The 57,671-nt window shown below is 34.9% G+C and carries 57 protein-coding genes (2 of these 57 only partly in view); 31 read left to right on the top strand and 26 right to left on the bottom strand.

Annotation, left to right across the window (positions count from 1 at the left end):
* Together G7A72_RS05900 and G7A72_RS05895 are read left to right on the top strand one after the other, a co-directional pair.
* A protein-coding gene (locus G7A72_RS05900; RefSeq protein ID WP_165151809.1) for an aconitate hydratase crosses the window boundary here: on the top strand, positions 1-429 show its 3' end. Its footprint begins 1,839 nt before the window's first position; only the last 429 of its 2,268 coding nucleotides appear in the window; the start codon falls outside the window, past its left edge; its stop codon occupies positions 427-429.
* A gap of 715 nt (positions 430-1,144) precedes the next feature.
* On the top strand, positions 1,145-2,635 hold the full coding sequence (locus G7A72_RS05895; protein ID WP_165151808.1) for a peptidoglycan endopeptidase: 1,491 nt from the start codon (positions 1,145-1,147) through the stop codon (positions 2,633-2,635).
* 67 nt (positions 2,636-2,702) lie between these two features.
* Here the strand turns inward: G7A72_RS05895 and G7A72_RS05890 are convergent, their stop codons facing one another.
* The 3 genes from G7A72_RS05890 to G7A72_RS05880 all read right to left on the bottom strand — a co-directional run bounded on the left by G7A72_RS05890 (position 2,703) and on the right by G7A72_RS05880 (position 5,007).
* A complete protein-coding gene (locus G7A72_RS05890; protein WP_165151807.1) occupies positions 2,703-3,212 on the bottom strand; it encodes a pyridoxamine 5'-phosphate oxidase family protein in 510 nt (169 codons plus the stop codon).
* A 190-nt stretch (positions 3,213-3,402) separates the two neighbouring features.
* Positions 3,403-3,864, bottom strand: coding sequence for a VOC family protein (locus G7A72_RS05885; RefSeq protein ID WP_165151806.1), 462 nt, complete (start codon positions 3,862-3,864; stop codon positions 3,403-3,405).
* Between the two features lie 90 nt (positions 3,865-3,954).
* On the bottom strand, positions 3,955-5,007 hold the full coding sequence (locus tag G7A72_RS05880) for a glycosyltransferase family 9 protein (protein ID WP_165151805.1): 1,053 nt from the start codon (positions 5,005-5,007) through the stop codon (positions 3,955-3,957).
* A gap of 493 nt (positions 5,008-5,500) precedes the next feature.
* On the opposite strand from G7A72_RS05880, the gene G7A72_RS05875 reads away from it, so the two are divergent.
* Positions 5,501-5,728 (top strand): CDGSH iron-sulfur domain-containing protein, encoded by a 228-nt coding sequence (locus tag G7A72_RS05875; RefSeq protein WP_113665273.1) that lies wholly within the window; start codon positions 5,501-5,503, stop codon positions 5,726-5,728.
* A 120-nt stretch (positions 5,729-5,848) separates the two neighbouring features.
* Here the strand turns inward: G7A72_RS05875 and G7A72_RS16755 are convergent, their stop codons facing one another.
* Positions 5,849-6,709 carry an NAD(P)-dependent oxidoreductase gene (locus G7A72_RS16755; RefSeq protein ID WP_165151804.1) on the bottom strand — a complete coding sequence of 287 codons (861 nt, stop codon included), beginning with the start codon at positions 6,707-6,709 and terminating at the stop codon, positions 5,849-5,851.
* A 192-nt stretch (positions 6,710-6,901) separates the two neighbouring features.
* The gene (locus G7A72_RS05865; protein ID WP_165151803.1) at positions 6,902-7,252 is read right to left on the bottom strand and encodes a hypothetical protein; all 351 of its coding nucleotides are present in this window, start codon (positions 7,250-7,252) and stop codon (positions 6,902-6,904) included.
* Between the two features lie 109 nt (positions 7,253-7,361).
* Here G7A72_RS05865 and G7A72_RS05860 point away from each other — a divergent pair, with 109 nt between their 5' ends.
* Positions 7,362-8,894, top strand: a complete 1,533-nt coding sequence (locus tag G7A72_RS05860) for an IS1182 family transposase (RefSeq protein ID WP_241258513.1) — start codon at positions 7,362-7,364, stop codon at positions 8,892-8,894.
* A gap of 216 nt (positions 8,895-9,110) precedes the next feature.
* Here G7A72_RS05860 and G7A72_RS05855 read toward each other — a convergent pair whose 3' ends face one another.
* Positions 9,111-10,031, bottom strand: a complete 921-nt coding sequence (locus tag G7A72_RS05855; RefSeq protein WP_165151802.1) for a DUF6438 domain-containing protein — start codon at positions 10,029-10,031, stop codon at positions 9,111-9,113.
* Between the two features lie 401 nt (positions 10,032-10,432).
* Here G7A72_RS05855 and G7A72_RS05850 point away from each other — a divergent pair, with 401 nt between their 5' ends.
* The gene (locus G7A72_RS05850; protein ID WP_165151801.1) at positions 10,433-11,839 is read left to right on the top strand and encodes an APC family permease; all 1,407 of its coding nucleotides are present in this window, start codon (positions 10,433-10,435) and stop codon (positions 11,837-11,839) included.
* 338 nt (positions 11,840-12,177) lie between these two features.
* Here G7A72_RS05850 and G7A72_RS05845 read toward each other — a convergent pair whose 3' ends face one another.
* Positions 12,178-13,626: a glyceraldehyde-3-phosphate dehydrogenase gene (locus G7A72_RS05845; RefSeq protein WP_165151800.1), complete on the bottom strand. Its 1,449-nt coding sequence runs from the start codon at positions 13,624-13,626 to the stop codon at positions 12,178-12,180.
* Positions 13,627-13,781: 155 nt separating this feature from the next.
* Complete coding sequence (locus G7A72_RS05840) at positions 13,782-15,182, bottom strand: trypsin-like peptidase domain-containing protein (protein WP_165151799.1); 1,401 nt, start codon at positions 15,180-15,182, stop codon at positions 13,782-13,784.
* A 138-nt stretch (positions 15,183-15,320) separates the two neighbouring features.
* Here G7A72_RS05840 and dapF point away from each other — a divergent pair, with 138 nt between their 5' ends.
* The 5 genes from dapF to G7A72_RS05815 all read left to right on the top strand — a co-directional run bounded on the left by dapF (position 15,321) and on the right by G7A72_RS05815 (position 19,440).
* On the top strand, positions 15,321-16,103 hold the full coding sequence (dapF, locus tag G7A72_RS05835) for a diaminopimelate epimerase (RefSeq protein ID WP_165151798.1): 783 nt from the start codon (positions 15,321-15,323) through the stop codon (positions 16,101-16,103).
* A gap of 26 nt (positions 16,104-16,129) precedes the next feature.
* A complete protein-coding gene (locus tag G7A72_RS05830; protein ID WP_113633611.1) occupies positions 16,130-16,663 on the top strand; it encodes a GNAT family N-acetyltransferase in 534 nt (177 codons plus the stop codon).
* Between the two features lie 81 nt (positions 16,664-16,744).
* Positions 16,745-17,785 (top strand): endolytic transglycosylase MltG, encoded by a 1,041-nt coding sequence (mltG, locus tag G7A72_RS05825; protein WP_165151797.1) that lies wholly within the window; start codon positions 16,745-16,747, stop codon positions 17,783-17,785.
* Between the two features lie 2 nt (positions 17,786-17,787).
* Positions 17,788-18,702 carry a DUF2279 domain-containing protein gene (locus G7A72_RS05820; protein WP_165151796.1) on the top strand — a complete coding sequence of 305 codons (915 nt, stop codon included), beginning with the start codon at positions 17,788-17,790 and terminating at the stop codon, positions 18,700-18,702.
* Positions 18,703-18,798: 96 nt separating this feature from the next.
* Positions 18,799-19,440 carry a peptidoglycan-binding protein LysM gene (locus tag G7A72_RS05815; protein ID WP_165151795.1) on the top strand — a complete coding sequence of 214 codons (642 nt, stop codon included), beginning with the start codon at positions 18,799-18,801 and terminating at the stop codon, positions 19,438-19,440.
* A 72-nt stretch (positions 19,441-19,512) separates the two neighbouring features.
* Here G7A72_RS05815 and G7A72_RS05810 read toward each other — a convergent pair whose 3' ends face one another.
* The 5 genes from G7A72_RS05810 to udk form a co-directional block, all read right to left on the bottom strand.
* On the bottom strand, positions 19,513-20,031 hold the full coding sequence (locus G7A72_RS05810) for a hypothetical protein (protein ID WP_113665287.1): 519 nt from the start codon (positions 20,029-20,031) through the stop codon (positions 19,513-19,515).
* A gap of 325 nt (positions 20,032-20,356) precedes the next feature.
* Complete coding sequence (gene scpA, locus G7A72_RS05805; RefSeq protein ID WP_165151794.1) at positions 20,357-22,495, bottom strand: methylmalonyl-CoA mutase; 2,139 nt, start codon at positions 22,493-22,495, stop codon at positions 20,357-20,359.
* A 67-nt stretch (positions 22,496-22,562) separates the two neighbouring features.
* Positions 22,563-23,927, bottom strand: a complete 1,365-nt coding sequence (locus tag G7A72_RS05800) for a methylmalonyl-CoA mutase subunit beta (RefSeq protein WP_165151793.1) — start codon at positions 23,925-23,927, stop codon at positions 22,563-22,565.
* Positions 23,928-24,053: 126 nt separating this feature from the next.
* Positions 24,054-24,377, bottom strand: a complete 324-nt coding sequence (locus G7A72_RS05795) for a septum formation initiator family protein (protein ID WP_113665289.1) — start codon at positions 24,375-24,377, stop codon at positions 24,054-24,056.
* Positions 24,378-24,527: 150 nt separating this feature from the next.
* Positions 24,528-25,136 carry a uridine kinase gene (gene udk / locus G7A72_RS05790; protein ID WP_113665290.1) on the bottom strand — a complete coding sequence of 203 codons (609 nt, stop codon included), beginning with the start codon at positions 25,134-25,136 and terminating at the stop codon, positions 24,528-24,530.
* Positions 25,137-25,284: 148 nt separating this feature from the next.
* On the opposite strand from udk, the gene G7A72_RS05785 reads away from it, so the two are divergent.
* The 4 genes from G7A72_RS05785 (at position 25,285) to G7A72_RS05770 (ending at position 27,674) form a co-directional block, all read left to right on the top strand.
* Positions 25,285-25,866, top strand: a complete 582-nt coding sequence (locus G7A72_RS05785; RefSeq protein WP_113665291.1) for a Crp/Fnr family transcriptional regulator — start codon at positions 25,285-25,287, stop codon at positions 25,864-25,866.
* Between the two features lie 88 nt (positions 25,867-25,954).
* Entirely contained in the window at positions 25,955-26,707 is a 753-nt protein-coding gene (locus G7A72_RS05780) for a pirin family protein (protein ID WP_165151792.1), read from the top strand.
* Positions 26,708-26,756: 49 nt separating this feature from the next.
* Positions 26,757-27,287, top strand: a complete 531-nt coding sequence (locus tag G7A72_RS05775) for a YceI family protein (protein WP_165151791.1) — start codon at positions 26,757-26,759, stop codon at positions 27,285-27,287.
* 72 nt (positions 27,288-27,359) lie between these two features.
* On the top strand, positions 27,360-27,674 hold the full coding sequence (locus tag G7A72_RS05770) for a hypothetical protein (RefSeq protein ID WP_241258581.1): 315 nt from the start codon (positions 27,360-27,362) through the stop codon (positions 27,672-27,674).
* 58 nt (positions 27,675-27,732) lie between these two features.
* Here G7A72_RS05770 and G7A72_RS05765 read toward each other — a convergent pair whose 3' ends face one another.
* The 5 genes from G7A72_RS05765 to dnaA form a co-directional block, all read right to left on the bottom strand.
* Positions 27,733-28,614 carry an SDR family oxidoreductase gene (locus G7A72_RS05765; RefSeq protein ID WP_165151789.1) on the bottom strand — a complete coding sequence of 294 codons (882 nt, stop codon included), beginning with the start codon at positions 28,612-28,614 and terminating at the stop codon, positions 27,733-27,735.
* A 79-nt stretch (positions 28,615-28,693) separates the two neighbouring features.
* Positions 28,694-29,821, bottom strand: a complete 1,128-nt coding sequence (locus tag G7A72_RS05760) for a methionine aminotransferase (protein WP_165151788.1) — start codon at positions 29,819-29,821, stop codon at positions 28,694-28,696.
* A gap of 189 nt (positions 29,822-30,010) precedes the next feature.
* The gene (locus tag G7A72_RS05755; protein ID WP_165151787.1) at positions 30,011-30,733 is read right to left on the bottom strand and encodes an SAM-dependent methyltransferase; all 723 of its coding nucleotides are present in this window, start codon (positions 30,731-30,733) and stop codon (positions 30,011-30,013) included.
* Between the two features lie 91 nt (positions 30,734-30,824).
* Positions 30,825-31,292 (bottom strand): low molecular weight protein-tyrosine-phosphatase, encoded by a 468-nt coding sequence (locus G7A72_RS05750; RefSeq protein ID WP_113665295.1) that lies wholly within the window; start codon positions 31,290-31,292, stop codon positions 30,825-30,827.
* Between the two features lie 7 nt (positions 31,293-31,299).
* Positions 31,300-32,727 carry a chromosomal replication initiator protein DnaA gene (dnaA, locus tag G7A72_RS05745; protein WP_035674283.1) on the bottom strand — a complete coding sequence of 476 codons (1,428 nt, stop codon included), beginning with the start codon at positions 32,725-32,727 and terminating at the stop codon, positions 31,300-31,302.
* A gap of 184 nt (positions 32,728-32,911) precedes the next feature.
* Between dnaA and G7A72_RS05740 the strand changes: the two genes are divergently transcribed.
* On the top strand, positions 32,912-33,316 hold the full coding sequence (locus tag G7A72_RS05740) for a thioesterase family protein (RefSeq protein WP_165151786.1): 405 nt from the start codon (positions 32,912-32,914) through the stop codon (positions 33,314-33,316).
* Between the two features lie 29 nt (positions 33,317-33,345).
* On the opposite strand, the gene G7A72_RS05735 is transcribed toward G7A72_RS05740, so the two are convergent.
* From G7A72_RS05735 to ribD, 3 genes are read right to left on the bottom strand one after another with little or no spacing between them, the layout of a single operon-like run.
* A complete protein-coding gene (locus G7A72_RS05735) occupies positions 33,346-33,969 on the bottom strand; it encodes a YigZ family protein (RefSeq protein WP_165151785.1) in 624 nt (207 codons plus the stop codon).
* Positions 33,970-34,027: 58 nt separating this feature from the next.
* The gene (locus G7A72_RS05730; protein WP_165151784.1) at positions 34,028-34,630 is read right to left on the bottom strand and encodes an HAD family phosphatase; all 603 of its coding nucleotides are present in this window, start codon (positions 34,628-34,630) and stop codon (positions 34,028-34,030) included.
* On the bottom strand, positions 34,623-35,666 hold the full coding sequence (gene ribD, locus G7A72_RS05725; protein ID WP_165151783.1) for a bifunctional diaminohydroxyphosphoribosylaminopyrimidine deaminase/5-amino-6-(5-phosphoribosylamino)uracil reductase RibD: 1,044 nt from the start codon (positions 35,664-35,666) through the stop codon (positions 34,623-34,625). The genes G7A72_RS05730 and ribD overlap by 8 nt, the downstream gene beginning before the upstream one ends.
* A gap of 137 nt (positions 35,667-35,803) precedes the next feature.
* Between ribD and G7A72_RS05720 the strand changes: the two genes are divergently transcribed.
* Positions 35,804-36,289 (top strand): GNAT family N-acetyltransferase, encoded by a 486-nt coding sequence (locus G7A72_RS05720; RefSeq protein WP_113665300.1) that lies wholly within the window; start codon positions 35,804-35,806, stop codon positions 36,287-36,289.
* Between the two features lie 52 nt (positions 36,290-36,341).
* Positions 36,342-37,196 (top strand): peptide chain release factor N(5)-glutamine methyltransferase, encoded by an 855-nt coding sequence (prmC, locus tag G7A72_RS05715; protein WP_165151782.1) that lies wholly within the window; start codon positions 36,342-36,344, stop codon positions 37,194-37,196.
* A 223-nt stretch (positions 37,197-37,419) separates the two neighbouring features.
* On the opposite strand, the gene G7A72_RS05710 is transcribed toward prmC, so the two are convergent.
* Positions 37,420-38,664 (bottom strand): ABC transporter permease, encoded by a 1,245-nt coding sequence (locus tag G7A72_RS05710; protein WP_165151781.1) that lies wholly within the window; start codon positions 38,662-38,664, stop codon positions 37,420-37,422.
* Between the two features lie 415 nt (positions 38,665-39,079).
* Between G7A72_RS05710 and hisS the strand changes: the two genes are divergently transcribed.
* From hisS to G7A72_RS05655, 11 genes are all read left to right on the top strand, one after another.
* The gene (gene hisS, locus G7A72_RS05705; protein WP_165153657.1) at positions 39,080-40,456 is read left to right on the top strand and encodes a histidine--tRNA ligase; all 1,377 of its coding nucleotides are present in this window, start codon (positions 39,080-39,082) and stop codon (positions 40,454-40,456) included.
* Positions 40,457-40,751: 295 nt separating this feature from the next.
* Positions 40,752-41,324, top strand: a complete 573-nt coding sequence (locus G7A72_RS05700) for a nucleotide exchange factor GrpE (RefSeq protein WP_113665302.1) — start codon at positions 40,752-40,754, stop codon at positions 41,322-41,324.
* A gap of 78 nt (positions 41,325-41,402) precedes the next feature.
* On the top strand, positions 41,403-42,518 hold the full coding sequence (gene dnaJ, locus G7A72_RS05695; protein ID WP_091164593.1) for a molecular chaperone DnaJ: 1,116 nt from the start codon (positions 41,403-41,405) through the stop codon (positions 42,516-42,518).
* Positions 42,519-42,656: 138 nt separating this feature from the next.
* The gene (locus G7A72_RS05690) at positions 42,657-43,577 is read left to right on the top strand and encodes an ABC transporter ATP-binding protein (RefSeq protein ID WP_165151780.1); all 921 of its coding nucleotides are present in this window, start codon (positions 42,657-42,659) and stop codon (positions 43,575-43,577) included.
* An 85-nt stretch (positions 43,578-43,662) separates the two neighbouring features.
* Positions 43,663-44,979, top strand: coding sequence for an ABC transporter permease (locus tag G7A72_RS05685; RefSeq protein WP_165151779.1), 1,317 nt, complete (start codon positions 43,663-43,665; stop codon positions 44,977-44,979).
* 200 nt (positions 44,980-45,179) lie between these two features.
* Positions 45,180-46,343, top strand: coding sequence for a sigma-54 dependent transcriptional regulator (locus tag G7A72_RS05680; RefSeq protein ID WP_113665305.1), 1,164 nt, complete (start codon positions 45,180-45,182; stop codon positions 46,341-46,343).
* A gap of 94 nt (positions 46,344-46,437) precedes the next feature.
* Positions 46,438-47,160, top strand: a complete 723-nt coding sequence (locus tag G7A72_RS05675; protein ID WP_165151778.1) for a DEAD/DEAH box helicase — start codon at positions 46,438-46,440, stop codon at positions 47,158-47,160.
* Between the two features lie 16 nt (positions 47,161-47,176).
* Complete coding sequence (locus tag G7A72_RS05670; RefSeq protein ID WP_113633582.1) at positions 47,177-47,395, top strand: DUF2007 domain-containing protein; 219 nt, start codon at positions 47,177-47,179, stop codon at positions 47,393-47,395.
* A gap of 34 nt (positions 47,396-47,429) precedes the next feature.
* Positions 47,430-47,675 (top strand): hypothetical protein, encoded by a 246-nt coding sequence (locus G7A72_RS05665; protein ID WP_165151777.1) that lies wholly within the window; start codon positions 47,430-47,432, stop codon positions 47,673-47,675.
* Between the two features lies 1 nt (position 47,676).
* Positions 47,677-47,976: a type II toxin-antitoxin system RelE/ParE family toxin gene (locus G7A72_RS05660; RefSeq protein WP_165151776.1), complete on the top strand. Its 300-nt coding sequence runs from the start codon at positions 47,677-47,679 to the stop codon at positions 47,974-47,976.
* 46 nt (positions 47,977-48,022) lie between these two features.
* Entirely contained in the window at positions 48,023-48,820 is a 798-nt protein-coding gene (locus tag G7A72_RS05655; protein WP_165151775.1) for a Cof-type HAD-IIB family hydrolase, read from the top strand.
* 115 nt (positions 48,821-48,935) lie between these two features.
* On the opposite strand, the gene G7A72_RS05650 is transcribed toward G7A72_RS05655, so the two are convergent.
* Positions 48,936-50,969: a S9 family peptidase gene (locus tag G7A72_RS05650; RefSeq protein WP_165151774.1), complete on the bottom strand. Its 2,034-nt coding sequence runs from the start codon at positions 50,967-50,969 to the stop codon at positions 48,936-48,938.
* 390 nt (positions 50,970-51,359) lie between these two features.
* On the opposite strand from G7A72_RS05650, the gene mtaB reads away from it, so the two are divergent.
* A complete protein-coding gene (mtaB, locus tag G7A72_RS05645; protein WP_165151773.1) occupies positions 51,360-52,688 on the top strand; it encodes a tRNA (N(6)-L-threonylcarbamoyladenosine(37)-C(2))-methylthiotransferase MtaB in 1,329 nt (442 codons plus the stop codon).
* A 233-nt stretch (positions 52,689-52,921) separates the two neighbouring features.
* Here mtaB and G7A72_RS05640 read toward each other — a convergent pair whose 3' ends face one another.
* The gene (locus G7A72_RS05640; RefSeq protein ID WP_165151772.1) at positions 52,922-53,638 is read right to left on the bottom strand and encodes a 3-ketoacyl-ACP reductase; all 717 of its coding nucleotides are present in this window, start codon (positions 53,636-53,638) and stop codon (positions 52,922-52,924) included.
* A 129-nt stretch (positions 53,639-53,767) separates the two neighbouring features.
* Positions 53,768-54,604: a hypothetical protein gene (locus tag G7A72_RS05635; protein ID WP_165151771.1), complete on the bottom strand. Its 837-nt coding sequence runs from the start codon at positions 54,602-54,604 to the stop codon at positions 53,768-53,770.
* Between the two features lie 172 nt (positions 54,605-54,776).
* Here G7A72_RS05635 and G7A72_RS05630 point away from each other — a divergent pair, with 172 nt between their 5' ends.
* The gene (locus G7A72_RS05630) at positions 54,777-55,655 is read left to right on the top strand and encodes a PPK2 family polyphosphate kinase (RefSeq protein WP_165151770.1); all 879 of its coding nucleotides are present in this window, start codon (positions 54,777-54,779) and stop codon (positions 55,653-55,655) included.
* Between the two features lie 53 nt (positions 55,656-55,708).
* Here G7A72_RS05630 and G7A72_RS05625 read toward each other — a convergent pair whose 3' ends face one another.
* On the bottom strand, positions 55,709-56,290 hold the full coding sequence (locus G7A72_RS05625) for a hypothetical protein (RefSeq protein ID WP_113665501.1): 582 nt from the start codon (positions 56,288-56,290) through the stop codon (positions 55,709-55,711).
* A 223-nt stretch (positions 56,291-56,513) separates the two neighbouring features.
* Between G7A72_RS05625 and G7A72_RS05620 the strand changes: the two genes are divergently transcribed.
* A protein-coding gene (locus G7A72_RS05620) for an MATE family efflux transporter (RefSeq protein WP_165151769.1) crosses the window boundary here: on the top strand, positions 56,514-57,671 show its 5' portion. The gene runs 225 nt beyond the window's last position; 1,158 of the gene's 1,383 nt are visible here — the first part of the coding sequence; its start codon is at positions 56,514-56,516; its stop codon lies off the right edge, out of view.

Raw genomic sequence — 57,671 nt, 5'->3', positions numbered from 1 at the left:
TACGATGCAGTTCCTGCTGTAGCGCGTGCATACAAAGCAGCTGGTGTTCCTTCGATTGTGGTGGGAGATCACAACTACGGAGAAGGATCTTCTCGTGAACATGCCGCTATGGAACCTCGTTTCCTAGGTGTGAAAGCGGTATTGGTAAAATCATTTGCTCGTATCCACGAAACAAACCTTAAAAAACAAGGTCTTTTAGGATTGACATTTGCAAACGAAGCTGATTATGAGAAAATTCAGGAAGATGATACCATCAACTTCACAGATTTAGTTGATTTTGCTCCAGGAAAACCATTAACATTAGAATTCGTTCACGCGGATGGAACCAAAGATATCATCTTGGCAAACCATACGTATAACGAAGGACAAATTGGTTGGTTCGTTGCTGGTTCAGCATTAAACTTGATTGCTGCTGCTGGAAAAGCATAAGCATTTCAATACTATAGTTCTAAAACTCTCAAGGAAACTTGGGAGTTTTTTTGTTTCAATTACACTTTGTTTCTGGAGCTGTTTCCTGCTGACCGTTTCAAGCTTTTTTGCACAATTGCTTTTTTCCAAGATAAAAAAGGAGCTTCTTTTAGTCGCTCTTTTTTTCTCTGGAAAAATAGGCACTTCTACTTCAAAAGGCTTTCCACTCTCATCAGGGCTATTTAATCAAAACCAAATTATTCATTACTTTAGCATTAATGATAAGAGTGAATAATTTTTAAAAAAGCATCAAATTTGCGGTTAAAATGTGTTGAAAAATCAAAAAAAAGAGTCGTTTGTGTTTAAACTGCGTTAAAATTAAAAAAAAAAGAAGGTTTTTTGATTTTATAGTTTAAATTAGCAAACAAGAAAAATTAAATTGTATTTGAGCTTATTGGTTATTAGTTACATCAATTCTCTACCTATTTTTATTTTCTGCGCAACAATAGCATACAATTGTCTTGCGTTACTGTTTGAGTTGCTTTTGCAATCAGAACAAAAAATCAACAAATAATAATTGCACAAATTAGGCTCTCTTTTATCAAAGAGATGAGAAATTTTTTTACAATTTTTTAAATAAAAATAGTAAAAGTGCATTCCTAAGCGAGATTTAATAATTATATCCCGAAATCGCTATGAAGAATACAATGGGGTAAGTAATTTGAAATAAATGAATATGACTTTTAGAGTAATAGTAACATTAGTTTTTTTAAATAGTATCGTTCTTTTTTCACAGGAGAAAATCACAAAACACACTATAGTAAAAGGGGAAACAATATCGAGTATCGCTGAGAAATATGAAGTAAAACAAAGCGCTATTTTTAAATTAAATCCCAATGCCAAGAATCTTTTAAAACTCAATTCCGTTTTATTAATTCCTATCGCTTCTACAAAAAATACTGTTTCTAAAAGTAAGATTGCAATAAATAATTCCGTTAAAGAACACGAAGTTCAAGCTAAAGAAACACTTTACGGAATCGCAAAACAATACGGAATTTCCTTTAAAGAATTAAACCAAGTCAATCCGACACTCGCTTCTTCCGAATTAAAAATTGGTCAAAAAATAAATATTCCCGGTAACGCTACCGCATCTGAAATAGCGACGATTGCACCAATAAAACAAACGGAATCAAAAAATGAAGTGGCTATTTTGCCTCAATCCACGGAATCGATATCCACAAAACCTGATACATTTAGTTGGGAAGTTTTACCAAAAGAAACAAAATATTCCATCACAAGAAAATACGGAATTACAATCAAAGAATTTGATAAAGCCAATCCAGGAATAGGCGTAAAAGCACTTAGAGTTGGTCAAAAAATAAATATTCCTGCCGCTCCTTTGTCAGAAACAGTTTTAGTATCACAAGAAACTAAAGAGTCACCAGTACTTATTTCAAAAAATGCTACTTCATTACAAACTATCGCACCAACATTAGAAGAAGCTGTCGTTATCCAAACAACTACAGATTTATCAAAAACAGTAGCGACTCAGTTTTCTCAAAATGAAACAACTACAGATAATGCACCGCAGCTTATTATCCGCGAGGTCTTGCCAAAAGAAACTAAATATGCTATTGCAAAACAGTACGGAATTACCGTTAGTGAATTAGAAAAGCAAAATCCAGATATTAAAAATGGACTTCCTGTAGGGTACAAATTAAATATTTCGGCAAATACTGTACCTGTTGAAAATGCAGTTGTAAGTACTGATAGCTACCATAATTCGGATATTCAAACTTCTAAAATTGATTTTAATAACGCTGCGAAACCAACTTTCAGTCATGATTTTTTAGATCAGTTGATTGAACGTGCTTCCGAAAATATTGGATCACGGTACCGCACTGGAGGAACCACAAAATCTGGATTTGATTGCTCAGGTCTTATGTGTACTACTTTTGGAGCATTCGATATTAAATTGCCAAGAACATCACATGAGCAGTCCAACATTGGAACTAAAATTAACACGGAAGAGGCTCAAAAAGGAGATTTGATTTTCTTTAAAACTAATGGTAGAAGCCAGATTAATCACGTTGGGATGGTCGTTGAGGTTTGTGAAGATGAAATTAAATTCATTCATTCATCAGTTAGCAACGGAGTTATAATATCATCTACCAAAGAGAAATATTATCGAAAAAACTTTTCTCAAATTAATAGAGTACTACAATAATTTCTTAGAAAAATAAAAATATTCATATTAAAAACGTTCCAAGATTGGAACGTTTTTTTTATGTCTTTTAGATTTTTATTTCTCCTTTGTTCCCACTTACATAATTAGTTCCTGTAGCAACTGAGGCTGCCATTTTTAGAAAATTAACCATTTGATTTCCGTCAGTGTCCCAGAAGTATGCACTGCTTGGTTTTACTTTAATAAGCGAAATGTTAGGGTCATTTTTACCTTCTTTAAACCATATGTTTACAACGGGAGACCAAAGCTCTTCGATTTTTTCTTGATTGGTAACTATGGATGCGTCACCATTTACAACCATGTAACTTCCTTTTCCAGGATGTGCAAAAAATAATTGAACACTGGAATCTTGCTCAATTTCTTTGTTTTTATCACTATTTTTTTCGCTGAAGAACCAAATGTTTCCTTCATCGCATACTTTTACAGCTCCCATAGGTCTGGTGGTTGCTCCATCATTCGTTTTGAGATTGGTACAAAAAAGGCAGGTGTTGATTTCTTCAACCAGACTTTTAAGTTTATCTATTCCTTCAACTGTATGTTCATTTGCTTGATCACTCATAATCCTAAGTTTTAGTTTTATTGTTAGACTCCGTAAATTCTTATACAAAGTTGGGAAACAAAACACAAAAAAGGGTTACACAATTAAGAGTAAAAGTTTCAACTTTCACATATCTATAGCTTAAGTAACTGATGATTAATACATACAACTTCCGAAGGATATAAATTAAAAGGGAAGTAGCTGGATTTGGTTATTTTTCAACACTATTAATTTCAATCCAATATCCATCGGGATCTTGGATATAGATTTGTTTGATTCCATCTGCGCGAACCGTAATCTTATCAAGTGTTCCCGGCCAGTCGGAATAGGTAATGTTGAGGTTTTGCAGCTTAGTGATTAAAGCATCAAAATTAGTGACTTTAAACGCCACATGAACCGCTTTGTTTATGGTAACCGGTTCTTTTATGGTTGACACAAGATGTAATTCTTTCCCATCTCCCAATGAAATCCATCTAATTCCTTCTTTTTTGGTAAGGTTGGTGATTTCTGAAAGCTTCAATACATTTTTATAAAAATCAACAGAACGATCCAGATCTTTAACTGAAAGTGCCATGTGATCTAACTTCAAAGTAAAAGTTTCTGTGTTTTGTGACCAAAGTGTTCCTGTGCTAAGGAAGACAAATAGGAGCGGAAGTAGAAATTTTGTTTTCATGTTGCTGCGATTGCGTTCAGTATTTTAATCGATTTACCGTTTCATTATTGCCACTTCAAATGATTCATTTATAATTAGGATACAGATGAATTATTGGTTAAGCAGTACGTTGTTTATGGTTTTAATCCAGTCTTCTTTAGCTCCAGTATTTGTATCTATAGCGGTACTATTATTGTTGTACGGCCTGTACATGTTTATATTTGGACGTGAAAAAAGCCCAATTGTAGGTGTTTTTGCAGCACTAGCTAAATGCATAATTCCGCTGTCAGCACCAATAAAAAGTGTAGTGTTCGCAACTACGGAGGCAATTTCTCTAACATCTTTACTGTAAAAAGTGGTTGCTTTAAATCCTATTTGCGAAATGTTTTCAACGGGTAAGATTTCAATAATATTATAATCAGAATATTCTATTTTCAGTCTTTCATAGAATTCCTCCCACCAAGATTCTGAATAACATTTGTCAGAAGTAGCATAGGTAAATATGCAAATGGTCTTTTTGTCATTTTTAACCAGTTCTTTAACAATTGTATGGCCTTCAGCAATTTCTGAAGCACTCAATTTAAGGTCTAGTGACGGAACAGGATTTTCATTTTTTGGAAACCCTAATTTGGTCAAAAAACTTCTAAATTCGTACACAGGATATTTTGCAATATGCTCATAATCGGTGTATTTTAATTGCATTTCCTCATCCAGTTCTCCAAAAAATTTGTATTTAGCATCTGCAAATTGTGCCGATAATCGTCCCGAAGAGGAGTTTTTATCCACGTTGATGACAATGTCATATTTTTGCTTTTTAATTTTCACCCAAACCTTGAAATAGTCGATCAAATTTTTGAAAGGTTTTTTTGGAAGTTCAATGATGTAATTGATGTTGGTGTAATTTTTAAAAACAATTGGAGCCAAACCTCCTTTTACAAACAAATCAATTTTACAATCAGGAAAAGTAGCAATTACATCCTGCACCAGTGGTGTTATGAGTAACAAATTTCCAAGTCTGTGATTGGGTCTGGAAATTAAAACCCTTTTGATTTCGATTTTTTGAGATAAATCGATTATTTGATTCTTTTGTGAATTCCCAATATTTTTAGTTAGGTTATGCGTTACAATTCTTCGGAATACATTTACTTTTTTTAAGATACTCATGCTTTTAAAATATTATATAGTATTGAAATCATTTTTAAATATAAAATTGAAAAGGTCTGTTTTTATTCTTTTTTACAGAACATAAAATAAATAACACCACCCAAAACGGATTACCTAACGGGCAAATATACAATATAGAAGCTAATAATATTTGTAGCTTCTTATAATATACTTTATTCTTAAGGATTGAATATGCAAATAAAAACGACATATAAAGTTACGCTGTATTTTTGCAATTAATTTGATTGTTATGTTCTTCAATGGTTGGATAATTTTAAGCAGAATGTCCTCTTTTTTGATTGTGCCAAATTTTGAGATATTCAAAAATTTCTAATTTTTAATTTCTTTCAGTTGCCTGCGATTGCTCCTAATTTAACTGTAGCACAAAATAGAATTAATGTAAATTACGATTTGGAATCATAAAAAAGCGCAGCAATGCAGAAAGGTCCTAAAATATTTTGCAATCTTTGAACTCTAAAAAAATTAAAGCATTATGAGCAAGACAAAACTAACAATTAATCGCAATGGTTCTATAAAAATAGAAGGCGATTTTGAAATAACAGACTGTGAAGGAAAAACATACGGATTAGAAGGAAGAACGGCTTTGGGTCTTTGCCGTTGCGGATTGTCAGCAAACAAACCTTTTTGTGATGGTTCCCACCGCAATGGTTTTGAGCATGAATCAGCTGCATTTGACTTGCCACCAGTTAAAACGAAGTAATATCGTTTTCTGATTCCATTAAATAAAAAAGCTACATTCCTAAAGATGTAGCTTTTTTGTTTATTATTTGAACCAATTAAACTCAATGGTTTATTCGCTGGATGTACTGCTATTCAAATATCACTTATTTTTTAGACTGCTGATAATCGCCATAACATCTTGATCGCCCAATCCTTCTTTTTCGGCTGCAGCATAACTGTCATACAAAGGATGAATGAGTGGAGAATCGAGTCCGGCTTCTTTGGCCAGTCTTAAATCTTTGACTAAATGTTTCAATGCAAATGCTGCCGGATAGGAATCGTTAAGAATGGAAGGTGTTTTGATATTCGTGATGCCGTTGCCGCAAGCGCCTTGATTAATGATGTTGAGCATGTCTTCTTTACTAACACCGTTTTTCTCGGCAAACAAAACCGTTTCGGCTATCCCTTGAAGATTCAATCCTAATAAATAATTGATGGCTAACTTAGCCGAACTTGCCACGCCAGGTTCACCTACGTGAATGGCAATCTTACCCAAAACGTCAAATATTGGTTTGGCTAATTCGTAGTCTTCACTCGAAGCGCCAACGAGAATGACCAAAGTTCCGTCTTGTGCCGGTTTTACACTTCCAGAAACGGGAGCGTCTATGAAATGTACGTGATGTTGGTTGCAAATAGTGTTTAAATAACGCGAAGTTTCGGGGGAAACCGTACTCATATTGATGATTTTTTTACCAGGATTAGTTTTAGACAATAAACCCGTTGGTCCCTCAAAAACTTCTTTGACAGCCGCGTCATTGGATAACATGGTCAAAACTACGTCACAAGTTTCCATTAGTTCTTGTAAACTGCTTGCTGATTTTGCTCCTGCAGCCAGTAAAGGTGCTTCTTTATCTTTGGTACGATTGAAAACCGTTACTTCAAAACCTGCTTTGAGCAGGTTCATCACCATTGGGTTTCCCATGTTGCCAAGACCTGTCCATCCTAATTTTAATGTATTCATAGTTTTTAGTGCTAAATGATACGTTTCCTGTTTTGGAGCTTAAGCTTTAATAACATCAGGAAAGCGACACTAAAGTACGGTTTATTTCTGGGAAAGAAGCAAAAATTAGCTAGAGGAAAAGCGGTATTAATTTAAGTATGGTTTTTTCATAAAAAGTAACTTCATGTCGCTTTCGTCTAGGTAGACGATATCTTATTGATACAGATATTCCAAAAGTAAATTTAGAAGTTTATAGATTGTAATTCCCAAGCCTATTCCAATTAGAAACCAAAAATATCTTTGCTTTTTGTCTGTTTTTACAAATTGTTCCTTGAGCAATACGCCATTTTCTTTCAATTCAAGTTTGATTTCTTTTTTGTCGAATTGTTTGTATTTGGATTCCAATACTAAATTTCTGGCGTGTAGTTTTATTTCATGGGTAATTCCAGAAAAAGAAAACTTTTTAGAAATTCTTTCACCATTCAGTAAAACACTTTCAATTCCAAAAGTAGAGTTCCAGAATTCTATTTTGTTTGAGTCGATGTTAAATTCAGCGTATTTCATTTTTGGTTTGAGTTTTTTATAACGTCAGTCTGTGAAAAAACCTCCGTTGTATTATCGCCAAATATAATAAAATACTTGTATAAAAAGAAGGTTTTTCGTATATTTAAGAATGCAACACATCACCGGAATTTCCCGTCAACAAATGCGTTTTTCAAGTTTAGAAGACACTATAAGTCCCGATAATCAGGTGCGATTTATAGATGCCTTTGTCGAATATATTGACCTCTCTAAACTCGATTTTGCTGTAAAAACGCTCAAGACCGAAGGTCGCCCAAGTTTCAATAGTAAAGTATTTCTAAAGATGTATTTATACGGTTATCTCAACGGAATCAGAAGTTGCCGTGATCTAGAAAAGGAATGTTTGAGAAACATCGAAATGCAATGGCTTTTAGAGGATATTCGTCCCAATTACCACAGCATCTCAGATTTTAGAAAAGACAATCCTATTGCTTTGAAAAAATTATTCAAACTATTTGTTTCGTTCTTGAAAGATGCTGACTTAATAGGCGGTGAAACCATAGCTATTGATGGCACCAAAAGCCGAGCGCACAATAGTAAGAAAGCCAATTTCAACCAAAAGAAAATCGACAAACACTTAGCTTATATTGAAGCTAAGACCCAAGAATACTTGGATACCTTGGAAGAAAATGACGGCAAAGATAATCCAGCTATAATCCAAAATATCCAACAAAAGTTAGACCGATTGAAAGGGAACAAATTGCGTTATGATCTACTGGAAGAAAAACTAAAAGCAAGTGGCGAGCCTCAAATAAGCACAACTGACAGTGATTCCAGAGCCTTGCTGGTTCAGGGACAAGTGATTGAGATTTCGTTCAATATTCAGGCTGCAGTCGATGCCAAACACAATCTGGTGGTAGCCACGCACACCATCAATAAGAATGATCGCAGTGCTTTGTCAGCTATTGCCATAGAAGCCAAAGAGAATCTAGGTATAGAAACCTATACCGCATTGGTCGATAAAGGTTACCATAATGGCAAACAAATAGAAATCTGCAAACAAGCCAACATAACTACCATTGTAGCACAGCCTGAACAAGGAAAAAGTAACGAAAACGGTACGACCAAGGCTTATTTGGTAGCCCAATTTCAATACGATCACGACACTTATACTTGCCCACAAGGCGAAACACTAAAAACTACAGGCAGTTGGCATAAGAAAACTACAGATAAAGACAGCTATAATTTTAAAAAATACCGAACCCCAAAATGCAAAGAATGTCCCGTAAAACATTTATGTACAAGTAGAGCAGCAGGCAGAGAAATCGACCGAAGCCAATATGCCGATGCCGTAGAAGAAAACAACAAGCGCTACCATGAGAACCCACAGCTCTACCGTAAACGACAGGAAATCAATGAACATATTTTTGGCACCATCAAACGACAATGGGGCTATAACCATACCAACTTAAAGGGATTAGAAAAAGTAAACGGAGAACATAGCTTGATTATGCTGGTGTATAACATCAAACGCAGTGTCAATATCCTAGGCGTTCCCGATTTGATTACTAAACTCAAAAAATGGAACTCACCCTACAAGGTAAAAGTCTTGTTTTTGCTAAAAACGAGTTATTTAAAGCTGAATTTAGAGTTCTTTTTTTCCAGTTTAAAATTAGCAGCCTAAAAAAGACCTTTCTTAAAAGGCTTTCTTTTGGATTGTAGAAAAGGAAAAATTGAAGATTTTAACGCAAAAAAGAGGTTTTTTCACAGCCTGACGTCCCGCTGCTTTGAGATGACTGGAAGTTCGTAACCTTTCAGTTTTCGGCTTAACGAAAACTTGATGCGAAACGGCAATTCCACTAAACTCCAGCTATATCAAAACAGCTGTTACCTGCAGTATTTATTTCCATTCAGTTTCTGTTCCCAATTTGGTTAATTTTGAATACAAAGCAGTCAATCCATATGTACCACTTAATCCGTAATCTTTTATTTTCTTAACTGTACCATTTTCAAAAAATATGTCGAGAGTTACTGTCGGAGCATCAGTAGAATTAACTTCGTAGTAGTCATTCAATTTTATGACTTCTATATAATTTAACATATTAAAAATTTCGTCAACACTTTTTTGATTTAATTGTTTTATTGATTTTCCTTTAAACTTAGTAAATTCTATACCGTCAAACTCAGCTAGACCATTTTTGTTAATTGTAAGTTTAAAAACTGGACAAGTTCCAAAGCAATAATCTGTTTTAACCTCTATATTTTTAATTTTATTATCGATGATTACTTTATCGTTAAGTTCAATAAATGAATCATATTTGTATGTTAAAGTGTCTATTTTGGTATATTTTTCAATATTATCATCAAAGTCAAAGGGCAAATTTACTTTTCGAATTCGTAATTCATTTTTATCTTGAACTTTTATTGGTTTGATGTATTCACATTCATCAAACTTAACAATGTTTCTGATTAATTTGAATCCATTATTTCCTTCATCAATTATTACATTTTGTGTGTATCCGTAAAAGTGTGAAATGAAAATCAAATCTGTTAATCCGTCATTGTTCACATCAATTTTTTGCCAATTTTTGATTTCATCTATTTTGAATATCCCTTTGCATTTTAATTGATTATAAATCGAGTCTATAGATTCAATGTCAAATATGCCATATTTAAAGTCTTTATACCTAACTATTCCATATTCAGGATGAACAGTTTTAACAAACTCAATAACTTCTTTTGTTGTATTAAGTTTGTCAATTTTATTTCCAAAAATCATATTTGAAAATATGAGCATTAATATAATCGTGAATTTTGTCATAATATTGATGGTAACTTGTATATAGGCGAAACAAACCTTCGTATATGCACCCAAATATGGGTTGCTTGGCGAAGGTTTGTTTCGCTTTATATTTTCTCAAATATATTAAATTTTTCTTACAATTTTTCTTGAAAAGAATAAACGTTATTTTATTTCGGTTTGCGTGAGGGAGGGAAGCGGCATCCTTTATTTTCTTTCTTTAAGAAAATGAAGATACAGCGTACCGCCCGACCCAAAGTGGCGAGGAGGAACGACAAAGCTGCTGCAGGGTCACGCCCAAAGGAACAATCACACTCTTCACCACTCACTTTTCAAGATTCACTTTTCACGTCCTTTTTATGAAATTTCCAAAAAAAGTATATCTTTAGCCAACTAAAACCAAAACTCCAAAACCAAAAAATATGGAAGACCAAAAACCAGACGATTTTAAAAGAGAATTAGGATTACTTGACGGAACCATGCTTGTGGTGGGTTCTATGATAGGTTCCGGGATATTTATTGTGAGCTCGGATATGGTTCGCCAGTTGGGTTCTGCCGGTTGGTTGATTGCTATGTGGGTGCTTACGGGCGCAATTACGGTGATTGCCGCCGTGAGTTATGGCGAGTTGAGTGCGATGTTTCCTAAAGCGGGTGGTCAATATGTGTACATCAAGGAAGCGTACGGGAAACTAGTGGGTTTCTTGTACGGTTGGAGCTTTTTTGCCGTGATTCAAACCGGGACCATTGCTGCCGTGGGTGTGGCTTTTGCAAAATTTGCCGCCTACTTGTACGCACCTTTAAGTGATAAGAATATTTTATATGAAATAGGGGATTTCAAACTCAATGCGGCACAGATTGTTTCTATTTTTACTATTATTTTGTTGAGTTATGTGAACAGTCGCGGGGTGAAAAACTCGAAGATTTTACAAACGGTGCTTACGGTGGTCAAAGTGCTCTCGCTAGCGGGTTTGATTGTTTTTGGTTTTATTGCTGCGGATGGAGCAGTTTGGGATGCGAATTGGGCCAACGCTTGGTCAGCTCAAAGCCTGAATGTAGATACTGGCGAGTGGTTGCCTATAGGTGGTTTGGCATTAATTAGTGGTATTTCGGCAGCTTTTGTGGGTTCGCAATTTTCGAGCGTGGCTTGGGAAGGGGTGACCTTTATTGCAGGTGAAATTAAAAACCCAAAACGCAATGTGGGCTTGAGTTTGTTTTTAGGAACCTTGATTGTAAGTGTAATTTATATTTTAGCCAATGTGATGTACTTGGCAGTAGTGCCTTTGTTTGATATTGCTACCGCCGAATCTGATCGTGTGGCAGTGGTGGCTTCTCAAACTATTTTTGGATCGGTGGGAACTTTGATTATTGCCGTGATGATTATGATTTCGACTTTTGCGTGTAACAATGGTTTGATTATGGCTGGTGCTAGGGTTTATTATACGATGGCTCAGGATGGTTTGTTTTTTAAGAAAGCGGCCCAACTGAATAAAGCAAGTGTTCCTGCATGGTCTATTTGGGCACAATGTATTTGGGCTTCTGCTTTGTGTTTGACCGGTAAATACGGTGATTTACTTGATTTTGTGGTAATTATTGTTTTGATATTTTACATCTTAACCATTTATGGGATTTTTATTTTACGTAAAAAAATGCCAAATGCAGAGCGTCCGTATAAGGCCTTTGGTTATCCGGTGCTGCCAGCGCTGTACATTTTAATTACGGTGGCAATTTGCATGGCGTTATTGTATACAAAACCAACTACATGTGGATGGGGCGTTTTGATTATGCTAATTGGTATTCCAGTGTATTATTTGACAAAAGCGAAGGAGTAGTTTTTTTTAATTATGAGTTATGAATTATGAAGTTGTGAGATGTATTATATCATTTATGAATTCAAAATAGTCCGACTTAAATGGACTTATATTCCTTATATGTTTAAAATACTCATAATTAATTCCTTTCAGGGGTTTTTAAACAATAAGTGAAAATCCGTGTCATCTGCGGTTAAATTCGGTAGAATAACAAAAAAAATCCGTCTCGTTATCATAACGCGACGGATTTTCTATTTAATTCAGGCTGGGTTGCGGTTGTTTTAAATTTAAAACTAAGGAGACTAAAAACTAAAACTAAAAAAATTACAACCTCAAATCCACAACCTGTAATCTATAGGCTAGTAATACGTAAAACGTCTTACTTTGGCAATATATTTAGCCAATCTAATGACTTGGTGGCTGTAGCCGTATTCGTTATCGTACCAAATGTATAGCACGATATTTTTTCCATCGGCGGAAACGATTGTGGCATTACTATCATAAATAGCTGGCTGCGATGTACCAACGATATCCGATGAAACCAATTCGTTATTCATCGAGTATTTGATTTGTTCTACTAATTCGCCTTCCAAAGCGTATTTTTTCATGATGGCATTGATGTCCTTAACGGATGTTTTTTTGGATACTTCCAGATTCAAAACGACCAATGAACCATTAGGAACCGGCACACGAATCGCATTTGACGTTAATTTTCCTTCCAATGACGGCAATGCTTTTGCAACAGCACTTCCGGCGCCCGTTTCGGTAATCACCATATTTAAGGCTGCAGCTCTTCCACGACGGTATTTTTTGTGCATATTATCCACAAGATTTTGGTCGTTTGTATAGGCATGGATGGTCTCCAAATGTCCTTTGACAACGCCTAAAGTGTCTTCAACAGCTTTCAATATTGGTGTAATCGCATTTGTAGTGCACGACGCCGCCGAAAAAATGTTGATTTCGTCAGGATTGTATTCGTTATGGTTTACACCGTGAACAATATTAGGAACTCCTTTTCCGGGAGCGGTAAGCAATACTTTATCGGCACCTTTGGAAACCAAATGACGGCTTAATGCTTCGTGGGTCGTAAAAGCGCCTGTGTTGTCAATTACTAAAGCATTATCAATTCCGTACTGTGTGTAATCAATTTCTTCTGGACCATTTGCCGTTATCATGTGAACGGTTGTCCCGTTGATAATCAAAGCATTATTTTCAGGATCAGCAGTAACAGAACCTTGGAAATCACCGTGAATAGAATCGTAACGCAGTAAAGAAGCCCTTTTTTCTAAAGAAGTAGCATCATTTTTATCGCGTGTCACGATAGCGCGCAATCGCATTTGGCTTCCTTTTCCAGTTTTCGACATTAATTCTCTGGCTAATAAACGACCAATTCGACCAAAACCATACAAAACGACATCTTTCGGTTGAATTTCTTCCGAGTTCTTGGCGTTTTTTAATTTATCAATAACAAAATATTTTGCGTCTGGATATTTATCTTCTTCTAAACCATATTCGTACGTAAGTTTTCCAATATCCAATTTTGCAGGCGGCAAATTCAATTCTAAAATAGCTTTTGCAATTTTAACCGAATCAAATACTGAAATGGGTTTGCCTACAAATTCAGCGGCATATTCATGCAGATTGATAATGTCACTGACATTTCTATCAATTAATTGATTTCGGAATAAGACCATTTCTATGGATTTATCATACCATAAGTCGCTGATGATTTTGATTAGTTTTACTCCTGCGCGTCGCCTGTCGGCTTGAAAAGAAACTTCTTTTTCGTATAAAGTTGTGGTTGCCATGTTGAAAATTTAATGAAAATAAGTGATTGTATTTTTTAAAATTTGCGCAAAAATACCCATTTCAATCGATTTCGTAACGTATTTTATGAATTATTTATAAAATAAAAAAGCCATCTTGATTTTTCAAGATGGCTTAATTTAAAAAATAAAATCTTTTAAAGTATCACACGAAGTACTTCTCCATTTTTATTGATCATTTCGATTCGAACCGTTTGGCTTTCCTCTTTTTTATTTAAAAGTTTAGATACCGTTTCTACATCCGTTGCCTTTACATTGTCAATACTCAAGATAATATTCCCTATTAATTCGTTTTCGTATTGTTTCAAGTTTTCGCTGTTTATGGATTTGATTTTTACACCGTAATCAATTTTGAATTTTTTCTTGTCAGCAGCTTCAATGTTTTCTAATTCGATACCTTTAAATTCTGCATTGAAAAATTCATTTTTGCTCAACACTACTGGAACCACTCTCGTTTTTCCATCTCTGATGTACGTAACCTGCACTTTATCATTCGGTCTTTTGGTATTGATGTATCCGGAAAGATCCGCAAACGTTGCCACATTTTGTTCGTCTAATTTGATGATGACATCGCCTTTTTCTAAACCTGATTTTTCGGCACCGGAATTTTTGGTTACTTTATTAATGTAGAATCCTTGTGTTTGCGCTATTCCCAACTCTTTTGAACTAATGCTGTTCAATTCGCCTCCTTCAACGCCAAGAATTCCACGCTGCACATTCCCAAATTCCATTAAATCTTCAATGATTTTTCGGGCAATATTCGAAGGAACCGCAAACGAATAGCCAACATAAGAACCGGTCATCGAGGAAATCATTGTGTTGATTCCTATCAGTTCACCACGCGTATTTACTAGGGCACCACCACTGTTTCCGGGATTCACCGCAGCATCTGTTTGTATGAAAGATTGGATTCCGCTGGTGTCTAAATCTCTGGCTTTCGCCGAAACTATTCCGGCAGTTACCGTTGACGTTAAATTATAAGGATTTCCGACTGCCAAAACCCATTCACCAATTTTAACCGAATCAGAATTAGCAAAAACAGTATACGGTAATTTCTCGGTGGCGTCAATTTTCAATAAGGCAATATCCATTTTAGAATCGGTTCCAATGAGTTTTGCCACGTATGATTTTTTGTTGTTTAAGGTAATTTCGATTTCTGATGCGTCTTTGATTACGTGATTATTGGTCACAATATAACCGTCCTCAGAAATGATTACACCAGAACCTGTCCCTACTTGTTCCTGCGATTGCCCACCTTTATATCCATAAAAGTATTCTAAAATGGGATTTGTAATCGTTCTGCGGGAAACGTTTTTTACGTGTACAACCGTATGGATGGTTTTTTCTGCAGCCTCAGTAAAATCAAGCACATCTGATGATAATCCCACTTTCTTTCCGTAGGAATCGGATGCCGTTGTGACTCCTGAATTTTTATCATTAGAAAAATATCCATTGGTGTCAAATAATAATTTGTATGAACCTAGTGTTACTACTCCGCTCAACAGGGAAACCATAAATAGTGTTGAAAATTTTTTCATAATTAAATTCGTTTATTAAGATATTTACCCGTAAAAATAAAACTAAAATTGATTCGGAAAATGTAGTTTAACGCTCTTTAACAATGATTAACATTTCATTAATAGTTCGTACTTTTGTTGGACTCAACACAAATTAAAATGCAACTAGAATTTTATAAATACCAAGGAACAGGAAATGATTTTGTAATGATTGATAATCGTTCGGAGTTTTTTCCAAAGGAGAATACACAACTGATTGCCCGTTTATGCGACAGACGTTTTGGAATAGGAGGCGATGGGCTGATTTTGCTGGAAAATGATCCTGAAACTGATTTTAAAATGGTCTATTACAACTCTGATGGAAACCAAAGTTCCATGTGTGGCAATGGTGGAAGATGTTTGGTGGCTTTCGCCAAAAAGCTGAACGTAATAGAGAACGAAACTACTTTCATAGCTACAGATGGTTTGCACCACGCGACAATTGGCGATGACGGATTGGTTGCACTACAAATGATTGATGTTGATGCTGTAAAAATAAGTCCAGATCATGTGTTTATGAATACAGGTTCGCCGCATCATGTACAATTGGTAGACGATTTAGAAAATTATAATGTCAAGGAAAATGGAGCTGCTATTCGATACGGAGATTTGTATGGGAAAGCAGGAAGCAACATCAACTTTGTAAAACAGATTGACGATACCACTTTTTCGCTTCGAACGTATGAAAGAGGCGTAGAGGACGAAACTCTTTCTTGCGGAACAGGCGCTACAGCAGTAGCAATTGCGATGAACGTGTTGGGAAAAACAGATTCTTCTTCTATTGATTTAAATGTGGAAGGCGGAAAATTAGTCGTTTCTTTTGATAAAGGAGAAGGGAAATTTACTAATGTTTTCCTGAAAGGACCAGCGGAATTTGTATTTAAAGGAACTATCGAGATTTAACTTAAAACCAAGAACCAAATACTTAAATGAAAACATTAAAAGGCGACAACATCTATATACGTGCATTAGAACCCAATGATTTGGAGTTTGTCTATGCCATAGAAAACGACCAGAGCATTTGGGAAGTCAGTAATACACACACACCTTACAGTCGATTTTTAGTCAAACAATATTTAGAAAATGCCCATCAGGATATTTATGAAGCCAAGCAATTGCGATTGGCTATTTGTCAGGATCAGGATTTCCCCGCTTTGGGTTTAATCGATTTATTTGATTTTGATCCAAAGAATAACAGGGCAGGAGTGGGTATCGTAATCCAAAATAACGAAAACCGAAAACAGAACATTGGTTCAGAAGCTTTGGCATTATTAATAGAATATGCTTTTTTTAATCTTAATTTACACCAATTATATGCAAATATTGGAACCGAAAATGAAGCAAGTAAAGCTCTTTTTACTAAATTTGGATTCGAAATGATAGGCGTCAAAAAAGATTGGACTTTTGTAAACGGAAAATACAAAGACGAAGCTATTTTTCAATTGATTAATACTAAATTTTAAAAAATACAGTTTTAATTCCGCACCTTTTAAACATAAAGAGAAGATTATAAATACTAACACTCCAACAAAAAAATACCACACATGAATATAAAGAAAATCATCACTATAGTTTCCGTAATTTTAATATCACTATTAATGATTTACGGATTGGTTATTTTACGTCAGATTTTTTCCTCCAACACAAAATTTTCGGAGAGCGAAGTCTATGTTTATATTCCAACGGATTCTAAATATGATGATGTCAAAAAAATAATGGCGCCTTATGTCGAAAACATGGATCGATTTGACATGGTTGCCAGTAAAAGAGGGTATTCTGATAATGTGATTCCGGGACGTTTTTTAGTGACAAAAGGAATGAACAGTTATGAACTGGTTAAAACCTTAAGACTTAATTCGGCAGTAAAGTTAGCGTTCAACAATCAGGAACGTGTGGAAAATTTGGCGGGACGCGTAGGTTCGCAAATTGAAGCCGACAGTTTATTGTTATTGAATTCGTTTAAAGACTCTATTTTTCTAAAGGAAAACGGATTCAATGAAGAAAACGTTTTGGTGATGTTTATTCCGAATACTTATGAGATTTATTGGAACACTACCGCTGAAAAGTTCCGCGATAAGATGATCAAAGAGTATCGTAATTTTTGGAATAAAGAAAGAATTACCAAAGCACAAAAACAAGGACTGACTCCAATTGAAGCTACTATTCTGGCCTCCATTGTTCATAAAGAATCGGTTAAAAAAGACGAGAGACCAAGAATTGCAGGCGTGTATTTGAATCGTTTGAGAGCTGGAATGCCGTTGCAGGCGGATCCAACGGTAATATTTGCGATGAAAAAGAAATCGAATGATTTTAATCAGGTTATTAAGAGAGTTTTCTACAATGATTTGACAATGTCACATCCGTATAATACGTATATGAATTTGGGTCTTCCTCCGGGACCTATCGCTATGCCAGACATCACCGCATTAGAAGCTGTTTTAGATCCTGAGAAAAATAATTTTATCTATTTCTGTGCCAGTGTGGAACGTTTTGGATACCATGAGTTTGCTGCTACCTTAGAAGAACACAATAAAAACGCCAAAAAATATTCCGATTGGATCAACAGTCAAGGGGTGAAAAGATAGTTTTGAGATACAAAACACTCTTACTTTTTTTATGCTTAATTGGATTTCAAATTGGAAATTCTCAAAATACCGCAGAAAGCTTTTTTAAACCATCCGATTCTTTAAATAGGAAAAGACAAAATTCAGTGGTTATTTCGGAGGCTGTTTTGGCGACCGGAACTTTAGCAGGTTTGAACCAACTTTGGTACGCCGATTATCCTAAATCTGATTTTCATTTTATTAATGACAATTCAGATTGGCTTCAAATGGATAAAGCGGGTCATGTTTTTTCTTCCTATCATTTAGGACGGTTTGGTGCCCAAATGCTACAGTGGAGCGGTGCTACTAAAAAAAATCAGTTGCTTTATGGCGCTGGACTCGGATTTGCATTTCTGACCGCTGTCGAGGTTTTAGACGGACATTCATCTGAATGGGGCGCTTCCTCCGGCGACATTATTGCTAACGCTACTGGAACCGCTTTGTACGTTTCCCAAGAATTAATGTGGCACGAACAACGGATTACACCAAAATTCTCTTTTCATACTACAAAATATGCAAGTGAACGACCGGAAGTATTGGGTAGTTCCTTCTCGGAACAAATTTTAAAGGATTATAACGGACAAACGTACTGGCTTTCGGTCAATTTAGATTCTTTTGCTAAAGGTTCTAAAATACCAAAATGGCTGAATTTAGCATTGGGTTATGGAGCAGAAGGAATGATTACTGGGAGAAATGAAGATACAACTGCTTTTTTAGCCTCACATCCACAACGATTTAGACAATTTTACCTGAGTTTGGATGTCGATTTAACAAAAATTAAGACCAATTCCCATTTTCTAAAGACCGTTTTTTCGGTTTTTAATACCGTTAAAATTCCTGCACCAACAATCGAATTTATGCGTTTCAACGATGTAAAATACCACTTCATCTATTTTTAGAAAAGTTTAACTGCTTGATTATCAGTATAATTATTTTTATTGTATCTTTGCTCGTAGAAATTTCATAACGGGACAGCGTTTGAAGAAAAACAATTTATGATAAAGAAATGGTATTTTTATGCAAGTCTGACTGTTATTACAGTTTTTTTGAGCTCAGGTTTTAAACCTTTTAATTTAGAAACCAACCCATGGTTTCTCATCAATGAAGAAGATGGAACACACTACTTATATCCATCCGAAGAACAAGAAGAATACGCTAATTTAAACATCCCTTATACCGGAAATTTTTTTATTGGATTTAAAGAAGCCATTGGCTATAGAGAATCTGAAAATAAATATAAAAAAATCAATTCTCTTGGTTATATGGGTAAATACCAGTTTGGTGTTGAAACATTAAAATCAGTAGGTATATACAATCGCTCCGCTTTTTTGAATAGCCCTGAATTGCAAGAAAAAGCATTTTTAGCGCTTTTAGCAAAAAATAAATGGGAGTTGAAAACAGAAATTGAAAAATATGAGGGTACAATATTAAACGGTATTCAAATCACAGAATCCGGTATCTTAGCTGCGGCACATTTAGGAGGAGCAGGATCTGTCAAAAAATATTTTAAACACAAGGGAAAACGTAATTTTAGAGATGCTTACGGAAGTTCCATACGATCTTACATGAAAATGTTTGGCGGTTATGATACTTCTTTCATAATTGCAGATATTAATGCAAAAGTGAAAAATATTTAATCCCTTTTGTTGCTAAATATAAAAGAGGCTGTCAAATTCATGACAGCCTCTTTCTGTTTAATTATAAATGGATTATTTCGCTTTAAGAATTTCTCCATTTGGACGTACTAATAATTTAACTACTTCCTTATCCTTTTTGATTTTAACATTATACTGTTTCTTGAGGACGTCTCCGTCCTCTTGTGTGTATAAAAAACTGTCATTCACAATAGACCAGCCAGGATACGTTCTGTAAATGGAGTAAATAACCTCACTGGGAAGTCTTACGTTTTTAAAATTTTCTACTACGCGAACTAATTTCCCTTTTTCATTATAAGTAGCGGTCAAAGAGCCGTTTTTTACTTCCATTACTACAAGATATTCTTCATAGCCCTCTGCGTCTTTTCCTAAATCGTAAGCGATAAATTTTTCTTCCACCACTTGAACTCTTTGATCCGCATTATTATCTGGGATATAAACTGAAAAATCAGTTCCGACCCTTTTGATAACTACTCCTGGCAATTCTTCGATTTTGATTTTTCCTTTCTCTGTTTCCTGAGAAAATGCAGTTATAGAAAAACTGAAAAGGATGATAATAATAAGTGATTTCATAATATTTAGTTTTAAATTAATTAATGAGTTTTAATACTTGTAATGGTCTAATGAATGTTAAGGCTTGTCTTTTCTTCCCCTTTTTTTTAAATATTTAATTATCTGTTTATCAATGATTTAAAATGTAAATTGTCATAAGTATATGTAAATTTACCTATTTTTTAAAGTTCTGACTGTTAACGTATTCCATAAACAATGTTAATAAAAGGCAATAATTTCATGTTTTTTTAATAAGACTTAAATGACTTATTATCAATGTTTTAACAAAAAAAGCACCAACCTTTCGATTGATGCTTTATAAGTAATAATTTTTTATGAGTTCTTTTTACTCGAAACTTCCCATTAAAATTTCTAATATTTTAATGGCTGCTTCACTGATTTTTGTTCCAGGTCCAAATACGGCAACTGCACCGGCATCAAATAAAAACTGATAATCTTGTGCTGGAATTACCCCGCCTACGACCACCATAATATCTTCTCTACCATACTTTTTAAGTTCTTCAATCACTTGAGGAACCAAGGTTTTATGACCAGCAGCAAGTGAGGAAACCCCTAAAATATGCACGTCATTTTCTACCGCTTGTTTGGCAGCCTCAGCTGGCGTTTGAAAAAGTGGGCCAATATCAACATCAAAACCAACATCAGCGTAACCGGTGGCTACCACTTTAGCGCCACGGTCGTGTCCGTCTTGTCCCATTTTGGCAATCATTATTCGTGGGCGACGTCCTTCTTTTTTAGCGAATTCATCTGCCAGTTGTTTTGCTTTTTCAAAGCTTTTGTCGTCTTTTATTTCTTTGCTATACACACCGCTAAAGGATTTAATTTGTGCTTTGTATCTTCCAAAAACCGTTTCTAGTGCATCGCTGATTTCTCCTAATGTAGTTCGGTTTCGAGCAGCTTCAACAGCTATTTCCAGTAAATTTCCTTCACCAGTTTGAGCACAAAGGATTAATTTTTTCAGCGAATCCTGAACTTTTTCAGAATCTCTGGTGGCTTTGATTCGGTCTAATTGTTCCAATTGTTGTTTGCGGACCATTTGGTTATCCACATCCAGAATCTGTAAAGGATCTTCTTTTTCTAATCGGTATTGATTGACACCTACAATAATATCCTGACCACTGTCTATTCTTGCTTGTTTTCTGGCTGCCGCTTCTTCGATTCTAAGTTTTGGAATTCCGGATTCAATGGCTTTAGTCATTCCGCCTAGTTCTTCAACTTCTTCGATAAGTTTCCAAGCATTTTCTGCAATCTCATTCGTCAAGCTTTCTACATAATAACTGCCTGCCCAAGGATCGACGGTTTTGGTAATTTTAGTTTCCTCTTGTAAATAGAGTTGCGTGTTTCTGGCAATTCTTGCCGAGAAATCTGTTGGTAATGCGATGGCTTCGTCCAAAGCATTTGTATGCAAAGATTGTGTTCCTCCAAAAGCTGCTGCGGAAGCTTCAATACAAGTTCGTGCTACATTATTAAAAGGATCTTGCTCTGTTAAACTCCAACCCGAAGTTTGACAATGGGTTCGCAATGCTAATGATTTATCGTCTTTTGGTTCAAATTGTTTGACTAGTTTCGCCCAAATCATTCTTCCCGCACGCATTTTGGCAATTTCCATAAAATGGTTCATACCAATCGCCCAGAAAAAAGATAATCTTGGAGCGAATTCATCAATTTTCATTCCGGTTGCTAATCCAGTTTTAATGTATTCCAATCCATCTGCCAGCGTGTAAGCTAACTCAATATCAGCAGTGGCTCCCGCTTCTTGCATGTGGTATCCGGAAATTGAAATCGAGTTGAATTTCGGCATTTTTTTACTGGTAAATTCAAAAATGTCAGCAATAATTTTCATCGAAGGCGTTGGCGGATAAATATACGTGTTACGCACCATGAACTCTTTCAGAATGTCATTTTGTATCGTACCTGAGAGTAATTCGGGTTTTACGCCTTGTTCTTCGGCGGCGACGATATAGAAAGCCATAATAGGTAAAACGGCGCCATTCATCGTCATGGAAACGGACATTTCATCCAGCGGAATTTGGTCGAATAATACTTTCATGTCTTCCACGGTGTCAATCGCGACTCCCGCTTTTCCTACATCACCTACCACACGTTCATGATCGGAATCATAACCACGGTGTGTAGGTAAATCAAAAGCGATGGATAATCCTTTTTGACCTGCAGCCAAATTTCTTCTGTAAAAAGCATTACTTTCTTCAGCGGTCGAAAATCCTGCATATTGGCGTACTGTCCATGGTCGGCGAACGTACATTGTAGCGTAAGGTCCGCGTAAATTTGGTGCAAAACCAGCTCCAAAATCAAGATGAGTAAGATGCTCAATATCTTGCTCCGAATACGTTGGTTTTAGTTTGATTCCCTCTGCTGTTAGAAAAGCATCGGCCAAAGAATTTTCATTCTCCACTATTAACGGTGTGCTTTCTAATTTTATATGTTGTAAATCTTTTCTTTTCATTAGTTAAGTACCAAATTACACGAATGCTGATTAATTTTTAATTTTGATTAACCGAAATTTTCGGATGTTATTCAAGATCCAATCTTTCCTGTTCTATTTTCTCTGCCAGACGTTTTTCAATTATGGGCGTAATCAAGGTTTTTCTTGGTTTGACTTTTACAAAAGGAAACAATTCTAAATCATGTTTCATTTTGTCCTGTTTATTAGGATGTTTGTTTGTGCCTAATAGAATTTCTTTCCCAGAATCAAATAGTTCCTGAGCTGTATCAGCACTTTCCTGAATTTTCCTTTTGATGATTCCATCGTTAAGTTGTTTCAAGAAACCTCCATTTGCCTCAATATCTTTGAATAAAAACAATGCTTTTTCGGCTAATTGATTCGTAAGATTTTCGATATAATAACTGCCGTCAGCCGGATTATTGACTTTGTCAAAATAACTTTCGTTTTTAAGAATCAATAATTGGTTTCGGGCAATTCGGTCGCCAAATTCATTGTCTTTATGGTACAAGGCATCGTACGGTAAATTTGCAATAGCATCTGCTCCGCCAATAATTGCGCTCATACATTCGGTTGTGGTTCGCAACATATTTACATTATAATCATACAATGTTTTGTTTCGTTTGGTTGGTGAAACGATGATGTTGCAATCCAAGTTGTGGTTGTATTCCTTGGCTATCAGATTAAAAAGTAATCGCAACGCACGTAGTTTTGCAATTTCAAAAAAGTAATTTGTACCAACGGCAACTTCAAAAACAATAGGTTTATTTATCGTTTCAATTCTATTGAAATATTCATTGGCTTGTCCTAAACTATAAGCAATTTGCTGCACCATATTAGCACCTGCATTTTGATATAAAGCAGCATTTATACTAATTAATGACACTGATTTTGTTTCTTCCGAAAGTAAATTCAGTGTATCAAAATTGCTTTTTTCTTTAGTTACAAACCAGTTTCCATCTTTGGCTAATTGCCCAATTGGATCTAGATTACAAAAAATAACAGTATTATTTTTTTTTGCGAAAGCATCAATTTTTTTAACGAAATCGATTGAAATAAATCCAAGATTAAAATAAACGGTAACTTTTTCTAATGGTAATTGCTCCAAAAGATTAGTAATATCAATTGATTCATTTTCTATTGTAAACCGAAGGCTATCCGCACCACGACTCAAGGTGTCGCGCGCTCTTTCTATTGATTTTTCAACATCGTAGACAAATATATTTTGGCAAATTTTGAATTCAGTTGCTTTAGTGGAAACAGGAAAAGCTTTAGTGAATTCATCTTTGTGGTAAAAAGGTTTTACCTGAATGTCTTCCGGAGAATTCCAAACTAAGGTTTCATTATAATCCGCTCCTTTGAGTTCAAATTGGATTTTTTGTTTCCATTGTTTGGAGGAAATGGGACTGAAATCATTGAAAAGGTTTTTAGCCATTTTGTTGGTTATTTTCCTCACCCCAGTCCTCTCCATAGGAGAGGGAGCCGAAACTTGGTGTTATGTTTTAATAATTACAATAAATTTTAAACTCCCTTCCCTTTGGGAAGGGTTGGGGATGGGATTTTATTTTTTTTCAATCGTGTCACCTTCGAATTCGATGATATAAATATCTTCACTATCTTTTTTCATATAGTATTTTTCGCGGGCGTATTTTTCTATTTGTTCTGAATTTTTTAATTGCTTTATGTTTTCCTGATCCTTTTTTATTTCTTCTTTGTAATAAGTGGCATTATCCTCTAGATCTTCAATTTGTTGATCCAAAATACGATGGTCAAAATACGAATAGTTGTCTAGAAAAATCATCCATGTACAAAAAAACAACAAAACCCAGACATATTTGTTGCTTAAAAATTTAAACCAAGGTTTCTCTTTGTACGGATTTTTCATTTTATTTTTTTTAGCCCCGATTACAGTGGAAATCCTTTTAGTAGGTGATGATGACGAAGGAAGATTCACGTACTAAAAGATTGCAATCTCGTCTTTAAGACGAGACGGGAAATAGCTCTTAATTATTATTCCACTAAAATTACAAATAAATTATAGAATTTTTTGATTTATTACCGCACGAACCACATCAATGGCTACGGTGTTGTATTTGTCATTTGGTATGATGATGTCCGCAAATGCTTTAGTTGGTTCAATGAACTGCTCGTGCATGGGCTTCAAAGTAGTTTGATATCTGTTGATTACTTCATTCATGTCTCGGCCACGTTCTGCGATATCACGTTTCATCCGTCGGATTAATCGCTCGTCAGAATCAGCATGAACATATATTTTGACATCAAATAATTCTCTTAATTCTGGATTTGCCAAGATTAAAATCCCTTCTACAATCATCACTTTTCGAGGATGTGTAAAAACGGTATCGTCTGTTCTATTGTGTGTTACAAAAGAATAAACGGGTTGATTGATATTGTTTCCTTCTTTTAATTCCTTGAGATGAGCTACTAATAACGGGAAATCAATGGCACGCGGATGATCAAAATTAATTAATGCTCTTTCATCAAATGATAGTCCGTGATTTTCTTTGTAATATGAGTCTTGAGAAATAATACCAACTTCTGTTTGTGGTAATTCATTCATAATCTGATGTACAACGGTTGTTTTTCCGCTTCCTGTACCACCTGCAATTCCTATAATGAGCATAAATTTTTTGTTATGTTTTTATCTGGACAAAAATAGGAATTTTATCGGGAGCAGTTTTTCTTTTTTTAAGAAATATTGCTAAATTACTATATTTATTGGGAGTTATTACTTGATGTTTTTCTATCTTTAGTTTCTAAAATTTAAAACATTGTATTCACAAATCAATAAAAATATAAGTCGGTATGTCACTTTTGAACCAAAAGAATTAGAAATTTTCAATTCTTTGTTGGAATACAAAACGGTTCTTAAGAAAACGATTATGCTTCAGGAGGGCGAAATGTGTAGTTTTGAAGCATTTGTCATCAAAGGCTGTGTCCGAAAATATTACATTGATGCCAATGGTTTAGAAGTAATTCTGCAATTTGCGATCGAAAATGCTTGGGTGAGTGATATTTCATTTAGTATTTACGAAGATAATCCCAGCAGCGTATACATTGAAACTTTGGAAGATTGTGAATTCTTCCTTTTTAGTCCGGAAACAAAAGAGGAATTATTTGCGAAAGCCCCAAAGTTTGAACGTGCTTTCCGTATTCTGATGCAACGAAGTCTTGCCGTCACTCAGGACCGTTTATTTAATACGATTTCTAAATCGGCAACCGAGAAATATTTAGAGTTTCTCGAACATTATCCCACTCTTTCACAGCGCGTTGCCCAGCATTATATTGCTTCTTATCTGGGAATTTCAGCTGAGTTTTTAAGTAAAGTAAGAACTAAAATTGCTAAACTCTAGATTTCGCTTTTTTCATTTCTTGTCCTAGTTCAATGCATGCGCTTTTTTTTTGACGCAACTTTGCATCATACAATTAAAGAACAGGACAATGGAAAATACAGATAAAAAAATAGATGGTGTAATTACTAATTCGGTTTTGCATAAAGCAAATACTCGCGGTCACGCTAATCATGGTTGGTTAGAATCCTATCATACCTTTAGCTTTGCCAATTATCAAAATCCAGAACGTATGAATTTTGGAGTCTTACGCGTTCTAAATGATGACAGAGTCAGCCAAGGAATGGGTTTTGGGAAACATCCACATGATAATATGGAAATTATTTCTATTCCTCTCGAAGGTGATTTAGAACACCAAGACAGTATGGGAAATACTACCGTAATCAAGGAAGGTGATATCCAGGCGATGAGCGCCGGTACCGGAATTTTTCACAGCGAGTACAATAAAAACAAAGATCAGTTGGTTAAATTTTTACAGATTTGGATTTATCCAAATAAAAAAAATGTAACGCCTCGTTATGACCAAATCACTTTAGATTTAAATGATCGTCACAATAAATTACAGCAAATTTTATCTCCAAATCCAGAAGACGAAGGGGTTTGGATTCATCAAGATGCTTGGTTTCATATTGGGAAGTTTGATAATGATTTTTCTACTTCGTATGAATTGAAAAAACCAGGAAATGGAATTTATGCTTTTGTTTTAAAAGGAGATTTTACAATAGGAAACATCGCTTTAAATGAACGTGACGGATTAGGGATTTGGGATACAAATACAATAAAAATCACCGCTAATTCAGCTAATGCAGAGATCCTATTGATGGAAGTTCCGATGCAATTGTAATCTGCTAGATAATAGAAATAAATAATAATAATTTAAATAAAATAATATTATGTCAACAACAAAATGGGTAATTGACCCAACACACTCAGAAATTGGTTTTAAAGTAAAACACATGATGTTTACTAATGTTTCAGGTAAATTTTCAAAATTTGATGCAACAATTGAAGCAGAAGACAGCAATTTAGAAAACTCGAAAATTGAATTTACAGGAGCAATTGATTCTATAACAACAGGAAACGCAGACAGAGATACTCATTTATTGAGTGCTGATTTTTTTGATGCTCCTCAGTTTCCAGAAATTAAATTTAGCGCTACTTCTGTTACTAAAATCAATGAAGGCGAATACGTATTAGTGGGAGATTTGACTTTACACGGCATTACAAAATCATTGGAGTTAGCGGCAGAATACGGAGGATTAATGAAAGATCCTTGGGGAAATACTAAAATGGTACTTGCTTTAGAAGGAAAAATTAATAGAAAAGATTGGGGATTAAACTGGAATTCTGCTCTTGAAACAGGAGGTGTTTTAGTAAGCGAAGAAGTTCGTTTGAACATCGAGTTGCAATTTTTGCAACAATAATATAAAGTAATTAGTCACAAATTTCAAATGAATTATGTCATTTGAGATTTGTGTTTTTTTAAAGATGAAATGATGGAAACCACAAATATTTTATACATAGGAAGACATCCGGAAATTCTAGAAACCGTCATCCGATTGATAAATGCAAACGAGATTTGGAATGGAGTAGGCGTTATGAATGATGAGGAAGCGAAGGAAATTTTTCTAAAAAAAGATTTTTCTATTGTATTGTTAGGTTCCGGAATTCACGAAGAAAGTGAAGCTGAATTGTGTTCTTTTTTCAAAAATAAAAATCCAAATCCAAATATTAGTATTGTTCAGCATTATGGCGGTGGAAGTGGTTTACTGAAAAGTGAAATTCTACTTGCCTTGGAAAATACTAAATAGTAGCAGAAACAAAAAGAGAGCCATGTGAATGACTCTCTTTTTATTTTATACAAAACTATTATTTGTTCTTCTTTGCTTTGATCATCATTTCCAGTTGATCCCAAAGTTCTTCAGGAATTGCTTCAAGTAAATTGAACTGTCCAGCGCCTTTGAGCCATTCGCCACCGTCAATTGTTATGACATCTCCGTTGATGTATGCTGAAAAATCAGAAACTAAATAAGCCGCTAGATTGGCTAATTCCTGATGATCTCCCACACGTTTTAACGGCACTTTTTTAGCCATATCAAATTTTTCTGCTAAATCTCCAGGTAACAATCGGTCCCACGCACCTTTAGTTGGGAACGGTCCAGGAGCAATTGCATTCGAACGAATTCCGTATTTTGCCCACTCTACAGCGAGACTTCGTGTCATTGCCAAAACTCCTGCTTTTGCAGTTGCGCTAGGTACCACGTAAGCAGAACCTGTCCAAGCGTAAGTGGTAACGATATTTAAGATAGTAGATGATTTTTGTTTGGTGTCAATCCAATGTTTCCCAAAAGCAAGTGTACAATTTTTGGATCCTTTTAAAACGATATCAATTACAGTATCAAAAGCATTGGCAGATAATCTTTCGGTTGGAGAAATGAAATTTCCGGCAGCATTATTTAATAAAACATCAACTTTACCAAAAGCTTTCAACACTTCTTGGAGCATATTTTCCACTTCTTCATAATGACGTACATCACATTGAATAGGAAGACAAGTTCCGCCGGTTTCCGTTTCCAGTTCTGCAGCAGTATTTTTCAGTTTTTCTAAATCTCGGGAAGTAATGGCCACTTGCGCACCCAATTCCAAGAAATATTTGGTCATTGCTTTTCCTAAACCGCTTCCGCCTCCGGTTACGACAATCACTTTGCCTTTTAGGGCATCGTCGCGTAACATTTTATCTGTATAGCTCATATTTCGATATTTTTTTATTGTAAATATAATAAAATTAAATAGTATGCATGCATAATAAAAATAAATTTAAATACTGATTTTAGATGGCACACAATCTTTTAGCGGCTTCTTCAAGCGTAGCATTATCTTTGGCGAAGCAAAACCGAATTAATTTCAGGTCTTTGCCATCGGCATAAAAAGTAGAGATAGGAATTGCAGCAACGCCATGTTCTATAATGAGGCGTTTGCAAAAATCAACATCATTCTCATTTGATATAGCTGCATACGAAACTACCTGAAAATAAGTTCCTTCGCACGGCATGAGTTTGAAGCGGCTGCCTTTTAATAATTGTCTAAAATAATCCCGTTTTTCCTGATATAATTTCCCGATTTCAGAAACAGAAACAATCTCTAAATACTCGCTAATGGCAACCTGACAAATGCTATTGACACTAAATACTAAAAATTGATGTACTTTTTTGATTTCCTTCATCAAATATTCCGGTGCTGCTAAATAGCCCACTTTCCATCCTGTAACATGGAACGATTTTCCAAAAGAAGAAACCATCACACAACGATTCAATAGTTTCTCGCGTGTATGAGCTGAAATATGTTTCTCCTCGAAAGTGATGTATTCATAGACTTCATCAGAAAGAAGTACGATATCAGGGTGTTTTTCGAGCAGGATTTCCAAGGCTTCAAAATCAGATTCTGTTAAAATTTTCCCCGTTGGATTGTGCGGATTATTGATGATAATCATTTTAGTTTTTACAGTACATGCTTTTTCGATAATTTCCCAATTTGGAGTGTAATCATCATTCAGTGCTACCCGAACCGGATTTGCGTTGCATAATAATACGGGCGCTTCATAGCAATCATAACTGGGATCTAAGATAATCACTTCGTCATTGCTTTTTACCAAAGCTGTTATGGTGGTAAAAATGGCTTGTGTCGCTCCAGCGGTAACTAGCAATTCTGTTTCAGGCTGAATAGTTCTTCCATAGGAGTTTTTAATTAGTGTCGCTATTTTTGATAATAACGTTGGATAGCCAGACATTGGCGTGTATTGATGTACATTTTCTTTGGTCAGTTTGGCAACAATATCTGTTAATCGTTCATCAACAGGAAAGTTTGGAAAACCTTGAGAAAGATTGATGGCATTATATTCAGTAGCCATTTTTGACATAACCGTAAAAATACTCGTACTGATATTTGGAAGTTTACTCATAAAAAAATCATTAATTCTAATTATAAAAATAGGTTTTTATAATTAGAATTAATGATTACAAGTATTGTTTTATCTTTTATTAACTCTTTTGAGTCGAAAAATTTAAAGTTTACTATTGTTATATCAAATTGTAAGTTCTGAAGTTTTTACTGATATCATTCTTTAATATTAATAAAAAACATTTTGAATTTACATCTTGTGAATGATGAAAATTGTGGGGCGTTTGTGTAAATCGATGGTTTCTTTTTTCCAAGCCGCAATTTTTTTGGTTTTGATGTATTCTGTAGGTAAAGTAATGTCCGTGGCGATGCATAAATGCGTTTCAGGATGTAAAGTTTGCACCAGATCTTCCAGTAATTTGTTGTTGCGATACGGAGTTTCAATGAAAATTTGAGACTGGTTTTTTTCGAAAGAAACTCTTTCTAAAGTTTTAAAACTGGCTTTCTTTTCATCTTTCTCAATAGGTAAATAACCATGAAAAGTGAAACTTTGACCGTTCATTCCTGATGCCATCATTGCCAAAAGAATAGAAGAAGGACCTACCAAAGGAATAACCTGAATTCCTTTTTCATGTGCTAATTTTACAATTACAGCACCAGGATCAGCCACTCCGGGACATCCCGCTTCGCTCATTAAACCCATATTGAAACCTTCAAGTAGCGGTTTTATGAACTCTAAATGTTCTTTGGTTTCGGTGTGTTTGTTTAATACAAAAAGTTTTAACTCGGATTGTTTTTTCTCGGGATTAACACCTTTGATAGATTTACGAGCTGTTTTGTCGTTTTCAACAATATAATAATCTATGAGATCAATACTTCTTTTTATGGTTTGCGGCAAAACGTCCATAGGGTCACAGTCACCCATTGTGGTGGGGATTAGATAGAGTTTCCCTAAAACAGTATTTGATTTCATAGGTGTAATTTATGTTCCTAAAAGTAATGTATTTGTAGTATGATATGGTCAGGATTGTATTATGAACCCAAAGTAATTTTTCGCAGAAAAATTATGTGTGCTTCGCAATTAGTTTTTTTGCAATTATCTCGCACACTTCATCTAGCATGTTGTGAACAATTTCGAAACCATTTGGTAAACCAAAATAAGGATCGGGAACATCTACTTTTTCGTTTGGGAATAATTCATTCAAAATAAGTTCGACTTTTTCTTTTTGTTGTTGGTTTTCAGCAAGCTGAATTACATCTTCATAATTTGAATTATCCATTACGTAAATGTAATCAAAGGCATCAAAATCAGTTTTGCTGAATTGTCGTCCTTTTTGATTTGAAATGCTAATTTTATTTTTTTTTGCAACAGCAATAGAACGTTCATCAGGTGAATGGCCAATATGCCAAGAACCAGTTCCTGCGGAATCAACTGTGAATTTGTCTTTAGGAAGTTTTGAAGCCAAAATGCCTTCTGCCAATGGAGAACGGCAAATATTCCCCAAACAAACCATTAGAATTTTTACAGACATGATGCTTTTACAACGTTAATTTTTTATTGATATCCTCAACGAATTTTTTGAATTGTTTGTCAGTAGCAACTAAATTATCAACAGTTTTACAAGCGTGTAACACCGTTGCGTGGTCGCGATCTCCAATTTGGGAACCAATATTTGCCAAAGAAGCTTTAGTAAATTTCTTTGCAAAAAACATGGCTAACTGACGCGCCTGAACTACGTGTCTTTTTCTTGTTTTCGACTGTAATGTTTCTAAATCCAATTGGAAATAATCCGATACAATTTTTTGAATATAATCGATGGAAATTTCTCTTTTTACATTTTTCACAAACTTTTCCACTACACTTTTAGCAAGTTCCAATGTCACTTCTTTTTTATTGAAAGACGATTGCGCTATTAGTGAAATGATTGCTCCTTCTAATTCTCTAACATTTGATTTGATATTGCGGGCCACATATTCGATAATTTCTTCCGGAATTTCTACACCATCTCTGTACAATATGTTTTTCAGGATGGAAATTCTGGTTTCATAATCCGGTTGGTGCAATTCAGCAGACAATCCCCATTTGAAACGCGATAATAAACGTTGCTCAATATCTTGCATGTCAACAGGCGCCTTATCAGAAGTCAAGATTACCTGTTTGCCATTTTGATGTAAATAATTAAAGATATGGAAAAATACATCCTGAGTTCCAGATTTACCGGAAAGGAATTGTACATCATCAATAATTAAAACATCAATTAATTGATAAAAATGAATAAAATCATTTCGGTTGTTTTTCTTAACCGAGTCGATATATTGTTGTGTGAAAATTTCAGCTGAAATGTATAAAACCGTTTTTTCAGGATATTTATCTTTTATCTCTACACCAATAGCGTGCGCTAAGTGTGTTTTTCCAAGACCAACTCCTCCAAAAATTAATAAAGGATTAAACGAAGTTCCACCCGGTTTATTGGCAACAGCCATACCTGCAGAACGGGCTAATCTATTGGAATCTCCTTCTAAAAAATTATCAAAACTATAATTTGCATTCAGTTGAGATTCAATTTTCAAATTTCGAATCCCCGGAATGACAAAAGGATTTTTTAATTCTGGGTTTAAGTTTTTAAATGGAGCATCCACTTCCTGTGGTTTCATAGGAACTCTATTCGCACTTGGCAACTGTTCCGTAAACGGTTGTTTATTGCCATAAGTGTTTTCCATTCTGATTTTATAAAGTAACTTAGCGTTTTTTCCAAGTTCTTTGGTAAGGGCTACTTTTAGTAATTTTACATAGTGCTCTTCTAACCATTCATAGAAAAATTTACTTGGAACTTGAATATATAATGCGTTATCGGTAAGTTCAACTGATTTGATTGGTTCGAACCAAGTTTTGTACGCTTGGTCTTGGATGTTGTCTTTTATGAAAGACAAACAGTTTTCCCATACTGATTGAGCAGTTTTGTTCATATATTCTATAAAATTGTTTTTATTTGGTAATTGTTATCTTACTAAAAAAAAGATGTTTTGTTATTTATTATCGGGGTAACAAATATGTGAACAAATTTCTGTAAAAAAAAATATATAGGGTAATAATTTTACGAATTATTGTTGTAAGGCACCGTTCAAAATTTAAATTTTTAATTCATAATTAATGAAAGATCATCAAATAGAAGTTAGGGTTCGATACTCCGAAACAGACCAAATGGGAGTTGTTTATCATGGGAATTATATTCCATATTTTGAAATAGGAAGGGTGGAATGGCTTAGAAACAAAGGGATTTCATATAAAAGCATGGAGGAAAGCGGTATTGCGTTGCCTATAGTTTCCATGAATATAAATTATAAAAAATCAGCCCGCTATGATGAGTTGCTAACGGTTCATACGGTTTTCAAAAGTCAGACTTCCGTGAAGATTGAATTTGATTGCGCAATTTATAATGAGTCGAATGAGTTATTAACAACAGCCCAATTTATTCTGGTTTTTGTGTCCTTAAAAACGGGTCGACCAACGGCTCCTCCAGATTATATTTTGGAATTGTTAAAAACAATGGATTAAATTATAAAAGAGGCAATTTTGTAGCGAAATTAAAGTCGATTTATTTTGATTTCAAACATCGAATTGAAAATGTCGAATATCATTTCGGCATTTTTTTTTCGTGTTTTTAGTTCAATTTTACCCATTGGAAGAGTCGTAATTTCATCTATTTCCATTTCCTGAGATACAATTTCCAGTTTTTTTTCCTTGATTACACGCATCACTTTATTCATGTTTTGGTAATCAAAAGTGATTTCAAAATGAATATCAATTGTTTTTTCGACAATGTTGCAGCTTTCAAGAACCAGCTGCGCAGTAGTTTTATAAGCCGATATCAATCCGCCAACTCCTAATTTCACTCCACCAAATATCCGAACCACAACTATCAATACATTTGTGACTGAAAAGGACTGAATTTGTCCATAAATCGGCATTCCAGCGCTATTGCTTGGTTCTCCGTCATCATTTGCTCTGTAAATTATTGCATCACTGCCCATTTGGTAGGCATAACAAAAATGTCCTGCATTAGGGTGCTGCTTTCGCAAAATTTCAAGGAGTGGTTTTACTTCTTCTTCAGTTTTGATTGGATACACATATCCAAAAAACTTGCTGTTTTTTTCTTTAAAAAGAATTTGCCCGGATGGGATTTCAATAGTGCGGTAGGTGTCTTTCAATTTGAATACAAAAGGGAGTGAAACTTAAATTTGACTTAGATTGCTGAGGTAGTTGCTATCAAATTATCTTTTTATCCAGTAAATTGATGACATCTTCTTCTCCCACTTGTAAATTCCAAACTTCAAATCCTAATGCGAATGCAGCATCTGTATTATCTTTTTTATCATCCACAAATAACGTGCGTTTGGGAGCTAATTCATGGTTGTTTATCAAATGATGGAATGTTTCAGGGTTGGGTTTTCTCAAGCCAAGTTCAAATGAAAAATAAACTTTTTCAAAACATTGATAAAAATCCCTGTAAAATGAAACTCCATGCGTTTGCTCGAAATTTTCGATGTGAATTGCATCCGTATTGGATAATAAGAAAAGACGGTATTTCTCAGAAAGCATTTGCAGAAATTCTAATCGATACAACGGAAAGTCAAGAAGTATCGCGTTCCAAGCGGACAATATTTCTTTTATGCTGGCAGTAGGAATGTGTTTTTGAATTCCAAAAAGGAAGTTTTCACGGGAGATTTGCCCAGTTTCAAACTGTTTATTCAAAAAATCCAGATCTTCATTCCATTCCTTCAATCCTAATTTTTTAAAAGCATTAATGGTGGCTTGCTTATCTAAATTGATAAATACATCTCCAAAATCAAATATTATAGTATTAATCATGGTTGCTAGAAATTATAAGTTCGTCAGCACTAATAAAATGTTTTTCGAATTGTTTATTAACAAGATTAGGCGCCTTGATCCCATTTTTGAATTGGACTTTTCCAATAAATATTCGTGCCTCGTCCCAAAGATTGGCATCGATAAAAGTTTGTATTGTTTGTCTTCCGCCTTCAATAATAACGGATTGAATGTTATGTTTATACAACGATTGAATAACTTGCTGCGCTACATTTTTTTCAAAATCGATTGTTTCAAAGATACTGTTTTCTTTTTCAACAGACGTTTCAAATCTGGAAAATAGGATAGTTTTAACTTGATTGTCAAGGATATGATTGTCTTTTGGGATTCGGTTATTTTGGTCTAAAACCACTCGAATCGGATTGTTTCCATACCAATCTCTGGCATCTAGTTTTGGATTATCATCAATAACCGTTTGAGTTCCCACGAGAATCGCTTGTTCTTCAGTACGCCATTTGTGTACTAATTGTCTAGAGTACGTATTGGTAATCCACACCGGTTTTCTTTCTAATTTTTCAGTGGGTGCAATAAAGCCATCTATACTTTCGGCCCATTTCAAAATGATATACGGCCTTTTCTTTTCGTGAAATGTAAAGAATCTTTTATTAAGTTCATGACATTCCTTTTCAAGGATACCTACGGTGACATATATTCCGGCTTCAATCAGTTTTTTGATTCCGTCTCCAGCTACTTTTACATTAGGATCCACTGTTCCTATGACCACATTTGGAATTTTATTTTTGATAATCAAATCACAACATGGAGGTGTTTTTCCGAAATGACTGCACGGCTCCAGACTCACATAAATCGTGGCTTTTTTCAATAATGATTTGTCCTTAACGGAATTTACAGCATTGACTTCGGCATGCGGTTCTCCTGATTTTTTATGCCAGCCTTCACCAATGATTTTATCTTTATAAACTATAACACTGCCCACTAAAGGATTTGGATACGTTGTTCCTAAACCATTTTTTGCTAATTCGATGCACCGTTTTATGTATTTTTCATGTATTTTCACTTCACAAAAGTAGTAATTTTTGAGGTTAGCCCCAATCCTGTATCGAAACTTCGGAAGCGAGTTGGGATTTGTTTGAAACTTTTAAAAATAATAGTAAACAATTTCTATTTTTGCAGGTATAATCAGATTTTGAAAAAATGGAAAACTACATTATCAGAAAAATAAATAAAGAGGACAATCCTGAAGTTGCACAATTAATTCGTGCCGTTTTTGATGAATTGGATATTCCAAAAGTGGGAACAGCCTATGAAGATCCGTATTTGGATTTAATGTATGAAGAATACAATAAACCAAAATCCGTTTATTACGTTGTGGAGAACAACGGAAGAATTGTAGGTGTAGCCGGAATTGCTCCGCTTGCAAATGAAGCAGATAGCATTTGCGAATTACAGAAAATGTATTTTTTACCTGAAACTCGCGGCATTGGAATTGGAACTGAAATGATGGAAGTGTGTATCCAAAGTGCTCGAAATTTTGGTTTCGAAAAATGCTATTTGGAAACGATGCCATTTATGCTTGATGCACAAAAATTATATAAAAAGACAGGTTTTGAATATATTTCTGGTCCTATGGGAAGTACCGGTCATGTTAGTTGTCCGGTTTGGATGCTAAAAGAGCTGTAAGTTTTAAAAGTTGAATTGCCGAATTGCTTCATAGCATCGATACCACTATAAAATGAAAATCAAAGAATACAGAAGCCAGTTTATTCAGCAACTTACACCCATTTGCGATGCAGGTGAGGCCGAGAGTTTTTTTTATTTGGTTCTCGAGGATAAACAGCAATTAAAAAGAATTGACTTGGCTTTACATCCTGATTTGGTTTTTTCGGAGGAAGAAATTGTAGTTTGGAACTTGATTTTAGAACAATTGAAACAGGAGATTCCGATTCAATATTTGTTGGGAAAAACCAGTTTTTATGGTTTGGATTTTGAAGTCAATGAAAATGTTTTAATTCCAAGACCAGAGACCGAAGAATTAGTCGAGTGGATTTTAGAAAGTCAAAAGTCAAAAGGAGAAAATAAAAAGATCCGTATTCTTGATATTGGAACAGGAAGTGGTTGCATCGCTATTTCATTGGCGAAGAATCTTCCAAATGCTCAGGTTTTTGCGATTGATGTTTCTGAAAAAGCTTTGGCTACAGCCAAAAGGAATGCCAAAATAAATGCTGTAAACGTCACTTTTATCAATCAAAACATTCTTGAAACAGAAGATTTAGGGCAACAATTTGATATTATTGTGTCCAATCCGCCTTATGTCCGGAATCTTGAAAAGGTGGAAATCAAGAAAAATGTTTTGGACAATGAACCACATTTGGCACTTTTTGTAGAAGATAACGACGCATTAATTTTCTATAAAAAAATAGCCGAATTAGCTCAGAAAAATGGTTCTGAAAATAGTCAGTTGTATTTTGAAATCAATCAGTATTTAGGAAAAGAAATGATCAATTTGCTTGAAAAAATGAATTTCAAAAACATCGAATTGCGCAACGATATTTACGGGAACGATCGCATGATTAGTTGTCATCGCTAGGAACGAAGCGATGTTATTTAATTTAGGTTGCTGTACCTGTAAAAGTTCTAGTTTTATGCGGTTTGCGTGAGGGGTAGGAGCTAGTTACCTTGTAACGCGTATGACCCGACCCTATTAAAAAAAGGGGCTATTAACTCATATGGTTAATAGCCCCTTTTTTTAATAGGGTCGCGCCCAAATTTTTTTCCTGAAAAATTTCATGCAATGATTTTGAACACTACTATTATTCGTATCGTAACGCTTCAATTGGATCTAATACAGCGGCTTTGATAGCAGGGTATAATCCGGAAGCAATGGCTACGATGAAACTGGTGATGAAAGCTGCTATTATAGCACCCCACGGAATTACGAATGCAAAATCCATTGCAGTTGCAATACCAAATCCAATTAGGATACCAAAAATGATTCCAACTAATCCGCCCAGTTGACCAATTAGCAATGTTTCTATGAAAAACTGAATTGCTATAGTCGTTTTTTTGGCTCCCAATGCTTTTCTGACCCCAATTTCTCGGGTACGTTCTGTTACCGAGACAATCATAATATTCATCAAAGCGATAGAAGAACCAAGAACGGTGATAATACCTATCAGCCAAGAAGCAAGTCCCAAATATTGAGTGATGCCTAAAATTCGGTTGATTAGGTCATCACTGCGGACGATTCCAAAATTGTTGTCTTCAACCGGACTTAATTTACGAACCCTGCGCATGGTGCTGTTAGCATTGTCAATGGCTTGGTCCAGCAACTCTTTTTTGCCAACCATAACACTCACCGTATAATTGATATTAGGCGCCGTAAATAAGGAACGCGCTAATTGTATTGGGATTAAAACCCGCAAATCCTGACTGTTCCCAAAGGTGGATCCTTTCTCTTTTAGTACACCAATAACCCTAAACTTAGCGCCTCTGATTGAAATTATTTTATCAATTGGATTCACGTCTTTGAGCAGTCCTTTTTCAAAATCAGAACCTACAACACAAACATACGCATTGTTGTCAATATCAAATCCTGTAAAATTTCGTCCAGCACTTGTTTCTAAACCGGAATTAGTCATGAAAAATTCATCGACTCCTACAATTGAATTTTCAGGATCCGTTTTTGACGATTCAAATTTTACTTCTGCGCCAGAAGTAGCGGTAAATGAAAGCGAAGTTTCCGTAAAAGGATAGCTGTATTTATTCTTAAAAGCCACCGCTTCAGGATACGAAATGATAGGATTAATTATTTCACGTTCGTCTCTTCCCTGTCTTCTTACAGTGTTTTCATACTGTTTTAGGTTGAAGGTATTGGCTCCCATCGATGCAAAATCGGAGGAGATCGTATTTTCAAGTGCCGAAACAACCGTAAGAATACTGACTAAAGCCGTGATTCCAATAGCGATAATCATCACCGTAAGAACCGTTCGCAACAATTGCGTTCTGATAGAACCTAGTGCAATGCGAATATTTTCTTTGAATAATTTTAACATCATAGCAGTTTGACACGAAAATACAATTTTTGTTACAAATTTCCTTTTCAAAAATCCTAATTTATTTTTTAGGAGCTATTTACTTCGTCAGTTCGCTTCGCTCGTGTCCAGCTTTTCGCTACAACCTGTCAGTGAAAATAATTTGTTTTTTTTTGCCTAAAAGGAGCTTCCTTTGGTCGCTCTTTCAGGCAAGAAAACAATATTGTTTTTTACTTCCCTATTTTCGCTGCAAACGAAGTTCTCTGAACTCCTGTGAAAAATAGAAATTAAGTGAAGTAATCTGGGCTAGGCATCTGGCAATAAAATGATGAAATTTGTAAACAGATTTATTTTAAAAATAAGATATTTGCAAATAATTAGAATTTGGAGTTTTTCAAGAATTCCAAAATCTGAAAATCTAAAATCCAATAATCAAAAAATGGCATCAAAACCGAGCATTCCAAAAGGAACCAGAGATTTTTCACCTACAGAGGTGGCAAAACGTAACTATATCATTCAGATTATAAAAAGTAATTTCGAGAAATTCGGATTCCAACCCATAGAAACGCCTTCATTTGAAAACTCCGAAACCCTGATGGGAAAATATGGGGAAGAAGGCGATCGTTTGATTTTCAAAATATTAAATTCCGGAGATTATTTGGCGAAAGCCAATGCAACGCACTTGGAAAATAAAGACAGCACAAAACTGACGGCGAGTATATCGGAGAAAGCATTGCGTTATGACTTAACCGTTCCGTTTGCGCGTTATGTGGTACAACACCAAAATGATATTGAATTTCCGTTCAAGAGATACCAAATCCAACCCGTTTGGAGAGCAGATCGACCACAAAAAGGCCGTTTCAGAGAATTTTTTCAATGTGATGCGGATGTGGTAGGTTCTAAATCGTTGTGGCAAGAAGTAGAACTGGTGCAGTTATATGACACGGTTTTTTCGGCTTTGGGTTTAGAAGGTGTAACCATCAAAATCAATAACAGAAAAATATTATCTGGGATTGCAGAGGTAATCGGTGCTTCGGATAAATTAATAGATTTCACGGTAGCGTTGGACAAGCTGGACAAAATAGGCGAGGACGGTGTGAAAAAAGAAATGATGGAGAAAGGAATTTCAGAAGATGCGATTCTGAAAGTACAGCCTTTATTTAATTTCACAGGAAGTATTTCGGAGAAAATAAACCAGCTTTCTGTTTTGCTTTCGGAGTCCAATGAAGGAATGAAAGGAGTTGAAGAGCTGCGTTTTATTTGTGACAACGTTACGGAACTAGGATTGTCGACAGCAATTTTAGACTTGGATGTAACCTTGGCCAGAGGATTGAATTATTATACAGGTGCCATTTTTGAAGTGGCTCCACCAAAATCAGTAGCAATGGGATCCATTGGCGGCGGTGGACGATATGATGATTTGACAGGAATTTTCGGATTGAAAAACATGAGCGGCGTGGGAATTTCTTTTGGATTGGACCGAATTTATTTAGTTGTAGAGGAACTGAATTTATTTCCGGAAACTGTAACGGCAACTTCCAAAGCGCTTTTTATCAATTATGGTGAAAAAGAAGCTTTTTATGCGATGAAAGCAATAAAAGAATTAAGGAATGGAGGCATTAAAGTAGAAATGTATCCTGATAATGCGAAAGTGGCGAAGCAGTTTCAACATGCGGACAAAAGAGGAATTCCTTTTGCTGTAATTGTAGGAGAGCAGGAATTGGCTTCTAATACTTTTTCTCTCAAAAATCTAATGACGGGCGAACAGCTTTCGTTAGATTTTGAAGGTGTAAGGCAAGCATTATCAGATTCTTAAATTTAAAAGCAGAAAAAAAGCTTCGTTTTGGTAAACGAAGCTTTTTTAATATAAAATAATGGTGAATTAATAATTGTTTAGAATAAAACCTTTGGTTTTTTAACTTTTAAAAGTGTTCTAAATAAAAAGTTGCAACAAAGCTAGATAAAGAATGTCAAGATAATCTTAAAATAATATTAAAATTTTAAGTCTATAGTAGTTATGTTGAGAAGAAAAGTCAAATCGACAAAAAGGTGACAATTTGACATTTTAAAAGAATTGGCAGTACTTTTGCAATCCAAAAAAAAGAATAAAAATGAAGTTTAAGAATATTTTTAAAAATACGAATACTATGACTACTGAAAATACAGAAATCGATCAAGAATTAGATGATGCGACATTAGAAAATAATGCCAATGGGGAGCAAATGATTGTTGAGGAATTAAGTGTAGAAGAGCAATTAACGCAAGATTTAGCCAAAGAAAAAGATAAATATTTACGATTATTTGCTGAATTCGAAAATTATAAAAGAAGAACTTCTAAAGAACGCATCGAGTTATTCAAAACAGCTAATCAAGAAGTTTTATTGGCTATGCTTCCTGTATTAGATGATTTCGACAGAGCTTTGGTTGAAATTAGCAAATCGGATGACGAATTGTTGACAAAAGGAGTGGAGCTTATTCATGAAAAACTAAAAAGCACTTTAGTTTCTAAAGGATTAGAGCAAGTTGAGGTGAAGGCTGGAGACGCTTTTGATGCTGATTTTGCTGAAGCAATTACTCAGATTCCAGCGCCAAAAATGAAGGGAAAAATTGTTGATGTTCTTGAAAAAGGATACAAATTAGGAGACAAGATCATTCGTTTTCCAAAAGTTGTAATAGGGCAGTAATAGATTCGCGATTAATCGCGTATTTATATCACGCATTGATTCGCATTGCAGTGCGTTTCAACAAAAGAAAAAATAAAAATGAAAAAAGATTTTTACGAAATATTAGGCATTTCAAAAAATGCTGATGCTGCTGAAATTAAAAAAGCATATAGAAAAAATGCTTTACAATATCATCCTGACAAAAATCCTGGAGACAAATCGGCAGAAGATAAGTTTAAATTAGCTGCTGAAGCTTACGAAGTATTAAGTGATCCTCAGAAAAAAGCCAAATACGATCAATATGGTCATCAAGCTTTTGATGGTTCTGGCGGTTTTGGCGGAGGTGGTCACGGCGGAATGAATATGGATGACATATTCAGTCAGTTTGGTGATATCTTCGGAGGCGGTTTTGGTGGTTTCGGAGGCGGTGGAGGCGGCGGAGTTCGTCGTGCTAAAGGAAGCAACCTTCGTATCAAAGTAAAATTGACATTGGAAGAAATTGCCAATGGCGTTGAGAAAAAAGTAAAAGTAAAACGTAAAGTTCAAGCCCCTGGTGTGACCTACAAAACATGTTCTACCTGTAATGGTCAAGGGCAAGTGATGCGCGTTACGAATACCATTTTGGGCAGAATGCAATCAGCTTCTACGTGTCCAACATGTAGTGGTTCAGGCCAAATTTTAGATAAAAAACCATCAGAAGCGGATTCACAAGGAATGATTCTTGAAGATGAAACAGTTTCTATAAAAATACCTGCGGGTGTTGTGGACGGAATGCAATTGAAAGTTTCTAATAAAGGAAACGATGCTCCGGGAAATAGTATTCCAGGAGATTTAATTGTTGCAATTGAAGAATTGGAGCATGAGTTCCTGAAACGTGAAGGTGAGAATTTACACTACGATTTATATATCAGTTTTGCTGAAGCGGTTCTTGGAATCTCTAAAGATATTGAAGCTATAAACGGAAAAGTGAGAATCAAACTAGAAGAAGGGATTCAATCCGGTAAAATTCTGAGATTAAAAGGAAAAGGAATTCCAAGTATCAATGGCTACGGAAACGGAGATTTATTGGTGCATGTAAATGTTTGGACTCCAAAAACATTGAACAAAGAACAAAAACAGTTTTTTGAAAAAAATCTTACTGATGAGAATTTCATTCCAAATCCAGAAAAATCAGACAAGTCATTTTTTGAGAAAGTTAAAGATATGTTTTCATAATAAAAGTAGAGATAAAATTTATCAATGCTGTTTAAAATATATTCCCCATCCTTGCTAAAATAAGGATGGGTTTTTTATGTAACTATTCTAAGTATTTCGGTACTAATTATTTACTTTTACACCAACTAAAAAATAAGCATGAGTAATATTCTTGAAGTGAATAAAGTTGTTAAGCAATACGGTGATTATGTGGCGCTTAACGAGGTTTCATTAATGGTTCCAAAAGGAAGTATCTACGGACTTTTAGGTCCAAATGGAGCCGGAAAAACATCACTTATCCGAATTATTAACCAAATTACATTGCCTGATAGCGGTGAAATTATTTTGGATGGTGAAAAACTGCAACCCAAACACGTTCAATATATAGGCTATTTACCCGAAGAAAGAGGATTGTATAACACGATGAAAGTGGGAGAACAATGCCTGTATTTGGCTCAAATGAAAGGTCTTTCTAAGGCTGAAGCCAAAAAACAACTCGAGTATTGGTTCGAAAGATTAGAAATTCAAGGCTGGTGGAATAAGAAAATCCAAGAGCTTTCTAAAGGAATGGCGCAGAAAATTCAGTTTGTGGTTTGCGTTTTGCATAAACCTAAACTATTGATTTTTGACGAACCTTTTTCTGGTTTTGATCCTGTAAACGCCAATATCATAAAAGATGAAATCCTGGCATTGCGAGAAGAAGGAGCTACCATAATTTTCTCGACTCACCGCATGGAAAGCGTTGAAGAATTATGTGACCATATTGCGCTGATTCATAAATCCAATAAACTCATTGAAGGAAAACTGGATGATGTAAAAAGACAATTTAAAACCAATAGTTTTGAAGTAGGCATTTTATCGGAGAATGTAGAAGGATTGATGTATGCAATTACACAAAAATTTACCGTTGGTCCAGTTAATTTTAAATCACTGAACAACGAATTAAAACTGGAAATCCAACTAGGGAATGCCACGCCAAATGAGTTATTGAATATCTTGACGCAATGCGGACAAGTAACACATTTTGTAGAAAAAATTCCAAGTGTCAATGATATTTTTATTCAAACAGTAACACAATAGACTTTTCAGACTTCTTAGATTTTTAGAAAATCTAAAGGTTTATAATTCTAACAGTCTAAAATGTCTAACAATCTAACCATCTAAAATGTCCATAGTATCATTAATCATAAAAAGAGAGTTTATTGCCAAGGTTCGCAATAAATCCTTTATTGTTATGACTTTTTTAAGTCCGTTACTGTTTGTAGCAATTGCATCATTTGTGGCGTATTTAAGTTCCATGAAAGCGGAAACAAAGCGAATTGCCATTCATGACGAATCGGGAATGTTTGTAAAGGAATTTACGTCGCAGAACAATAAAAATGATGAATACAAATACCTTGATTTGTCTCTCATAGATTTAAAATTCCTGAGAGACAGTATCACAAATGAAAGCTATGAAGGATTATTGTATATCCCAAAGGCGAGTAATACTAAGGAATTTGAAAGTAAAATCCAATTTATTTCAAACAGCAGTCCTAGTATTTCATTCATTGAAAATGTTCAGGATATAATTGCAAGTAAACTGACCAAAAACAATTTAGAAAAAGCTCATTTAGATACGCTGGCAATTAAAAACGCCCAGTCCAAAGTGAATATCAGTTTGACAAAAGCATCCGGTGAAGAAAGTGTCAAAGGACTTAACGAAATCAAAATCGGTATCGGTGGAGCATTTGGGTACCTTATTATGATGTTCATAATCATATACGGAAACATGGTGATGCGAAGTGTCATTGAAGAAAAAACCAGCCGAATTGTAGAAATCATAATTTCCTCAGTGAAACCATTTCAATTAATGATGGGAAAAATCATAGGAACTTCATTAGCAGGATTGTTGCAATTCTTTATTTGGGCAATAATCGGACTATCATTAATGTTTGCAGCTTCTGTGTTTTTTGGAGTAAATGTGGGGCCTACAGCCAGAGTTTCACCAGAAATGATGCAGACTGCACAGCAAGAAATGACCGGAACTGCTCAAATGTATATTAAGGAATTATGGAATTTACCCATTGCAAGTATCTTGATTGGATTTGTGATTTATTTCATAGGCGGTTATTTTCTGTACAGTTCCTTTTACGCGGCAATTGGTGCCGCAGTAGATAATCAAACGGATTCACAGCAATTTTTGTTGCCAATCATTATGCCGTTAATGTTGAGCGTTTACGTTGGTTTTTTTACAGTTATCAATGATCCACATGGCACAGTTGCAGTTGTTTTTTCAATGATTCCACTTACCTCACCAATAGTAATGTTGATGCGCATTCCGTTTGGCGTACCTTTGTGGCAAATCGCTATATCTGTAACGTTATTGTTTGCAAGCTTCTTTGGTGTCGTTTGGTTTGCTGCAAAAGTGTACCGAATAGGAATACTCATGTACGGCAAAAAACCAACGTGGAGTGAAATGTACCGCTGGTTGAAATATTAAATAAAGCTCGGTTCAGCTTTGTTAAAACTTAATTAATTTATGGAGCTATTTCCCGCTTTCCGTTGTAATCTTTTTATTTTTAAAGAAAAAATAAAAAGGATTTCCACTTCAATCGGGGCTAGGGCATCAGTTTTCAAAAACGTAGTCTATTAATTAGAAACGAAAATTTTGTGTCTTGGTGGCTAAACAAAAATAAAAATATGTCAAAAATACTAATCATAGAAGACGAAGCCGCAATTCGTAGGGTACTCACAAAAATACTTTCTGAAGAAAATGACACTTATCAGGTTGAAGAAGCCGAAGATGGTGTTGCAGGTCTTGAAAAAATAAAGAACAACGATTACGATTTGGTTTTGTGCGACATCAAAATGCCGAAGATGGATGGTGTTGAGGTATTAGAAGCAGTTAAAAAAATCAAGCCCGAAATTCCTATGGTAATGATTTCAGGTCATGGCGATATGGAAACGGCAATCAATACGATGCGTTTGGGAGCGTTTGATTACATTTCAAAACCACCGGATTTAAACCGATTGTTAAATACGGTTCGCAACGCTTTGGACAAAAAACAACTCGTAGTTGAGAATAAAATTCTGAAGAAAAAAGTCAGCAAGAATTACGAGATGATTGGCGAAAGTGAAGCCATTAATCACATCAAAGTGATGATTGAGAAAGTAGCACAAACTGAAGCCAGAGTTTTAATCACGGGGCCAAACGGAACCGGAAAAGAATTGGTTGCCCATCAATTACACGAAAAGAGCGAGCGCGCTAATTTCCCTTTAATTGAAGTAAACTGTGCTGCGATTCCATCTGAATTGATTGAAAGTGAATTATTCGGTCATGTAAAAGGAGCGTTTACATCGGCCGTCAAAGATCGCGCAGGAAAATTTGAAGCGGCGGATAAAGGGACTATTTTCTTAGATGAAATTGGTGATATGAGTCTTTCGGCGCAAGCCAAAGTATTGCGTGCTTTACAGGAAAGCATGATTACTAGAGTGGGAGCGGACAAAGACATCAAAGTCGATGTTCGTGTGGTTGCAGCTACCAATAAAGATTTGAAAGTCGAAATTGCCGAAGGGCGTTTCCGTGAAGATTTATACCATCGTTTGGCAGTGATTTTGATAAAAGTTCCGGCTTTGAATGAAAGACGAGATGATATCCCGATGTTGATTTCGCATTTTGCGGATAAGATTGCTTCGGAGCAAGGGAATGCAGTCAAAAAATTCTCTTCAGCAGCGATTAATTTGTTGAAAGAATACGATTGGACAGGAAATATACGTGAGTTAAGAAATGTAGTAGAGCGCTTAATTATCCTTGGCGGAAGCGAAATTTCAGAGAATGATGTGAAGTTGTTTGCATCGAAATAAAATTAATTTAATGATTTGAAAATTTAACTATTTAAAGATTTGGCACTAGTTTAATCTTTTAATTTTTAATTTTTTAATCTTTCAATCATAAAAAATGAAACTAAAAAAAATAAACGAAGAGTTACAACAAGCCCTAATTGAAAACGGTTTGACCGAGGCCAATGCGATGCAAAAAGAAACATTTTCGACACTAAAAAGTGGTTCGGATTGTATCATTATTGCACCAAAAGGAAGCGGGAAATCAACGACAATTGTGCTAAATGTAATTCAGAGATTGGCAGGAGCAAACGAAGAATCGCCAAGGGCTTTGATTATTGTTGAAGACAAAGCGAAAGTATTGGAAATGGAATCTCTTTTTGAAAAATACGGAAAGAATTCTAATTTAGAAGTTTATGGTGTCCATGACAAAGGTGATATGGAATACGATAAAAATTATATCTCCAGCGGAATTGACGTGTTGATTGGGACTCCAAATAAGTTGAGTGAGATGTTTACTACGGCTGGATTTAACGTAAACCGATTGAAAATGTTTATTTTGGATGATGCTGATCCAATCTTGAAATTGCGTCATGAGACAAAAATCATGCGTATTTCGAATAGTATTGTGAGAACCCAACGTATTATTTTTTCGGAACAATTCACGGAACGTATTGAAGTCCTCGCAGAGAAAATGTTAGAGGAGCCTTATGAATTCGATTTTGATGAAGAAGATGAGGATGAAGACGATGAAGATTTTGAGGAGGAAGAAAACTTGGAGGCAGATGCAGAAGAGGATTTTGAGGAATTAGAAGGTGATGAAGAAAACGGTACAAAATAATTAAATAAAGAGTGAAATGGGATTAATGAAAGTGTTTTCGGGAAGTGAAATTTTAGCAATGGCGTTACAAGAAAAAATTGAAGCGATTGGTGTAAATGTAGTAGTGAAAAATAACATACAATCGGCTCGATTGGGAGGATTTGGAAATTCAGATTTAGCGGTTGAATTGTTTGTTCAGGAAACCGAGTTTGCAAAAGTAAACCCTGTTATTGAAGAATTTAGAATGAGTATTTAAATTAGTATATTTGCTATTCAAATACCTCTATAAGATGGATATAGCTGCAAAAAAGATAGAATTGATGGATTGGTTACTTCATATTGATGATGAAAGTAAACTGAAAAAAATAATAGCGCTTAAATCTGTTTTAGACCAGGAAGTTGTTGCTCATACCATAAGTGGTTATCCAGTTGATAAGGAAGAGTACATTACTATGGTAAAAGAGGCTGATGAACGAATTTCATCGGGAAAATACACAACTATTGAAGATCTAGAGAAGGAAATCGAGAAATGGTAATATGCAAAAGCTAATTACCATACTTTGGGATAATGAAGCGAAAGCCGATTTAAAATTAATATTTGAATTTATTAAATTAAAATCTCCTCAAGGAGCGAGAAACGTTAGCAGAGATATTGTACATCAAAGTAAAAACATTCATTTTGTTGGACAATATCAACTTGATGAATTCTTAGGAGAACCGTATAGAAGAATGATTGTTCGAGATTATAAAATTATTTATAAAATTCATTCTGAAACTGAAATTCGTATTCTTCAAATTTTTGACACTCGTCAGAATTCAATCAAATTGAAAAAGTAATTCGTGAATCCGCAGTAATTGAAATTACTACGTTTAAAAAATAAAAATGAAATATAAAATGTTGGTTTTGGACATGGATGATACTTTGTTGAACGATGATCATACCATTTCAAACGAAAATAAAGTGATGTTGGCTAAGACAAGAGAATTGGGGGTGCATATTGTTTTGGCATCCGGAAGACCAACGCCAGCAATGATTGCTTATGCCAAAGAATTACAATTAGATAATTCCTATATGATATCGTATAATGGAGCTGTCATTACAGATTTAAAAGAAGATAAAGTCATTTTTGAGCAAACGTTAACCCAAGGACAAATCCATGAATTGTATGATTACAGTTTGAAAAGTAAGACACACATTATTACTTATGTTGGTGGGAAAATTGTAAGTGAAACGGACTCTGAATATATTGAAATCGAAAAAAACATTACTGGTTTAGAACATAATAAAGTGGTAAGTTTTAAAGATGAAGTTCAATTTTCAGCTGTGAAATGTATTTTGTTAGAAGAGCCTGGTTACTTAAAAGAAGTAGAAAAAGACTTGAAAGCAGCGATGCCACATCTTAGTGTCAGCATGTCAAAGCCCTTTTTTCTTGAAGTGGCTCAAAATGGAATTGATAAAGGAGCCAGTATCAAATTTTTAGCCGAAAGGCTAAATATTCTTCAAAGTGAGATTATTGCTGTAGGAAATGCAGGGAATGATTTAACCATGATTGAATATGCAGGATTGGGTGTTTGGGTTGATAATGTAGATCCTGAATTAAGAGATAAAGGAGATGTTATTGTAGCTTCTAATAATAATCATGGCGTGGCTGAAGTGGTGAGACGATTTATCTTGAATTAAAAATTGTAATTCTAAAGAGCGGATTTTAAACGAATGCAGTTAGGTTCGCCAGGTTAAAAAAACAAGAAGGAGATGAAAAAAAACAACTCCTTCTCGCTGATTAATTTAAAAAAAATTATTCCTTTTTAGATTCGTACGTTACCATATTAATATCAACAGTTATTTCTTTTAAACGTTTGGCTATATTTTCTGGTATCTCTTGTTGGTATTTTCCACCAAGAATTCCCGCCAAGAATTTTTCTGTTTCAGCATACATAGCCATGCTGTTGACAGGTTTTCTAAAACCGTGACCTTCGTCATCAGCCAGCAGGTATGAAACTTGTTTTCCTTTTTCTCTCAAAGCAACAACAATTTGATCCGCTTCGGCTTTTTTAACTCTAGGGTCGTTTGCACCTTGAATTATCAATAAAGGTTTTACAATTTTATCGGCACTAAACAATGGACTTGCTTCTTGCATTCTTTTTTTACCTTCTTCTGTATTTGGATTACCAACCATTCCATACAATGAAGCTCTTGCAGCTTCCCAATAAGCCGGAATCGATTCTATTAAAGTAAAAAGATTACTTGGACCAACAATATCAACACCACAAGCATACAAGTCTGGAGTAAAAGCTAGTCCTGCCAAAGTTGCATAACCACCATAACTACCGCCCATAATGGCAACTTTATCTTTATTGGCAATTCCTTGGGCAATTAAATATTTTACACCCCAAGTAATATCGTCTTGCATCAATTTTCCCCATTGCAAATCACCGGCGTTCAGGAATTTTTTTCCGTAACCACCGCTTGCCCTAAAATTAGGTTGCAAAACCGCATAACCTCTATTTGCCAAAAATTGGGCAGTTGAATTGTAGCCCCAATTGTCTCTTGGTCCTTTTGGTCCTCCGTGAATTAGCATTATCACGGGTAAATTTTTGCCGTTTGAACCTACAGGAAGCGTTAAGTATCCTGAAATTTCCAAACCATCACTACTTTTATATGTTATAGGTGTCATTGCTGCTAAATACTGCTCTACCTTTTTTAAAGCTGGTCTTGATACATATTGTAAAAGTAATTCTTTGGTGTCGATATTGAAAAAATATACTTCTGCAGCATATTTATCTCCAGAAATTGTTACCAATAATTTTTTTTCATCTTTTGTTAAACTTTGAAAACTTACTTCTCTCCCCGGGAATTTCGATTGTAAAAACTTGTAGCTAGATTCCCAGTTTTTATCTTTCCAGTAGTAGGTGGTTTTATCATCCGTATAAGAAGTGAAAATAATTTTGTGTGTTATATCGCTTGTGGAAAGCCCACCAAAATCAACTTTGTTTTTTGGGTCGCTTTCTATTTTGGTGATTTTTTGAGTTCCTAAATCCATTAAAAGCAAAGTAGATAGATTTAAATCTCCTTTATTGCTAACAAAATAGGCTTGTTTGTTGTCTGGTGTCCAGCTGGCAATATAAGCTTGCTCTGTTACTGATGTTTCATAAATTGGAGTTAGTTTATCCCCTTCTTTTTTATATGCTGTGGTAGTTCCTTTATCATCAGTTTTAGAAAGAACCCTCAGGTTTTCATCCCAATCAAAGGTAAAACCAGTAACTCTTTCCTTGTTTTCATATATTTTAGTAAGTTCGCCCGTAGAAATTTTAAGTTGGTACAAATCGTGCCAAGCCTTGTCTCTTTCATTTAATGATACCATCATCAAATCAGGATTTTTCTTGCTGACCAAATTTATTCTTGCCGCAATTCCTTTTAGAGGGGTTAGATTTCTAGACACAGGAACTTTATTTGCTTCTGCTGATCCTATCGGGTCAACGGCAAAGATGTTTATGTTTTCATCCCCATTCTCGTCTTTAATATACAAGATATATTTGCCATCGTATGACCAGAAATAGCCTTGCATCGGACGTTTACTGTTAGTTAGTGGTCTAGCTTTTTCAAACGGTTCGTCAATTTTTTTGACCCAAATATTCATTATTCCCTCATATTCCTTCATAAAAGAAATAAATTTTCCGTCGGGACTTAATTGCCCTCCAGTAATTTCTGGATTTCCAAAAAACAACTCTCGGTCCAAAATTGGAGTTTCAGTTTTGTTGGTTTTTGTCTGAGCAACTGCAACATTGACCGTGAAAATAAATAGTGCAAGATGTAGAATGGTTTTTTTCATAAAATCAAGTTTTAAATGGTTTTAAGATTAGTTATTGATTGCAGAAAAAAGTTACAAAATTTTATCTTTTTTTTCTTGGGTTTTCTTTATAAACTTTCCTTTCATCTTTGTAAATAGATGTCAAGTTGTTTTAAGTATTTGATTGTCAATATTAAAAATAAAAAAGTAACTGTTTTAGAACACCTTTTTAAGGAAACTAAAAAGTGGAGGAAGGAATAAAATTAGATAATAATTCAATTTGAATATTTGAAAATGACCACAATTGCGAAAGTAGTTGTAGTTTTTAATTGTTCTTTTTCTTTGTAAATTAACGATTTCATTTTCCAGAATTTAGTTCGTAAATTTGCGCACTCAATTTTTTGACAACGATTTCATTAATTGAGTTATCTTATGGAAAATAGAAAAAAAGTAGCCTTTTATACCTTAGGCTGTAAACTAAACTTCTCAGAGACTTCTACGATTGCCCGTAACTTGCAAGACGAAGGTTTTGACCGCGTAGATTTTGAAGAAGTGGCTGATATGTATGTGATTAATACGTGCTCCGTTACTGAAAATGCTGATAAACAGTTCAAACAAGTCGTGCGAAAAGCAATGAAATTGAATGATAAAGCATTTGTTGCGGCTGTTGGTTGTTATGCGCAATTGAAACCGGAAGAATTAGCTAGTGTTGATGGAGTGGATTTAGTTCTTGGTGCAACTGAAAAATTTAAATTAGCGGATTACATCAATGATTTGTCTAAAAATGATTTTGGAGAAGTGCATTCCTGCGAAATTGCCGAAGCTGATTTTTATGTTGGAAGCTATTCGATAGGAGACAGAACCCGTGCTTTCTTAAAAGTTCAGGATGGTTGCGATTACAAATGTACCTACTGTACCATTCCGCTAGCAAGAGGGATTTCGAGAAGTGATGAATTGGAAAATGTACTGAAAAACGCTTCAGAAATTTCGAAACAAAACATCAAGGAAATTGTTCTTACCGGAGTAAATATTGGGGATTACGGAAAAGGAGAATTTGGAAATAAAAAACACGAACATACCTTTTTAGAATTAGTTCAGGAGTTAGACAAAGTAGAAGGAATCGAAAGATTACGAATTTCGTCTATTGAACCGAATTTATTGAAAAATGAAACGATAGAATTTGTATCAAAAAGTAGAACTTTTGTGCCACATTTTCACATTCCGCTGCAATCTGGAAGTAATGATATTCTAAAGTTGATGAAACGTCGTTACCAACGTGAAGTATATACTGAAAGAGTAAACAAAATCCGGGAAGTAATGCCGCACGCTTGTATTGGTGTGGATGTGATTGTTGGTTTTCCTGGCGAAACAGATGAACATTTTCTAGAAACCTACCATTTCTTAAATGAAATGAATATTTCGTATTTACACGTATTTACGTATTCGGAACGAGATAATACCGAAGCTGCTGCAATGGAAGGCGTTGTTCCTGCTAATGTTCGGGCTAAACGCAGCAAGATGTTACGTGGTTTGTCTGTTAAAAAACGCCGTGCTTTTTACGAAAGTCAGTTGGGAAGCAATAGAACTGTTTTGTTCGAAAGTGAAAATAAAGAAGGCTATATTCACGGTTTCACTGAAAATTATGTGAAAGTGAAAACACCTTGGAATCCAGAATTAGTAAATACGTTGCATGATATTAATTTGACAAAAATTGATGAAGACGGAAGCGTACGAATGGATTTTGTTACGAGTATGGTTTAGTTTTTAAACATATAAGTCATTTAAGTTTTTAGAACTAACCAGGGATTTAACAAACAAAGAGATTAAAAGATTAAGAGTGATATTTAAATAAGTGACTCGAAAGTTTTAAACCATTAATAGATTAAGAAAATTAAGCGTAAGACTTAATGAAACTTAATTTCTTAATGGTTTTATATTTTAAGCTTAAATGCCTTAATGGTTAAAACTTATATGACTTATATGGTTGAAAATTTTTAAGGATTCGTAGACCAGATACTACTGTTCTTAATGAAAACGCGTCGGTTTAATTTAAGTTGTGCGATGATTAATTCGGCCATATCTTCTGCCTGCATTACGGTTTCCGGATTACCGTCTGTCAATTTTAATTCTTTGGCCATATCAGTAGCAACAGTACTCGGCGTTAATGCCGTTACACGAATATTATGTTTACGAACTTCTTGCATCAGTGATTCCGTTAATCCTAAAACGGCAAATTTTGAAGCACTATAAGCACTCGTTAACGCATTTCCGCTTAATCCTGCTGTTGAAGAAATGTTGATGATATCACCAGTTTGTCTTTCTATCATATTTGGCAAAACGGCGCGTGTCACATAATAGGTTCCCATTAAGTTTACCTGAATGATGCGTTCCCAATCGGTCGGTTCTAATTCTAAGAATTTTCCAAAAGCGGCTATTCCAGCATTGTTGATCAAAATATCAATGGTTCCAAATTCAGCCAATGCTTTGGCAACGGCAGCGTTTACCGAATTGATATCAGCAACATCGGCGGTTGTTGCCATTGCTTTTACTCTCAAAGAACGCACTTTTGCCGCTACACTGTCTATTTCTTCTTGTGTACGTGCTACTAAAATTACATTTACGCCTTCTTTGGCTAATGCCAAAGCGATTGCTTTTCCAATTCCTTTTCCTGCGCCAGTGATTAGGGCATTTTTATTTTTTAAATCTGTCATTTTGTCTATTGTTTTAGGCCAATAAAAGGCTTAGTTTACTGTAAAAGTAGTACGTTTTACAGTTGAAATCTATTTTGATTTTCTATTTAATCTAAATTTAACGTTCTGTGATTTTGACTGAAATGAACATTATTTTTTGTCTAAAGTCAATTTGTAAATATCTGTTTCCAAGACTTCGGTGTCCTTGTCTTCACAAAGTAGGAACTCCATTTTTTCTTTTGAATTTGCGTACAAAGTCAATCCTTCGAATTTATGGGTGCTGCTAATTTTTTGGGTAAAATCGATTTTCATAGTTTTCAGGTTAATGCTCCCAATAAGACTTCCTAAAACTTCACCATCATCGTAAGTAGATTCGGTATCTTCGGCTGTGGCCAAAAAATAAATGCTGTCACCGACTAAAATCGCATCGGTAAAACTACTGCGTACTCCTTTTATTTTAGGGAGTTTGTATTCGTTTGATAGAATAGCAAAATCGTTAGTCAGATTTTTTCCTTCGATGGTGAAAAGGACATTTTTATTGGAGCTTCCGTTACCACGATTTAATAAAAACCAACTTTCGCCATTATAGATGGCGCCTTCGAGGTTGAAATCTTCTGGTTTTATTGCTCCAAAATTTTGCATGACGGCATACAAATCGCTGAGGTCATTTGTGGCGATTATCTCTTTATCAGTAGCATTGACTTGTATCATTTTGTTTCTTTTCTCGGTGGAACCGGAACCAAAAACATACAAGCTGTCTCCAAAATGGGTTATGGCTTCAAAATCTGCTTTGTCTTTTTTGAGTGTGTTCTCTGTTGGGTTTTCCAGTAACGGATGGCGTTTTAAATTTTTGGAATCCATTTGATATTCATAAAGAAAACCACTGTTGTCACCAATAATCAGTAGGGAGTTGTCTTTATAAATAAGTCCTGATGCGGAACCAATGCCGATGATTTGAAACAGTAAATCGAGTGTGAATTTTTCCATTGTATTTGTTTTTAAACGAGTGCCTAGCCCAGATAGAAGAGGAAATCCTTTTATTATTTTTCTTTAAAATAATAAAAGATTGCAACGGATAGCTGGAAAATGCTCCTGAAATTCATCAGGATTAATCCTTATAATTTATTATATTTGAGTTTACAAAGATAAAATATTTCTTATGAAGTCTATAAATCCCGATGATTTTAAAGTGATTGGCAAAATTGAATTGGCCAAAATTCCAACGAATTTGTTTAATGGCGCCAGTGATGACGCCAAAGAAGAGAAACTAGATAAGGTTCAGGCGAAATTGAGCGAGTTGCAGGATGTGATGTACGCGCACAATCGATACGGCGTTTTGATTTGTTTGCAAGGCATGGATACTTCTGGGAAGGATAGTCTGATTCGGGAAGTTTTCAAGGAATTTAATCCGCGTGGTGTTGAGGTGCATAGTTTTAAAACACCCAATTCAACGGAACTGGAACACGATTACTTGTGGCGACATTATTTGGCTTTACCAGAAAAAGGGAAATTCGCAGTTTTTAACAGAACTCATTATGAGAATGTTTTGGTGACACGGGTGCATCCGGAATATATTTTGAATGAAAATTTACCGGGAATTGAAAAAGTAGAAGATCTGACGCCACAGTTTTGGGAAGATCGTTTGGATCAAATTAATAATTTTGAAAAGCATATTACACAAAACGGGACTATTGTTTTGAAGTTTTACTTTCACATGAGTAAGGAAGAGCAACGCAAGCGCTTGCTGCGTAGATTAGAAGAAGTAGAGCACCACTGGAAGTTTTCGCCTGGAGATTTGAAAGAGCGCGAGCATTGGGATGAATACATGCAGTATTATGAGGAGGCAATTAATAAAACGGCTACTAAAAATGCGCCGTGGTATATTATTCCGGCTGATGATAAGGAAATGGCACGTTATGTTGTTGCTAAAATTATCTGGGAAGAAATGCAAAAATATACTGATATTAAGGAACCTAAATTAGATGAAAAAGTGAAAGCTAATTTTGAGATGTATAAAGAAATGTTGAAAAAAGAATAGACAAAAAAAATGCGCTGAATTTCAGCGCATTTTTTTATTGAATTATTTGTGGTTTATAGTTCAAAACCATAAGCTAAACGAACACCTACTTGTCCAACTCCTCTATTAAGAGAACCGTTATTGTTTAAACGATCAAAATGATTGTAGTGTGTATAGTTCAAAGAAATATCTATGTATTTAGTTGCATAACCTATACTTGGAGATAACAATAAAGAAGTTTTATCTCTGGTATTTTCTACATTACTTGTTGCAAATGCTGCACCAGCTTCTCCCATTACGTAAAATTGGTCATTCCATACGAAAGCTTTAAAACCTGCTTTAGCTGGGATGATACCTAAATCTTTTCCTTCTGTTTGACCAGGAAACCCATCAGCTTTGCTTACAAATAAATTAGTGTAACCTGTAGTCAACGTCAAAGAGTATCTTTTTGATAAATCATATTGTCCTCTTACATCTGCACCAAGTGATAATTTGTAAGGATCATTAACTGAATATCCTGCATTTGCACCAACACCTAAACGAAATCCTTGTTCGTAATTTGTTGCTTTGTTTGTTTCTTGAGCTTCTACATTGCTAGCAAACATCATTGAGATTGTAAGTGCTAGTGCGAATTTAATTTTTCCTGCGATTTTCATAATTGTATTTTTTAATATTTTCGTTGTTTTTACGGGTTTTGTTTGGTTAAAAACAACAGTGCAAAAGTAAGTCCTCAAGTATTTAAAAAGTTATAGAATTAAGTCCATTTGTTATAGAATTCCTTGTTTTGTATACCACAGCTAAAAAAAACAATTGTTTAAAGTGCAATAGTATCAACACAATTCAAAGCTTCTAATTATATTTGCCAAAAAAAGATAGAAAGTGAATTTATCAAAATACTTCAAAGAGTTTTCTTATAACATTAAATTAGCGTATCCCGTGGTTTTAGGAATGTTGGGACATACACTAATAGGAATAGTTGATAATTTCATGGTAGGCAAGTTAGGTTCTACTGAGTTGGCTGCGGTTTCGCTGGGAAATAGCTTTATATTTATTGCATTGTCTTTAGGAATAGGCTTTTCTACGGCAATTACGCCCTTAGTTGCTGAAGCGGATGCCGAAAAAGATGATCAAAAAATCCGCACCACTTTTCACCACGGATTGCTTTTATGCACCGTTTTAGGAGTTGCATTGTTTATTCTGACTGTGCTGTCCAAACAAATTATGTACATGATGCACCAACCCAAAGAAGTGGCTGATATGGCCGCTCCATATATAGATTGGGTGGCGTTTTCATTGATTCCAGTGATTATATACCAGGGTTACAAACAATTTGCGGATGGTTTAGCCAAAACTAAATATTCGATGTATGCTATTTTTATGGCAAATGTGGTACACATCTTCTTTAATTATGTTTTGATTTACGGAATTTGGATTTTTCCAAAATTAGGAATTCTGGGTGCTGCACTTGGAACGGTTTTGTCCAGAATAATGATGGTGGTTTTCATGCATTACTTGATGAAACAAAATTCGGCATTGAAAAAATATTTTAAGAATTTCAGTTTTAAAGAAATCCGCAAATCAATTTTGAAAAAAATTATTAATCTGGGTATGCCTTCAGCAATGCAAATGTTGTTTGAAGTAACGTTGTTTACCGCTGCGATATGGCTTTCTGGTTCTTTGGGAAAAAATAGTCAAGCTGCCAATCAGATTGCACTTATTTTGGCATCCTCCACTTTTATGGTTGCTATGGGTTTAAGTGTTACCGCAATGATCCGAGTGAGTCACACGAAAGGAATGAACGATTATAAAAATTTGATTGTCGTTGCAAGATCTATTTTTCTTTTGGCAATTATATTAGAAACTTTCTTCGCAATTATCTTTGTCGTGTTTCATAATTTTTTACCGCATTTATTCTTGAATATGAGCGATTCGACTCAAATGTTGGATAATGAAGAAATTATCTTAATCACTTCAAAATTACTATTGATTGCAGCCATTTTTCAAATCTCAGATGGCATTCAAGTTGTGGTTTTAGGA

Source organism: Flavobacterium sp. Sr18 (assembly GCF_011064265.1).
Lineage (GTDB): Bacteria > Bacteroidota > Bacteroidia > Flavobacteriales > Flavobacteriaceae > Flavobacterium > Flavobacterium petrolei.
The sequence above is the reverse complement of the archived record's forward strand: the minus strand, read 5'-3'. Positions and strand labels throughout refer to the sequence as shown.

Bases quoted from the DNA above. Each gene is read 5' to 3' on its own strand.
- G7A72_RS05895 (WP_165151808.1), top strand. From the start codon at position 1,145: ATGACTTTTAGAGTAATAGTAACATTAGTTTTTTTAAATAGTATCGTT.
- G7A72_RS05890 (WP_165151807.1), bottom strand. From the start codon at position 3,212: ATGAGTGATCAAGCAAATGAACATACAGTTGAAGGAATAGATAAACTT.
- G7A72_RS05885 (WP_165151806.1), bottom strand. From the start codon at position 3,864: ATGAAAACAAAATTTCTACTTCCGCTCCTATTTGTCTTCCTTAGCACA.
- G7A72_RS05880 (WP_165151805.1), bottom strand. From the start codon at position 5,007: ATGAGTATCTTAAAAAAAGTAAATGTATTCCGAAGAATTGTAACGCAT.
- G7A72_RS05875 (WP_113665273.1), top strand. From the start codon at position 5,501: ATGAGCAAGACAAAACTAACAATTAATCGCAATGGTTCTATAAAAATA.
- G7A72_RS16755 (WP_165151804.1), bottom strand. From the start codon at position 6,709: ATGAATACATTAAAATTAGGATGGACAGGTCTTGGCAACATGGGAAAC.
- G7A72_RS05865 (WP_165151803.1), bottom strand. From the start codon at position 7,252: ATGAAATACGCTGAATTTAACATCGACTCAAACAAAATAGAATTCTGG.
- G7A72_RS05860 (WP_241258513.1), top strand. From the start codon at position 7,362: ATGCAACACATCACCGGAATTTCCCGTCAACAAATGCGTTTTTCAAGT.
- G7A72_RS05855 (WP_165151802.1), bottom strand. From the start codon at position 10,031: ATGACAAAATTCACGATTATATTAATGCTCATATTTTCAAATATGATT.
- G7A72_RS05850 (WP_165151801.1), top strand. From the start codon at position 10,433: ATGGAAGACCAAAAACCAGACGATTTTAAAAGAGAATTAGGATTACTT.
- G7A72_RS05845 (WP_165151800.1), bottom strand. From the start codon at position 13,626: ATGGCAACCACAACTTTATACGAAAAAGAAGTTTCTTTTCAAGCCGAC.
- G7A72_RS05840 (WP_165151799.1), bottom strand. From the start codon at position 15,182: ATGAAAAAATTTTCAACACTATTTATGGTTTCCCTGTTGAGCGGAGTA.
- dapF (WP_165151798.1), top strand. From the start codon at position 15,321: ATGCAACTAGAATTTTATAAATACCAAGGAACAGGAAATGATTTTGTA.
- G7A72_RS05830 (WP_113633611.1), top strand. From the start codon at position 16,130: ATGAAAACATTAAAAGGCGACAACATCTATATACGTGCATTAGAACCC.
- mltG (WP_165151797.1), top strand. From the start codon at position 16,745: ATGAATATAAAGAAAATCATCACTATAGTTTCCGTAATTTTAATATCA.
- G7A72_RS05815 (WP_165151795.1), top strand. From the start codon at position 18,799: ATGATAAAGAAATGGTATTTTTATGCAAGTCTGACTGTTATTACAGTT.
- G7A72_RS05810 (WP_113665287.1), bottom strand. From the start codon at position 20,031: ATGAAATCACTTATTATTATCATCCTTTTCAGTTTTTCTATAACTGCA.
- scpA (WP_165151794.1), bottom strand. From the start codon at position 22,495: ATGAAAAGAAAAGATTTACAACATATAAAATTAGAAAGCACACCGTTA.
- G7A72_RS05800 (WP_165151793.1), bottom strand. From the start codon at position 23,927: ATGGCTAAAAACCTTTTCAATGATTTCAGTCCCATTTCCTCCAAACAA.
- G7A72_RS05795 (WP_113665289.1), bottom strand. From the start codon at position 24,377: ATGAAAAATCCGTACAAAGAGAAACCTTGGTTTAAATTTTTAAGCAAC.
- udk (WP_113665290.1), bottom strand. From the start codon at position 25,136: ATGCTCATTATAGGAATTGCAGGTGGTACAGGAAGCGGAAAAACAACC.
- G7A72_RS05780 (WP_165151792.1), top strand. From the start codon at position 25,955: ATGGAAAATACAGATAAAAAAATAGATGGTGTAATTACTAATTCGGTT.
- G7A72_RS05775 (WP_165151791.1), top strand. From the start codon at position 26,757: ATGTCAACAACAAAATGGGTAATTGACCCAACACACTCAGAAATTGGT.
- G7A72_RS05770 (WP_241258581.1), top strand. From the start codon at position 27,360: ATGGAAACCACAAATATTTTATACATAGGAAGACATCCGGAAATTCTA.
- G7A72_RS05765 (WP_165151789.1), bottom strand. From the start codon at position 28,614: ATGAGCTATACAGATAAAATGTTACGCGACGATGCCCTAAAAGGCAAA.
- G7A72_RS05760 (WP_165151788.1), bottom strand. From the start codon at position 29,821: ATGAGTAAACTTCCAAATATCAGTACGAGTATTTTTACGGTTATGTCA.
- G7A72_RS05755 (WP_165151787.1), bottom strand. From the start codon at position 30,733: ATGAAATCAAATACTGTTTTAGGGAAACTCTATCTAATCCCCACCACA.
- G7A72_RS05750 (WP_113665295.1), bottom strand. From the start codon at position 31,292: ATGTCTGTAAAAATTCTAATGGTTTGTTTGGGGAATATTTGCCGTTCT.
- dnaA (WP_035674283.1), bottom strand. From the start codon at position 32,727: ATGAACAAAACTGCTCAATCAGTATGGGAAAACTGTTTGTCTTTCATA.
- G7A72_RS05740 (WP_165151786.1), top strand. From the start codon at position 32,912: ATGAAAGATCATCAAATAGAAGTTAGGGTTCGATACTCCGAAACAGAC.
- G7A72_RS05730 (WP_165151784.1), bottom strand. From the start codon at position 34,630: ATGATTAATACTATAATATTTGATTTTGGAGATGTATTTATCAATTTA.
- G7A72_RS05720 (WP_113665300.1), top strand. From the start codon at position 35,804: ATGGAAAACTACATTATCAGAAAAATAAATAAAGAGGACAATCCTGAA.
- prmC (WP_165151782.1), top strand. From the start codon at position 36,342: ATGAAAATCAAAGAATACAGAAGCCAGTTTATTCAGCAACTTACACCC.
- G7A72_RS05710 (WP_165151781.1), bottom strand. From the start codon at position 38,664: ATGATGTTAAAATTATTCAAAGAAAATATTCGCATTGCACTAGGTTCT.
- hisS (WP_165153657.1), top strand. From the start codon at position 39,080: ATGGCATCAAAACCGAGCATTCCAAAAGGAACCAGAGATTTTTCACCT.
- G7A72_RS05700 (WP_113665302.1), top strand. From the start codon at position 40,752: ATGAAGTTTAAGAATATTTTTAAAAATACGAATACTATGACTACTGAA.
- dnaJ (WP_091164593.1), top strand. From the start codon at position 41,403: ATGAAAAAAGATTTTTACGAAATATTAGGCATTTCAAAAAATGCTGAT.
- G7A72_RS05690 (WP_165151780.1), top strand. From the start codon at position 42,657: ATGAGTAATATTCTTGAAGTGAATAAAGTTGTTAAGCAATACGGTGAT.
- G7A72_RS05685 (WP_165151779.1), top strand. From the start codon at position 43,663: ATGTCCATAGTATCATTAATCATAAAAAGAGAGTTTATTGCCAAGGTT.
- G7A72_RS05680 (WP_113665305.1), top strand. From the start codon at position 45,180: ATGTCAAAAATACTAATCATAGAAGACGAAGCCGCAATTCGTAGGGTA.
- G7A72_RS05675 (WP_165151778.1), top strand. From the start codon at position 46,438: ATGAAACTAAAAAAAATAAACGAAGAGTTACAACAAGCCCTAATTGAA.
- G7A72_RS05670 (WP_113633582.1), top strand. From the start codon at position 47,177: ATGGGATTAATGAAAGTGTTTTCGGGAAGTGAAATTTTAGCAATGGCG.
- G7A72_RS05665 (WP_165151777.1), top strand. From the start codon at position 47,430: ATGGATATAGCTGCAAAAAAGATAGAATTGATGGATTGGTTACTTCAT.
- G7A72_RS05660 (WP_165151776.1), top strand. From the start codon at position 47,677: ATGCAAAAGCTAATTACCATACTTTGGGATAATGAAGCGAAAGCCGAT.
- G7A72_RS05655 (WP_165151775.1), top strand. From the start codon at position 48,023: ATGAAATATAAAATGTTGGTTTTGGACATGGATGATACTTTGTTGAAC.
- G7A72_RS05650 (WP_165151774.1), bottom strand. From the start codon at position 50,969: ATGAAAAAAACCATTCTACATCTTGCACTATTTATTTTCACGGTCAAT.
- mtaB (WP_165151773.1), top strand. From the start codon at position 51,360: ATGGAAAATAGAAAAAAAGTAGCCTTTTATACCTTAGGCTGTAAACTA.
- G7A72_RS05640 (WP_165151772.1), bottom strand. From the start codon at position 53,638: ATGACAGATTTAAAAAATAAAAATGCCCTAATCACTGGCGCAGGAAAA.
- G7A72_RS05635 (WP_165151771.1), bottom strand. From the start codon at position 54,604: ATGGAAAAATTCACACTCGATTTACTGTTTCAAATCATCGGCATTGGT.
- G7A72_RS05630 (WP_165151770.1), top strand. From the start codon at position 54,777: ATGAAGTCTATAAATCCCGATGATTTTAAAGTGATTGGCAAAATTGAA.
- G7A72_RS05625 (WP_113665501.1), bottom strand. From the start codon at position 56,290: ATGAAAATCGCAGGAAAAATTAAATTCGCACTAGCACTTACAATCTCA.